This window comes from Paraburkholderia sp. RL17-373-BIF-A (genome assembly GCF_046030175.1).
Taxonomy (GTDB): Bacteria; Pseudomonadota; Gammaproteobacteria; order Burkholderiales; family Burkholderiaceae; genus Paraburkholderia.
The window spans coordinates 1-54,139 of the sequence record NZ_JARESO010000057.1; the positions used below are offsets into that span (position 1 = coordinate 1).

A 54,139-nucleotide genomic window follows, 5' to 3' on the forward strand; every position below is an offset into this window, starting at 1 on the left:
GAAGCTTCTCAGGCAAATTAATAAGGAAACCATATCTTCTCGCGATAGCCAAACTATCTACCTCAACTTGACAAAGCCCTCTGCAGGGATATCGTCGCCGACAGGTGGTCGGCCATTGCGGAGGTTCGGCTGTCGGCGGTGGTGAGGTGGCTCCAGGCTACTTCTCTGCCGTTCTGAGAATGATCAGGCGACTGTACGTCATCGGCCTGGTGTGGACCGATCGGCGCGGCCGCGATGCTGACCCACAGACTCGCTGCCTTCTCACTCCCAAGCCGCGCTTTCACCAACTGCGCGCCGCAACGTCGCCGGCAGCGACGTTGCGGCAGCGCGACGAGTCGGCTCAGCGCGTGCCGATCGTCACCACCAGATTTGCCTGCGAGCTAAGCCCCGCCGAATCGACCGCGGTCAGCGTTAGCGTGTAGGTTCCGGCGACCGGGTGCCGCCATTTGGCAACGAAGCCCGGCCCGCTCTCGATGAACACCATGCCGGACGGCGCGCCCTTGATGTCGACCTTCACGTTGTCCGCGCCTGGGTCCTCGATACCGATCACGCCGCTGACCGCGCGGCCCTCAACACCGCTGATCGGCGCAGCCGAGATCGCGGGGCCCGTTGCCACGGACGAGATCCGCACGCTCATCGTCGCCGAACCGGACTGGCCGTTGCTGGTGTCGGTCGCCTTGACGCTGACGCTATACGTGCCCTTCGCAGGCGTTCTCCAGCTGATCACGCCGGCGCTGCTGATCGACATGCCCGAAGGCGCGCCGCTGAGCGAGAACCTGACCGGATCGGCCGCACTGACGTCGACCTGATAGCTGAGCGGCTGTTTCGCCTGGCCCACGATCGTCGCTGCCTGCACGACCGGCTTCGATGCCGCGACGACGGTCACGTTCGCACTCGCGCTGCCCGTCGAGCCGGTGACCGTATCCTTCGCGGTCACGGTCACCTTGTAAGTGCCGGCGACCGGCTGCGCCCATGTCACCTGACCCGAGCTATCTATGCTCATGCCCTGCGGTGCATTCGCGAGCGACCAGCTGAGCGGGTCCGACGAGCTGGCCGCCACCGTGAACGACAGTGCGCTGCCTGCCGTACCCTTGACCGTCGCGGCCGACACGACCGGCGGCGGCGCCTTGGACACGCCGAGCGTCGCCAGCAGGCTGCCGACCACCGGTGTACCGAGACCCGACGGCTGATCGTAGCCGGTATGGGCCGAGCAGCTCGAGCAGTAACCGTCGTTGCCCGAAGTGACGTCGTAAAACGCAGTCGCGTACAGACCCGCGTCGGTCGAGACGGTACCGTACAGCTGCGTCTGCGCGAGGCCGAGTGCGCCGAGACTGTTGCGCGCCCGCTGTGCATTGGCGACGGCGACGATGCCGGCCCATTGCGGGGTCGACAGACTGGTGCCGCCGACGCTGTACCAGCTCGGCGCGGCCGCGACGGGCGTGATGACCGCGACGTACTGACCGCTGAACGGATCCGCGTTGAACGACACGTCTCCAACCGATCGCTTCGTCAGCGTGCCGAGGCTAGGCACCGACGTGTTCTGATATGCCGGTACCGAGGTGTACTGACTGATGCCGCCGCCGGTACCTGACCACACCGTTTCGTTCTTGGCGGTGCCGTCGTAACTCAGACGGGTGCCGCCGACGGCCAGCACGTTCGGCGACACGGACGGCCATTCGACGCCGGTGCCGTTATCGCCGGTAGCGGCCACGTAGGTCATGTTCGCGTGCTTGAACGCCGAGTCGAGGGAGCCGGTCCACGAGCCTTCGGGGGCGCCGAAGCTCATCGACACGACGCCGGGCCCCATCGCGTTCGCGAGGTTGACCGCCGCGGTCATGCTGCCGGTCGACGCATCCGGCGCCTGGATCAGCACGATGCGCGCGAGCGGCGCGGTAGCGTGGACCCACTGCACGTCGAGCGCGATTTCGGTGGCCCAGCCCGAGTCGTACGACGGCGCGTTCGGCGTCATCGCGCCGCTGGTCGTCGCGTGCACGACCGAGAACTGGCACGCGTTGCTGCCAGGGGCCGCGAGCGGCAGCGACGCGTTCGGCGCGATGGTGGTCGTCGTGCAGCCCGGCAAGCCGAATTTCTGGTCGAACGCCGCGAGTTCCTTGACGATGTTCGGATCGCTCATCGCGTCGATCACGTAAATCGTCTGGCCGGCGCCCATTTGCGCGGCCTCGCTCGCGCTCAGATTGCTCCACGACGACGGCAGCGGCGGTAGCTGATAGGCCGCGCGAATCTGCGCCGGCGTATACGTCGTCACCTGCGTTGAATTCGACGCCGCCCGCGCAGTTTTCGTGGCGTCCCGAGCAATCGTTTGCGGCGTCAGCTGCGCAAGCGACACGACCGCCATTGTCGACGTCGACGCTTGCGCGGCAGGAGGCTGATTGGCCGACGCGAAAGGCGCCGCGCTGTCGATGTCGGAAGGCGCGTTCAACACCACCGGGGCCGTGTAGAACGCAGGCCTCACCAGCGTGCTCGCCACCGTGCTCGACAGCGGCGACAACGACACCGAACTCGTGGCTGACGAGGTGTCGGCGAGCTTCACGGAGCTCGTGCCGCTCGACGCTGTCGAGTCGTCACTGCCGCCGCCGCATCCCGCCAGCAGTAGCGGCGCGAGCGCTGTGGTCACAAGGGTGGCACGCGCGAGCGTGCACCGAACCGGTCGGATAGTTTTCATTTCGATCGTCCTTCTGCGGGAGGCTGGACCGGAATTACCAGCACGGGTGGAGAAACCGCGGAGGCGGGCAGATCGGGCGCGCGTCGCTGCCAGCCGCTCGAACAGGTCTGTACGGACGGGTAATAGCCGGGCGGTTCGGCGCACCAGAGTCTGACGCTTGCAGGTGGCTGGGCAGAAGGTGGAACGCGCGATGTCTGCGCTTGCGAGCTGCATGCGCCTAATCCGGACACCAGCGCGCAGGCGGCGCAGATTGCCGTGACGATGCTACATAAGCGATTCAAGCCTGCCCACGCGTTACGTTTACCTAATGAAATAGAACGGGCTGCCGGCCTCGCGAAATAATTAGAGAATTGAGCGCGCTCGTCGGTTTCAACAAGGCCGATAGCAATCCGATTGAGCTGGATCATCGTTGCTCGCGTCACATTGGATACAGGGTTGGGGCGCACAAAGCGATGATTGGCCTGTCGGCACCGCGCGAGCAAGCTTGATGGCCATTCGCGGGTTAGTTGCCGGACAGACGGTGAGAGGACCTTACCATTTTTTATGCGACGGGAATATCGCATGCAGCGCGCGAAAACGGGGCCACATTTTCGGCCCCTACGGCGCCCCGCTTCCACGTCTGGATAGTAGGGATTGTCCTTAAAAAAGAAGGGCCGTGCGGCGCATCACTAAACACGATCGTTCGATCCCGCGCGGCGGATTGATGCCGCTGACTTCTCACGCGGCCTACCGCGCAGTGCTCATCCGGCGGCTTGCGTGTGCGCGGCAACCGCATCGAGCGTGCGCGCCGAGTACACGGGCGTCTCGCGCGGTGCATGTCCTTTCGCGGAGGTCCGGGACCGATCGGAAAACGCCGATTGGTCCACACCAGGCCGATGGCGTACAGTCGCCTGATCATTTTCTCCGAACGGCAGAGAAGTAGCCTAATGCCACCTCACCACCGCCGACGGCCGAACGTCCGCAATGGCCGATGACGAGCGTTGGTCATTTACGATTCGACGGCCGGTTACGAGGTGTAGCCGACGCTTGAACGTCCGACCGCCGGTGCATGTGAACGGCAGGTTGTGGCCGGTTGCTCCCCCTTGAGCTATGACGCCACAAAGCGGCCACTTGCCCGGGCGAATCGTTCCGACCCGCGGCTTAAGGTGCTGAGAGCTGAATGCGTACAGTCGGCCAGTTTCCGCCATAGCACATCGACTCGCGACCGTCCGTAAGTGAACTCACAGGCGCCGCTCATTCATGGGAAAATTCAAAAAGTCGCTTCCGCGCGAAGAAGCATCGTCTTTCAGCTAACGAGCCATCGCCTTTCCGATATGTTCGGCGAACGCCTTCACCGTGGCCGAATGCGGGCGCTCCAGCGGGCTGACCACATGGATCGGTATCGGGATGGTTTCCCAGTCCGGCAATATCTGCTGTACCTGGCCACTTGCCAGTTCGTCGTCGAACAGCCAGGACGGGAAATATCCGATACCCATATCCCGCGAGGACCGACGCCCGCATGACCTCACTGCTGTTGGTTTGCAGATTCCCTTCGATCCGCACGATCCATATGGTTCCACCGGACGCTGATCACCTCGTCACGCAGCGGGCGCAGGCGGGGCATCCGATGTGTATTTGCGTAGTCGCTGCGAAACCAGATGAGAAGGCCTCTCGATCATCCGATAAAACGCATAGCTGATGACAAACGCCAGTGCCACCTGCACGAACCATGCGAATCGGGAAGTACTGTCAAATTGAGTCATTTCCAGAAGTGCAAGCGCCATCTTGTGACAAAGATAGAGGCTATAGGACCATGCGCCTAAAGCAGCGAGTTTGGTCCATACGCTTGCCTCGGAGGGCGTGGCTGTCTCCGTCGCGATCCAGATTGCCGCGAGGAACTGAAAAAGCGGAAGCGTGATGTCCGGCGTGACAATCGGCACGAATGCCGGTTTGAGATTCGACCCGGATAGCAGAATCATGATGGCCGCGCCTGCCATAACAACGGTCACCCTTAGCGCCACGAGGTGGCGCGCCAGGAACCGGGTGCTCAGATCAAGGCCGCGACTGATGATCATGGTGAACGGCGAATAGGCGCCGCGAACGTTGAACTGCGTCGTGTCGCGCTGCGTTTCCGCGATCAGGCAACCGGAAATCCATCCGGCGGCATACAGCAAAGCTGTACCGGGAACTCCGTAAGTCTCGTACACGCATCCGTGACATGCCGGGTGCCCAACGAGGCGAACCACCGCCACCATCGCGCCAGCCACAATCGCGCTGCCAACAATCATTTCGCCGATGTATCGGAAGCGCGCGCGCAAGAGTGGGTACACGGCGTAATACACCATCTCGCAGTAGAGCGACCAAAGCACGGACTCGAGATAGTTTTGTCCGGTGGGTAGAGGCTGGACGAGGCATAGCAGGATGACCAGTGGCAACCCGATGCGGACGAATCTGGACCCGTAATAGTTGATCGGTTTGAGAGAGACGTCCCTCTGATATGCGTTGTGGATGCAATAGCCGGAAATGACAAAGAAAACGATGACGGCGGCGGGGCCGGCAAACAGCGCTGTTGACCCCGACCACAATGCGTTGCCCAGAAAGGCTAGCCGATGTGGTATCAGCTCTTTAAATTCGGGCGGTCGAAAGTGGTACATCAGGACCCAGACGGCCGCGAGGAATCGGATGGCATCTAACTTGGGCGACTTCTTCAGATTTGCAGACGCTAACGGATTCGATGTGGTTGCCATTCTGTCTCCCCCATATTCTGTCTGTGACGATTCTGCCTCCGCTAGACACGAAAAAAATCGAAAACAATGGCGAAATTAATGCACTTCCCTGGTTGCGTCGAAATGCGTGTGTGCTGAAGGGCGATTCAGGTGGCGATGCGGAAGGGCGCTACGGATGCGGTTGAAAAAGTCGCTGACTGTCTCTCTCGCGTTCGACCGGTTTTACGAGGTGGCAATCCGCTGGCAAATAGGTGCGACAAAACAAACCGCTACCGTCGTCGCTCAACGCCGCGGTTCTATCCTTGCGTTTGACATTGGGTGGTGTATAGCGAGTGTCTCGTTTGCGCCGTCTCGGAGACATTGGCCGGAGAGGCATGATTGACTTTTGTGGGTCGACGACGCTAATCACGAAGTTCGCCGATGGGAGGGTCACGACCGACAAGCCCCAATTTGATTAGTGGGTGACTGAGGCAAGCAAAGTGCATTGAGGCTGCAGACTCCTCCATGCCGGTCGGTACACCACTCGCGGCACAAATGAAAAGGCTCCCGATGCACCGGGAGCTATTTTATCTCGGTCCATACGGGACTAGAACCCGCGACCAACGGATTAAACGGTAGAGTTAAATCATCACGGTATCGCTGTGTGCGCGCTTACGGACTCCGCGACTGCAGGCACCGTGCTTTCGGGGGCTGCGCCCACGGGCACCGCGGCTGCAGGTAGCGCTCGATAACTCCGGTCCAGATACGCAGCAATGCTGACGCAGATAGTGATTACGAACCCGACGTTCAACATACTGAAGTTGCGTAATTCTCCGGGATAGCAAAACGCCAGGAATAACGGCACATTGACCAGCAGGGCAATCTTCAAATGCTGTCGCACGGCCGGCAAAAGTTTGCCCCACGTGGTGCGCACGAGCGCCGCGACCAAAACGATATTGATCACATTGAAGCCCTTGGTCATTGGAATGCCGTAGTTGTATTCGAAGCCTATGTAACTCGACGGATGGATAAGGAAAACGAGATTCTCCATCAGGTGGTATGTCACGACGCCGCCGCCGTTGTGCGCGTACTTCAGCTTGATCACCACGTTGACCGCCGCTGCGATGACCAGCAACACGCACTGAACCGCCAACGTTGCTTTAACCGAAAACCGTGTGCGCAAGAACGGGAACAAGGTGAGGATGAAAAAGAAAAAAGACTCCTTGTTCAACGTCGCCAGTGCGGTAATCGCGATGAGCCATAACACCCGCCCTCGCATTGAGAACCAGACCGCTATCGCCATGAACAGAAGCTCCGGCGGATCATAAAAATAGCCGCCAACGGTGAGGATAAGCGGCAGGATCGCTGCAAAGGCGATCGGCGCCAGCGTGGCGGCAACCCGGTTGGGCTGCATGTCGATGCATACCGCGCGCAGGGCGAACATCGCCAGCAGCAGCGACGCGAACGACATGGCATAGATCAGGTAATAGCGTAGGGCGTATTGGGGGTTGCGGGCGTCGACGGCATTTGGGTAGAACTCTGCAATGGGATGATAGTTGCGCTTTTTGTCGAACAATATGGCGGTGGCGTGATCACGGACGCTGATCGGCAACGCGCGCTCAATGCTGTTGGCAATGAGCGGCAACAGTTGTCGGTATACATACGGGCGCTCGGCGGTTCCGTCGAGCATCGCAGGCAGCGACGCATCGGTCGCAAACAGAACTGGCATGTCCTCGCGAAACTGCCACTTTGTGAAGAAGCCGCTGAACGACGCGGAAGCCATCACGAAATAGATGAAAGCGAGAAAAAGCCAGCGAATGCCCGGACGGGAAAGTGGTTCGTTCATCAGGACTTCCTCCAAGAAGATGGGATTGCTGGCAAGGCGCCAGATATCTTTCTTTACCGCAGTCGCCGCATGTAGCCGCGTGTCCGCACAGGAATACGTCGAGCAAAAGAAATGCGCTGGCTGAATGTTCCCCGGTTTTCGGGGCGATGAAGGTGGCCTATCGCACGGATCGATACGATACGCCGCGTACCATCGCATGCAAATCACCCCAAGCAGGCTGTTCATAGGCCGACAGTTCGTTGCGTCGGCATACAAGTAAAACTAACGACGACAGTCCGAGGTAAAACATGTCTGATGCAAGCATTCCCCTGTGTGTCGACCTCGACGGGACGCTAACGTGCACCGATCTTCTTGTTGAGTCTTTTCTTGTCCTTTTTAAGAGGAATCCTCTCTATGCGTTCTACTGCATCGTGTGGTTACTGCGAGGGAAGGCGAATCTGAAAGCACAGATTGCTTCGCGCGTGGCAATCGATGTGTCGGTGCTTCCGTACGACCCGAGGTTTGTCGAGTTCTTGCGCGAGGAACAGTCGAACGGGCGCGACCTGTACCTTTGCACTGCATCGAACCAACGATTCGCGGAACAAGTCGCCACCCACTTCGGCTTTTTCAAAGGTGTCATGGCGAGTAACGAGGCGCGTAATCTGTCCGGCAAAAACAAGGCGGGCGCGCTATCGGCGGAATTCGGTGTGGGTGGCTTCGATTACTGCGGCAATGCGCTCGCCGATGTCGCCGTTTGGAAGCAGGCACGCAGGGCGATTGTCGTGGGAAGCCGTCATATCGCTGCCGCGGCGCAGAAGGTCAACAATACGACCCTTTTCTTCGAGCGGAAACGTTCCTTCGTGCGCCTCGTCATCAAGGAAATGCGGGTTCATCAGTGGGTCAAGAATCTGCTGATCTTCGTGCCGCTACTGGCGTCGCATCGCTTCACCGATGTCAATTCCATCTTCGCCGAAGGCATCGCCTTTTTGTCTTTCAGCTTTTGCGCGTCATCCGTGTATTTGCTGAACGACATGCTCGATCTCGATGCCGACCGGCGTCACATACGCAAGCGCAACCGGCCGTTCGCGTCGGGCCAGCTATCACTGACCTTCGGTATTTTTCTGACGCTTGCGCTGCTCGCGGCAAGCGCCGCGCTGACGGTTTTGCTGCCTTCTGAATTCGGCCTGGTGCTGGCGTGTTATCTCGTCGCGACCGTGGCTTATTCGTTCGCGCTCAAGCGCATGATGCTCGTCGACGTCTTTACGCTCGCTGCGTTGTACACCGTACGTATTGCCGCTGGCGGCGCGGCCGACGACATTCCGCTTTCGCATTGGTTGATCATGTTTTCAGTACTTATCTTCCTGAGCCTTGCGATGGTCAAGCGTTACACGGAACTCGATGCACTCTTGTTGCGAGACGGCGAATGCGCGGTAGCAGGGCGCGGTTATATCACTCAAGACCTGGGGATCCTGCGTTCATTCGGTACCGCGTCCGGATACCTTGCCGTGCTGGTTCTTGCACTCTACATGAACTCTTCCGAAATCAGCATCCTGTATCATCATCAACACGCCCTCTGGTTCTTGTTCGGCCTTTTGTTGTACTGGATCAGCCGAGTCTGGATGCTTGCATTCCGCGGCCAGATGCACGACGATCCAATCGTGTTTGCAATCAAGGACCGGCTGAGCATGCTGGTCATCGGCCTTTGCATCGCGACAGTTATTGTCGCTATCTGACTGGTTCCCTTCGTTCCTATGTCCATTTTATTTCTTTTGCTGAGCGGTACTTTTAGCGCGATGGCCAGTATTTTGTTGCGTGTGGCCGGGAAAATAGTCGTTGCTCAAGGAGACGTATTGATAGCAGGGTTTGCTAGCCGACCCTTGCTTTTGCGGATGGCGGCGATTGGTGCGTATGGAGCTGGATTCCTGTTTTATGCGCTGGCACTAAGGCGCGTTGAACTCAGCGTTGCCTATCCATTGATGGTCGCGGTGACGATCCTGGAAATCCTGTTGTTCGGCTTTTTTGCCGGCGAGGCGGTATCGCTGCGTACCTTGGCGGGCGCGGCGCTCCTGCTCGCCAGCGTCCTGCTGCTGTATCTACCGGCGGCAGCACCGGTTCGGCCGTGAGAGTGCCTTGCGGCTGGCCCATTAGATGCGCCGCATAACTTGGCGAACTGACGATGGGGCGGATCACAGGTTGCAACGAACCCGCCTGCTGCCGCGGGGAGAAAGCAACCGCTTTGCACCGGTTGAATCCGCCACCCGAAAGCCGCCGTTGAGAATGGCTGTTCTGACGGGCCGAAGTGGGCGCCGCGCATTGAGATCGGGCGTAATCGAACGACGAACAACTGGCCGCTGGTTCGCAGAAAGTCGTCTTTGCGCGCCAATTCCCTACATCGCATCCCACACGCGGCGATTCGCGAGACGATTGCCCGGCCGCCCCCATACGTCGATAATTCCGTCAGACCAAACACATGCGGGGCCAGCATGAGCACAAACAATAACGACAGCGGCGGGCTAGTCGTCATCGTTTTGGCGATAGCCGTATGGGGATTGAATGCCGGATGGTTCTACCAGACCGGCCAGCAATGGTTCGATACCTGTTGGCAGTCGATCAATTCGAAGAACCCGCCCGCCACGTCAGCAGAGTCAACGGCTTGGGAGCAATGCGGGCCACGGATCCAGAAAGCCCTCTATGATGCGGGCTATGTGTTTGGCGGCAATCCAGAGTACGCCGTGACCCCCGAACTAAAGGCGGTAGACGCCGCATGCCCGAACAGCTTCACAGAGATTCCAATGTCTGGGGTGTAGGTCATGGCGATTGACTTGCTACAGAAGGACGGCGGGCCGCAATGGCTCGACAAATTCATGCCGCCCGACCAAATGATCGTGCGTACGTTTAACAAGCGCTGGCCCAACTGTAGCGCCGTGCGGGCCGCCAACGGATTCCCCAAGATCGTACAGAAGCCAGACGACACGTTCGGATGGTCGGGGCCTTGCAAGCCCTGTGAGGCTGGAAAGGCGGCGATGGGCAAATAGCGCGAGGCCGCACGACGTGTGGGCCGTGCTGTTTATCTCCCGCGCGAACGGGATGCTCTGACACTGCAGACGATTGCAGAGACGGGCATAAAATGCTCTTGTATATTGGGCGTCAAAAGGACCGCTATCGAACCGGTAGCGTTCGGTGGCGTCCTGTCAGTCGAATGACCGAGCGGGCGATGGTCGAAATTCGTCGCGACGACGCTTTCGTGGATCAACTGGACGGCGACGAACGTCCGGGAGCAACTGGTGCTCGATGTGCGAACCGACGAGCATATGGCGGCCGACTGCCGCATCTAGCGCGTATGCTCCCGAAAAGCATCGCAGTGAAACAGTAAGTAGCCAGCATTAAAAGAAACCGTAGCACTCACACTCTTGCGAGGTCGACATGCTTTCCTTCATTGGTACGGTGATCGTAGGGCTGGTCGTCGGATTGATTGCGCGGGCGCTTAAGCCCGGAGACGACAGCATGGGCCTCATTTTGACCATCATCCTCGGCATTGCGGGCTCGCTGATTGCGGGCTATGTCGGGCGTGGGCTGGGCTGGTATCAACCAGGCCAGGCGGCGGGCTGGGTCGCGTCGGTCATTGGCGCGATCGTCCTGCTGGTCATTTACGGACTGGTGCGCCGGCGGCGTTAATCTGCGCGCTCGCGAGAATCGGGCGAAGCATGCCGTTTGCGTAGGCCAGTATCCTGGCCACATTCAGCCATTCGGCATCAACCGGCGGCGCGCACAGTTTTTCCGGTTCACTCGATCGTGTACTTGACAGGGCTTTCGCACATTCTGCAATGTACAGGTTGCGTCTTCGCCAGATGGCGAGAGCCTTTTATGTAATTCGTGGGCCGGGAGAACGAGCTTTCCGTGCTGGTCCAGGCGCGGCATGACTCGCTTGGTGCGCAGCCGCAGGTGGTCGCGCTTGTCGCGCAGCCTCGCCTTGGGAAGACCCGCGGCTTGCAAGAGTTCTACCGTTGGCTAAACCAGTTTGAGGATCCCGGCAACTACTGGCCCGACACGCTTCCTGGCGGCGATGCCAGCCTGCGCGTCAATCCGATCTTCGAAGGGTATCTCCCACCATGTTCAATATCCTCCTCGTTCCGCTGGACGGCTCAGCCCAGAGTGTCTACGTCGTCGACCTGGCGAGCCGCGTGGCGGTGCCAGGTACGGCAACCGTACACCTTCTATGCGTTGTCGACCCGTCCTACGCGTTGCCTCCCGGTTCCGAAAACGGTGTCGCGCCCGATGGCCTGACCTATCCGCCAGCACAGGCGCAGACATCGTTCGCACGATCCGTCCTGGCTGCCGCAGCCGCACAGCTTGCCGACCGGAATCTCACGGTGGAACAGCACTTCTGCGCGGGAAATCCGGCCGACGTCGTCATCGAACAAGCCCGGCTGCTGACAGCGGAGGTCATTGTGATGGGACATCACCATTTGTCACGGCTACGCCGCTGGGCCAACCCGTCGACCAGCGGAGAAGTCATCGACCGCTCGAGCTGTCCGGTACTGATCGAAACCCGCGACAAGGGCTAACCTCAGACCCTGGTCAGGTGGCAGCCGCTTTAGAGAGCTGCGAGTGGCGCTTGTGGGGCGACTCCTGCCAGAGGAACAACCGGCGTCGGTCACGCTTGCGCTCAGCGAAAATTGACTTTTTGGGGCGTCTGCGCGAGCGTTATCAAAAAATCGACTGCCCGGTAAGCGTGGTCAGCCGTTCCAATGCCCGGGCGCCGACAAGCGAATTGCCATTGCTATCCAGCCCCGGCGACCACACGCACACCGCCATCTCGCCGGGCAGCACGGCGACGATCCCGCCGCCCACGCCGCTTTTCGCCGGCAAGCCGACACGGTAGACGAAATCGCCCGCCGCGTCATAGGTGCCGCAGGTCAGCATCAGCGCGGAAAGACGCTTGGCCGAACTCGTGTCGAGAATCCGCTCGCCGGTGGCCGGCACCACCCCGTGATTGGTCAGAAACAGCGCCGCCTTCGCCAGCTCGACGCAACTCATCGAAATCGCGCATTGCCGGCAGTAAGCATCGACCACCACCTCCGGTGGCATCTCCATGTTGCCGAAGCTCGCCATGAAATGCGCCATCGCGCGATTGCGGTGGGCATTCTGCAATTCCGATTGCGCGACGCGCGAATCGTAGTCGATGCTCGTTTCGCCCGTCAGCCGGCGCATGAATTCGACCAGCGCCGTCTCGGCTTGCACGAAACGGCGGCACAGCACGTCGGTGACGACCAGCGCGCCCGCGTTGATGAACGGATTGCGCGGCTTGCCCTGTTCGGCCTCGAGCTGAACCAGCGAATTGAATGCGGTGCCCGACGGTTCGCGTCCCACACGCTGCCACAACGCGTCGCCGAGCAGGCGGAAGGCCATCGTGCAGGCGAACAGCTTCGAAATGCTCTGAATGGAAAAACGCGTGTCGGCGTCGCCGGTACGGAAGACCTCGCCCGATGCCGTGACGATCGCCATGCCGAAACTATCGGCGGGCACTCTGGCGAGTTCGGGAATGTAATCGGCAACTTTGCCGGTGCCCAGGTAAGGCTGCAGATCGCCGTGGATCTGGTCGAGGATGGATGCGTAGTTCATGGGGCTCGGACCGTTGGAGCCGCGATTCTACTGGCAAGCGGGAGCGAATTGTTCCCGCCGGACATCGCGCACGTCGCCATGCGTCGCGTCCAGGTTCGGGCGGCGTTCGGCGAGCGTCCCCGAGCGGCTATGCTAATCTTGCTGTCTTTCTGGCAACAATCGGGCAAAACGGACTCCATGATGGAGACTTTTGATCCAGACGGCGTCGAGCAACCGGTCTTCGTTATCGGGGAGCGGTACGAGACGCTGGACGAACCGTTGGGCGCCTATCGTCGCGCGCGGCTGATCCACGTGAGCGCCGGGGTGCTGATCGTGCGCACCGAGACCGAGCGCTGGGTCGTGCCGCCAGGCCACGCGGTCTGGATGCCCGCGGGTCTGCTGCACCGCTTGTCCGCCGCCGGTCCTGTCGAGTTTCATGCGCTCTATGTCGGCATGGACGCCGCGCCGCTCCCGCCGCACAGCTGCGCCGTCGTGCCCGACCCATTGGTGGCTGCGTTGCTGATCGCCGCGGCTGATCTGCCGCGCGACCAACCGTTCGACGAACCCGCCGCGCGTCTCGTGCAAGTGCTGCTGGACCGTCTGCCGACTCTGCGCACTGCGCCGTTGGGGTTGAACTGGCCGCGCGATCCGCGTGCCGAACGGATCGCCGACGGGTTGAGCGCTAACCCGGCCGACGCCGCGGTACTCGAAGAGCTGGCCGCGGCCGCCGGCGTGACGGCCCGCACGGCGGCGCGCCTGTTCGTCAAGGAAACGGGGCAAACGTTCGGCCAGTGGCGCCAGCAGCTTCGCCTGCTGGTCGCGCTGGAACACCTTGGCGCGGGCGCGAGCGTCACGCAGGTGGCGCTCGAGGTGGGCTACAGCGACGTGTCGTCGTTTATCGCCGTGTTCCGGGACGCGTTCGGCGACACGCCCGCACGTTATTTCCGCTGACGCATGGCCATCGGCATCGCCCTCAATGCGCGCCCGCCGCATCCGGGCCGCCACCGCCCTTGCTCGGCCGCGTAATCCAGATCAACGGAATGATCAGAATAAAGATGACCGCGGAGACGAAGAAGATATCGTTCAGGCCCATCATCGCCGCCTGCGTGTTCACGGTGAAATCGAACAACGCATGGGCGGATTGCGGATTCAGATGCAGCAGCGACTGGGTCGAATCGATCTGCTGATTGAACACCGGGTTGTTGATGGAGGCCTGCTCGGTAAGCCGTTCGTGATGCAGCACCGTGCGGTTGTTCCACTCGTTGCCGGCGATCGACGTGCCCACCGCGCCGCAAAATACGCGAGCGAAATTCGACAGACCCGCCGCCGCTGGAATCTTGCTCGACGGCTGGCCGGACAGGATGATCGAAGTCAGCGGCACGAAGAACAACGCCATTGGAATGCCTTGCAGCAGCGTGGGTATCACCAGATGCCAGGTGTCGATCTCGATCACGTACTTCGAGCGCATATAAAACACGATCGCAAAGCCGATGAACGCCAGTGTGGCGATCACACGCGCATCCGAGCGCGGCAGCACGCGGCCCATCACCGGCGCGAGCAGCACCGCGAACACACCGAGCGGCGCGGTCACGAGACCGGCATCGACGGAACGGTAGTTCAGATACTCCTGCATCCATTGCGGCAGCAGCACGAGGTTGCCGAAGAACACGCCGTACGCGACCGAAATCGCAATCGTGCCGCCGAGAAAGTTGCGCTGCTGAAAAAGCCGCAAATCTACGATCGGATTTTCCTCGGTCAGTTCCCACACGAGGAAGAACGCGAAACTGACGAGCGCGGTAATGCCGAGAATCACGATCACCGGCGACGAAAACCAGTCGAGGTCCTTGCCCTTGTCGAGCATGATCTGCAGCGAGGCGACCCACGTGATCAGGAGGCCCAGCCCGACCATGTCGATGGGCGGCTTGCGGGTCGGCGACTCGCGGGTGCGGTAGATCATCCAGGTGACGCCTGCCGCGAAAATGCCGACCGGAATGTTGATGTAGAAGATCCACGACCAGCTATAACTATCCGTGATCCAGCCGCCGAGCGCCGGGCCCGCAATCGGGCCGACGGTCGCGGTCATCGCCCATAGGGCGAGCGCGGTCGAGGATTTCTCCTTCGGATACGAGCCGAGCAGAATGGCTTGCGACAGCGGGATCAGCGGGCCGGCCACGGCGCCCTGGAAGATCCGCGCGAGCAGCAGGATCGGCAGCGTCGGTGCAATGCCGCACAACCACGACGCCAGCACGAACATCAGAATCGCGCCGACGAACAGCTTCACCTGGCCGATGCGTTGCGTGAGCCAGCCGGTGAGCGGAATCGACACGGCATTGGCCGCGGCGAACACGGTGATGACCCACGTGCCTTCATCGACCGAGACGCCGAGATTGCCCGAAATGGTTGGGATCGCAACGTTCGCGATCGACGTGTCGAGCACGTTCATGAAGGTGGCGAGCGCGACGGCGATCGTGGCCAGCACCAGTTGGCCGCCCTTCAGCGGCGGTGGTGGTGCAGGCGGCGCCGAGGCAGGCGCGGAAGTGGACTGGCTCAAACGGTTCTCCGGATCGGTGTGCCGCGGACATGCTGCGGGGGAGTTGTATTTCGTGCCCGCGCGATGCGTCGGGCCGCAGGTCCGCTGAATGCTCGCAAAAGCATACCTGTATTCACGTTTGGACGTCATCGGCGCGCGCAAAGGCGGCGGCGAAAACAAATCCGGCAGCGTATGCTCGCGGCTGAGGCTGCACACGGCCGCACGGCGCGATCCCTCGTCACGCCTGGCACAGCGCGTGCGGAACGACCATCCACGAATCAACAAATAGAAGGAACGAATATGGCCTGGGAGCAATTCGAACATGGCTGGCGACGCGCGCCGGCGACCGCGCCTGCCAAAGGCTTGGTGGTGCTGATGCACGGCGTCGGCAGCAATGCGCGCGACCTGATGCCGCTTGCGGACATCTGGAGCGAGAGCCTGCCCGATGTGGCCTTCACTTCGCTCGACGGCACCGACGCCTTCGACGGCGGCTTCGGCGGACGTCAGTGGTTCAGCCTGCGCGACGTCAACGAAGGCAATCGCGAGGCCCGTGTCGCCGCGGCCTATCCGGCGTTGCGGCGCATGCTCGAAGCCGAGCTTGCGCACTGGCAGGTATCTTTCGGGCGCCTTGCGCTGATTGGTTTCTCGCAAGGCTCGATCATGGCGATGCACCATGTGGCGACCAGCGCGGAAGGCGCGGCCGGCGTGGTCGCGTATTCGGGGCGGCTCGCCTCCGTGATCGTCGCGCAGAACGGCACGGCGCTCACGCTGATCCACGGCGAAGACGACGAAGTGATCCCGGTGCAGGAACTCGAATACGCCGCCGACGCGTTCAGCAACGCCGGCTATACCGTCGACGCCTATGCGCTTCCAGGCATTGGTCACACGATTAACGCCGACGGCGTCGCGCTCGGCCAGGAAGCGCTGGAACACGCGCTGGGCGCTTTGTCGCGCGACTGACACGGTCGTGCCTGAAAAGCGGCCCTAAAGTTTTCTGACCAGCTTGCCGTTAACTGCTCATAGCATGAGAATCACCCCCGCCGCGCGGACCGCGGAACGCCCAACAGGGCGGCCCATGCGGCTCGGGTGACCGGGGGCGCATTTTCCAGACTGCCCGGTACGGGCGGATAACGACACATCAGAGCCTTCCTATGGCCAGACCGACGCCGCATTACCCGCTGTTCGATCGCTTGTTCCGTCATTCCGTGACGGTGGACCTCGGCACGGCCAACACCCTGATCTATACCGACGACGGCGGTATCGTGCTGAACCAGCCGTCCGTCGTGTGTTTCCAGAAAGAGGCCGCCGACCGGCCGAAACGCGTCGCCGCCGTAGGCACCCAGGCGCGCCAGCTTCTGGGCCGCGCGCCGTGCAACCTCGAAACCGTGCGGCCGATGCGCCACGGCGTGATCGCCAACTTCTCCGCCGCCGAGCACATGATCCGGCAATTCGTCGACATGGCGCGCCTGCGGCCGCTGTTCAGCCGCCGCGCCGCGTTCACCTTGTGTGTGCCGGCCGGCGCGACCCAGGTCGAGCGTCGCGCGATCAAGGAAGCGGCCGTGGCGGCCGGCGCATGGAAGGTGAGCCTGATCGGCGAATCGCTCGCGTCGGCAGTCGGCGCGGGCTTGCCGGTGTCCGAGGCGACCGGTTCGATGGTGGTCGATATCGGCGGCGGCACGACGGAAGTCGGCGTGATCGCGCTCGGCGGCATGGCGTATAGCGGCTCGATCCGCGTGGGCGGCGACAGCTTCGACATGGCGATCGTGAGCTACGTGCGCAATCTGTACGGCGTGCTGCTCGGCGAACAGACCGCTGAGCACGTCAAGAAGAGCATCGGCTCGGCCGTGCGCGACGTGCCGCGCGAGCATATGAACGCGACCGGCCGCAGCGTCGACGACGGCTTGCCGCGCACGGTTCAACTGAGCAACCACGATATCGCCGATGCGATCGAGGGGCCGCTGCGTCAGATGATCGGCGCGGTGAAACGCGGGCTCGAAGAGGCACCGGCCGAACTGGCGACCGACATCGCCAACAACGGCATCGTGCTGACGGGCGGCGGTGCGCTGCTCGGCAACCTGAGCCGCCGCTTGACGAACGAGATCGGCCTCGACGTGCGCGTCGCCGATGAACCGCTGACCTGCGCGGTGCGCGGCGCGGGCACGGCGGCCACCGCCGGTCTGCTGGACGAATTCGCGTACGAATGATTTCGCGCAGGGCTTGCCGCGCTGCTGCCTTCGTGAGGCTCGCGTCCGGCCGCTGGACCGGGCTGCCACGCTGATCGACCGGCTGTGTGACAATACGCTTCGCGTCCCAATCTCAGGGACGCACTTTCGCTCCCCATTCCATTCCGAGCCGACAGCGCCGCACTCCGGCGTTGCCGCGCTGTCCGTGAACCACTCGTGACTCAATCAGTTACCGCTTCGTCTGCTTCGTCATCTTTCATCGAACTGCGAAGCGGTTTGCGCATGCCGTACGTGGAAGCCGGTGAGGGCGAACCGCTGTTGTTCGTGCATGGTTCGCTGTGCGACTACCGCTACTGGCAACCGCAACTCGCGGGCCTGTCGAAGCACTACCGCTGTATCGCGGTGAGTCTCACGCACTACTGGCCGGCGGTCGATACCGAGCCCGGCCTGCCGTTCAGTTGGAGCGCGCATGGAAACGAAGTGGCGGAGTTCATCGAGCGTTTAGGCACAGGACCGGCGCACGTGGTCGGACATTCGCGCGGCGGTTGTGTGGCGTTTCATTTCGCGCGACGCCATCCTGAGCATGTACGGACGTTGACGCTAGCCGACCCGGGCGGTCCGTTGCAGATTGCCAGACGCCCGCCCGCGCGAATGCCTGAGACGGTCAATGCGTTGCGCGCGAAAGCGGCGCAACTGATCGAAAGCGGTGAAGTGGAGGCCGGCTTGCAACTGTTCGTCGACTCGGTCAGCCGGCCCGGTTTCTGGGCGATGAGCACGCCGGGTTTTCGCCGGATGGCGACCGATAATGCGCACACGCTCGCGCGTCAATTCCGCGATCCGCTGCCCGCCTATGTTCCCGAGGAGGCCGCCGAGGTGCGCTGCCCGGTGCTGCTGATCGACGGCGAAAAGAGTCCCGACATGTTTCGCCGTACCGCGGCAGCGCTGCAAAACTGGCTGCCGGATGCGCGCCGCGAAACGGTGCGCGGCGCGTCGCACGGAATGAATCTCGCGCATCCGTCGGCGTTCAATCGCTACGTCGACGAATTCATTCGTTCAGTGAGCGACAAGTGAACGACCAACGAGCGCAATGAACGCGTAATAAACGTGCAATCAATGCACGACGACGCGTTGCCGGGTGGCTCGCGCTCGCGGCGATGATCCGCGCGCTGGCTCGACCCCGGCGACGCATCAAACGCTCGACCTCATGCCTTACGATGCGCGTCTTTATCGAGCGCGCGTTCCGCCGCTTCGCCCACAAGCCCGTGGTAGTACAGATGCACGCCGATCGCGAGTGAGTCGTTGCGAATTTCGTGGAAGGCTTTCCACGCTTTCACGGGATCTTTGAACAGCAGATAGTGCGCTTCCTGCGCGATCAGATCCGCGACTTCATGCAGGCCGTGACCGTGCAACACGTTCACGAGCGTATCGAGGCTGCGATGCGTGCGCGCGTCGGTGCGCGGGTAGAGCATATGCAACACCGCCACGTCCTGCGTTTTCAGCGCCGCCGACAACGCGACGACGATGTCCTGGTGATTCAGCGCGGTGACGATGTTCTCGTCGGTGTGGACGTGATCCGGAAACAGCGTTTCGAGCGAGGCGTTCATGTGGTCGTTCCTGTTCTTTTGGCTGATTAAAAAGGCCCGCCGTAGAACGGCGGGCCAAACACAGCGATGTGTTCGCAGGGGAAGCAAAACACGAGTGCAGTATCGCAGATGCACCCGCGCCTCCGCAGCCTGACTGCCGCAAAACATTGTTGCAATAAGCGCTCAACTTTCATTTAGCTGGCAGTGTGTGCAGGCGCCGCGCAGCCGGTTTGCTCGCGCCGCGCCGTTGCGAGTTTCCCGGCGACGTCAAGCCTTGTAAGAGGAAACGCCGGCAACGAATGTTGCGCCAGCCGAGATGCATTGTTGCGGTCAATCGTCGCAATTCGAGGGCCGCTGGACCTTAAAATGCCAAGCGGAGCCTGAGCATGCCAAAGCGCCTTTGACGATCGAGCATGCCGGCACGTGTGCGATGTGAAAGTAAAAGGAACGTGTAGATGAACTCGAAGACACACGCAACGCTGAGCTTTTCCGACAGCGACCAAACCATTGATCTGCCGATTTATCAGGGCACGCTCGGACCGGATGTGATCGATATCCGCAAGCTGTATGGCCAGACCGGCAAGTTCACGTATGACCCGGGTTTCATGTCCACGGCGGCATGCAACTCCGAAATTACCTATATCGACGGCGACAAAGGCGAGCTGCTGTACCGCGGTTACCCGATCGACAATCTGGCGCAGAATGCCGACTTCCTCGAAACCTGCTACCTGCTGCTGAAGGGCGAATTGCCGGATGCGAAGCAGAAGGAAGAGTTCGTCAAGACCGTCACGCAGCATACGATGGTGCACGACCAGATGCACTTCTTCTTCCGCGGCTTCCGTCGTGACGCGCACCCGATGGCGATTCTGGTTGCCGCTGTCGGCGCGCTGTCCGCGTTCTATCACGACTCGCTCGACATCAATAATCCGCTGCACCGTGAAATCTCCGCGATCCGCATGATCGCGAAGCTGCCGACGCTGGTGGCCATGGCGTACAAGTACACCGTGGGTCAGCCGTTCGTTTTTCCGAAGAACGACCTGTCGTACAGCGCGAATTTCATGCGCATGATGTTCGCGAACCCGGCCGAAGAGTACAAGGTCAACGACGTGCTGGTGCGCGCACTGGACCGTATCCTGATCCTGCATGCGGACCACGAGCAGAATGCATCGACTTCGACCGTGCGTCTCGCCGGCTCGTCGGGTGCGAATCCGTTCGCGTGTATTGCAGCAGGTATCGCGTGTCTGTGGGGCCCGGCGCATGGCGGCGCGAATGAAGCGGCGCTGAACATGCTGGAAGAAATCGGCTCGGTCGACAACATCCCCGAGTTCATCGCGAAGGTGAAGGACAAGGATTCCGGCGTAAAGCTGATGGGCTTCGGCCACCGCGTCTACAAGAACTACGACCCGCGTGCGAAGCTGATGCGCGAAACCTGCCACGAAGTGCTGGAAGAGCTGGGCCTGCACGACGACCCGCTGTTCAAGCTCGCCATGGCGCTCGAAAAAATTGCGCTGGAAGATGACTACTTCGTGTCGCGCAAGCTGTACCCGAACGTCGACTTCTACTCGGGTATCGTGCAGCGCGCGCTGGGCATTCCGACGGCCATGTTCACGTGTATCTTCGCGATGGCACGCACGGTCGGCTGGATTGCGCAGTGGAACGAAATGATCGCCGATCCGGAACAGAAGATCGGTCGTCCGCGTCAGCTTTTCGTCGGCGAATCGCAACGCGAAGCCGCGCCGCTGGCCAAGCGCTAAAGCGTCGCGGCGGCCACCCGCCCGACGCCCGCGCGGCGCTCTCACGAGGATCGCCGCGCCATGGCTCTGCACGTCCTGTGCCACTGAAAAAAAACCGAAACTCCTCTGTGATAAGTTCGTCTGACGCGGACAGACCCTCTACAATCGGAAGCGACTCAGGTAGCAACCGGATGTAGACCGGACGCAAAAGCGTGAACGCAGCAGCGAACCCATAGGAGTGACCCTGATGCAGCAGCCAGAAGCCCTCGGCGGCCTTTCGGGCGGAATCGATCACCGCGAACCCGAGCCGGACGGCGTATTCATCCCGACAGAAAACCTCAATGTCGCCAGCGCCACTCAGCACGTGCTGAAGTCGGGCGACACCTTCATCGTCAACGATCCGCTCGGCGATATCACCGGCCACGACGACGGCCTGTTCGTCAACGACACACGTGTTCTCTCGCAACTGCGCCTTACCTTCGGCGGCCGCGCGCCGTCGCTGCTATCGGGCAGCGTCAGCAGCGACAACACGTCGTTCACCGCGCATCTGACCAACCGTCCGTTGCCGCCGCTCGGCGGCGACAGCACGCCCGAAGGCGTGATCCACGTCGAGCGCGTGCGGGTGCTGTCGGGCACCGTGCTCAACGAAGCCATCGAACTCACCAACTACGGCACGAGCGACGCCGTGGTGCCGCTGTCCATCTCGTTCGCCAGCGACTTCCGCGACATGTTTGAAGTGCGCGGCCTGAAGCGCGACAAGCAGGGCCGTGTCGAACCGGCGCGCGTCGAGAATCGGGAAGTGCTGCTCGGCTATGTGGGCCTCGATGACGTGGCGCGCAATGTGCAGATTGCTTTCTCGCCGGAACCGGACAAACTTTTCGCCGACCGCGCCGACTACACCGTCAAGCTGCCGGCCCAGGCGTGCGTGTCGATCTATCTGTCGGTGTCGGTGCAGGTCGTCGCGCAGTCGGACAAACCCAGCGCAGGTGTCTCGCAACCCACACATGCGTTGAGCGAAGCGCACCTGTCGCAGATCGACGCGGAGCGCCCGCGTGTCGGCCGCGCTGCCGTGCGTGCCGCGCTCGTCGACGCTCACCTCGTGATGCGCGAGCGCCGCCGCGCCACCGCGCGCGTGCGTTCCAGCAATCCGCTTTTCAATGCATGGATCGACCGCTCGCTCGCCGATCTTGGCCTGCTGACCACGGACCTCGTGACCGGCCCGTATCCGTACGCCGGCATTCCGTGGTTCTCCACGCCGTTCGGCCGCGACGCCGTCATCACGTCGCTGCAGACGCTGTGGCTGCAGCCGCAGTTGGCCGCGGGCGTGCTGCGTTTTCTCGCCGAACATCAGGCGCGTGAGAACTCGCCGTTTCGCGACGCCGCTCCCGGCAAGATCATGCATGAGATGCGCAAAGGCGAAATGGCCGCCACCGGCGAAGTGCCGTTCGCGCTCTATTACGGCGGTGTCGACACCACGCCGTTGTTCATCGTGCTGGCGGGCGCCTATGCAGCGCGCACGGCCGACCTGGCGTTGATCGACGAATTGTGGCCGGCGCTCGAGCGCGCGGCGCAGTGGGTCGCGGGCGTGTGCGACAAGAATCGCTTTGGCCTGCTGGACTATCAGCGCGAATCTGACGGCGGTCTGGCGAATCAAGGCTGGAAGGACAGCCACGATTCCGTCTTTCACGCCGACGGCCGCTTCCCGGACGGCCCGATTGCGCTCGTCGAAGTGCAGGCCTATGCGAGCGCCGCCTTCGACACCATGGCCCACTTTGCGAAGCTGCGCGGCTTGCACGACTCGGCGGCTCAATACAGCGAGCGGGCGAAGAAAATCCGTCAGTGCGTCGAAGAAAAGTACTGGATGAAAGAGGCCGGCTTCTACGGCATCGCGCTCGACGGCCACGGCGAATTGTGCCGCGTGATGGCGTCGAACGCCGGTCACTTGCTGGCCTTCGGTTTGCCTTCACGCGAGCGCGGCGAATCGGTGGTGCGCGCGCTCGAATCCACGCTGTTCCACACCGGCTGGGGCGTGCGCACGCTGGCCGCGAGCCAGTCGCGTTTCAACCCCATGGCGTATCACAACGGCTCGGTTTGGCCGCACGACAACGCGCTCTGCGCGCGCGGCCTGTCTCGTTACGGCGGCAAGGCGGCGGCCGTGCGGCTCTTGCAGGCGCTGTTTCAGGCAGCGGTCAATTTCGACATGCGCCTGCCCGAACTCTTCTGCGGCTTCCCACGGCGGCGCGGCGAGCCGCCCACCGCCTATCCGGTCGCCTGTCTGCCGCAGGCGTGGGCAGCGGGTTCGCCGTTCATGATGCTCGAAGCGTGCCTTGGCATCACGATCGACGCCGAGCGGCGCGAAGTGCTGATCGAACAGCCGATGCTGCCCGAAGGCATCGACTGGCTCGAAGTGGGCGATTTGCGGGTAGGCGACGCCTCGGTGTCGATCACGTTCCGCCGCATCGGCGACAAGGTCGTCGCCTCGGCGGAGCAGGGCGACGTGCGAGTGGTCGCGCTTCTTTAAACAAGCGTCGAGAGCACTGGTGGCTCGAAAACGAAAGTTGGCCCAAATCGGTGGTGTAAGTTATCGATTGGGTTGGAATTGTAAAAAATTCACGGAAGTCGATTTGCAAATCAATGTGGCCTAGCCCGAATCGAGCCACATCTGCGGGTGGTAAACGATTGTTGTCCCGGGATTTGCAATCAAACTTGGCCCTGCACGGTGTGTGAATTGACTCGCGGAGAGCAGACTTGAGCAGTCTGCGTACCCGTGTCACCATCGTTGTGTTTTTATATAGCGACACAAAAAAGGACCGTCCAAATGGACGGTCCTTTTTTGGGAGCAGCGAAAGCGCGACGTGCGACGTTGATGCATTAAGTCACCCGGGCGAACGCACTTTCTGTCGGAAGGGTTTTGGGCTTTCGCGTCTTCACAATTGTTGCTTCGACGATTGGCCATTTTCTAGACCGACGGCATGATTGGTAAAACGAACTTACCGCGGAGGTTGTTCCACATTCTGCGTTCACAGCCGACCAGCCCATCCCGGTTCCAAGTTTCATAATAATGGCTCCAATGTAGTGGCGCGCACGGTCGCCCGTAACCAGTCGCGGGCCGGGCGGAAATAAGGGTTCAAGCAAGGACCATTCGATATCGGACAGTTTCCACCCGTCGAGCCCCTCGACAATGTTCGGGTTTGTCAGAACGGGGTTGAGGTGCGTTGACGGACCGCGTCCGGACAGAGCAAATTCATGTGGCTGAAGTCCAGCCCACTCAAAAGGCGCTTCCAAGGGGCGGAACGAGTTAACCGTCGCGATGAGACCATCAGCGTTTCTCCAGGCAACAGTCCCTTGACGGAGACGCTTGCCTCGATGTTCGGCAGGGTAAGTCCAATGGTTCCACAGGCAGCGTGCGCATATACCGAGTCGTACGCCATTCGGGCGGATGGAAAGCAATACAGCCATTGCAGGCGAGCCAATCCGCGATGAGCGATTGGCACGTGTTGCCGAAGACGACTAGGAATCAGCGCAACTGATACTGAGCCGTGTGTCGACACTGGAGCAAGGAGCATATCGAGTCCGGACGGTCTAAAAAGGTATTGAAAAACGGTGGCGTTCGGCTTGAAGAGCGCCTTGAGAAAAAGAATTGCCGGGGCTAACAGTCGAAGCCCGTTTTGATTTGCTGCGTAAACTTTGTGGCGGTTATTGAGTCCCTTGCGCGCGATTCCCATCTTGTCATCAGTTCAGCGAGCTTAATATGTCTGTTGGCGGCTGGGACATTGCTATGCGGCGAATCGATGCTGAATATGACATCCCGCAGAATGTCGCGTCATCCCTGGTCCGCAAAATCGCGCCAAACGGGTTTCGTCTGCCTGCGGCTGACCGTCAGAAGTTTCAGCGGCTACCCGACCACGTGATTGCTCGCATAGAACAGATTGTTCGCGACGCGTACATCGAGGCCGGCGAGGACGTTGGCGGCGATATCCTGCGCGAGCATATTTGGCAGCAGGCACTTGCTGCGCGCCGCGAGATGATTGCAAATGGAGAACTGCTGGCACTAAGTGACTTTAGAAAGCGCATCGGCGCGACTGAAAAACGACTCGCGCTCCTTCTCGAAGATGGCAGCGTGTTCACCGTCGCGGTCGACGGAGCCTCATGCATTCCCGCTCTGCTTGCAGACCCGGCAGTCAACCGAAAGCGCGTGCAGGCAATTTGCCGAATCATTGTTCCTGCTGAACCGTTGAGCCGACTTGATTTCCTCTCGTCGCAGCGGGGTGGCTTGGGTAACCGCCGTCCGCTCGACATGCTCGACAGCGACGTTGATTTCAAATTGCTGCAGCGGATTGCAGCGGCGTGGGCGGCCGAGTGGTCGCGCACCATCGTTAAGATGTATAAGGGTGAACACCAGTGCGAGCCAAGCGATGTTGAACCGCTGTACACAGCGACGGTGGAAATCGACCCAAGAAAAGCATTGTGGAACCGCGCCTCTGAGGCGCTGCATGCACACGGATACGAATGGCCGCTGAGCCCATATCGGGAGGCTCGGATATTTACCCTCTTTGTCGGCCGACAAGCGGTTGGGGATTCCGCGCCAATACCGGAAGCTTGCCTGCAAATCCTTGTCGTCGGCGAGCTCGTTCGAATCCGAATCGTAGCTGCGCCAGGCACTGCGCTCAACTCGCAAACAATTGCGGCTGGCAAGCACGAGACGTTTGTTGACGTCGCGAAGCAAGTCATCGCTCACTTCCTTGCGCTGAGCGCAGGCCGCTAGGGAGCGGTGTTAAATGATATGTCGCATTCGACCGATAGCAATCGAAGTAATCGTGAATGAGAAAAATCTGACTGTTTTCCTAAAACACGGGGGCACGTTGCGACTTCCGCTGCGATTGTTCCCAAAACTGTGGGTGGCAAGCCCTGAGCAACGTCGGGATGTCCGCATTTCTGCGTCCGGCGAGGGGTTACGTTGGGACCAGTTGGATGAAGAAGTAAGCGTCAGCGGGCTGATGCGCGATGCCGAGAGGCGCCATCGTGATGAGCGATTGACCTCGTGCGTACCGGTCGATTTTCCATGGGACCCAACGCCTGCCTTGTTGTCGGGAACGCAGCCAAAGCTAACTGGCAGGTGGATTGACGGCAGGTTTGTTGTCGGGCTGACTGCCGAAGAACGCTTCATAGGATGGGACCTTTGTGAGGATTTGGCGCAGCAGCTGGTTCCAAAGACCCTCAAGGATGCAGCTAATTATCCGGACAATTCGCGCGACGTAACGCTGCGGCGGATGAGGAGGGCGATTGCAAACAAAGAGTGGACGGAACGCGTGGAGACCGATTGGCTTATGCAACGGCTGCGGGCCCTGCTTGGCTGGTGACAGGCAACAGCATGAAGGCTCACATGTGCATCGATTTGATGCCAGTGCGGTGCGAGAACTGGCTGCTACGGGCGGTGGCTATCTTCGCAAGCGCTAAGCGCAGGGCATGCGCTTGCGAACGCGGGAAGCCTCTCTCGAAGACAAGACGCACATCACAAAATTTCTTTATTGAAGGTTGAACCAGCTCACCCGGTGCTCCATCGGAACCAACTCTAAATCCTGGATTCCGCAGTCCCGGGCGATGACAATTGCTCCGAGCGGCACCGCCGCGTCCGAATTAAGACGGCGAGGCGCAGAGAACGTCGTGCCCACGCTTTGCAAGAGAACCCGGTCATTACTTCCTTCTCCCGGCACAATTGCTTTTATTCTCAACAGTCGCTCCCCAAGCGCGCCAGCTATGTTTTCCAGCCAGTCCAACGCGGATTCCCAAGGCAAATCCTCCTCGAACTTTGCACGGAACACCCGGATTCTCGGATGGAGCAGACGCCGTCGGACCTGCTGCCTAACCTCTCCGTTTCCAATGGGAGAGCCGGTGTCGCTGAAGGATAGAAACGCCTCCCGTGCCCGAACTGACGACGAGAATTCGTCAACGATTCTTGCTACTGGATTTGCGGACGCAACCACTCCTAGCGCCTCGTCGCGTCTCTCGTTTGATACGAGGTCCATCTTGGTAAGGACAATCGTGTTGGCTGCAGCCAGCTGAGCTGCGGCGTCTTCAAATTCGGAAGTCTGCAACGCAGGCTGACTGCAATCGTAGGTCGTAATTAAATGGAGCTTCAGCCGGAGGTCCGCTAGTTCCTGCAATGACGAGACTATGGGACCGGGGCGCGAAAGGCCACTGCACTCGAGAATAATGCGGGAGAGGGGACCTTGCGCGGTGAGCCGACGAGACTCGACAAGGTCTTGGACGGTAGTGACGAGGTCGTTCGTCAATGAGCAGCATACACACCCGTTGCTAAGCGTCGCCATCGACATGCCACGGGCCGATTCAGAAAGAATTGCTCCGTCAATGTTGATTTCGCCTGCTTCATTGACGATGACGGCAGTCTCGGACGCGTTCTCGCTTGCAAGAAAGCTTTCGAGCAGTGAGGTCTTGCCGCTGCCCAGCGTCCCCGAAACGATGACGAACTGAGGTCCGGATTGCATGTTGTCCCTCATTGCGCGCGTCGGTTCTCTGACGAACCCGGCCAGCTGCCAGCGACCATCTCGCGGACATCGGAAAGCAGTTCATCCACGTCAAAGACCATACCCGCTCTGATTGTCTTTTGCAGACATCGCTTGTGTTCTGGACCATTCGTCTGTTCATTCAAGCGGACGGTGCCAGTGCCGTAAAGCAGCTTGAAGTCAGTCAATGGGTTCTGGTCATGGACGAGGATGTCTGCACGCTTGCCAACTTCCAGCGTCCCCGCGTCGTCTTCAATCCCGAGAAGCTCAGCTGCATGAGACGTCGCTGCACGCAGCACCTCGAGCGGTGAAAAACCTGCTTCCTGGAAGAGCTCAAGTTCCCGAACAAAGCCGAAGCCGTAGACTTGATACATGAAACCTGAGTCGCTACCGGCGCAGACTCGTCCGCCGCGATTCTTGTATTCGTTGAGGAATGTCATGAGAATGCGGAAGCTCTCCTTCCACTCAACCTCGTTTTTCACCGACCAGCGGTAAAAATACGCGCCGTGTCCGCCGCGTTGCGGCTGGAAGTATTTCCACGTCGTACTGTCCGTGTACTCATCGTGCCATTCGGCGCGACGTACACGCATAAGGTCGCGGTTGCTGTCATAGACGTTCATTGTCGGAACGAACGTATGTCCAGCCTCCAGGAAGGCTTCGATGACTTCGTTCCACTTCGCGCTGCCCGGCTTCGCCGCTTGCAGAAAAGTCTGCCCAGCAGTTGCAAAGCGCATGTATTCGTCGTTGTAGTTGTAGTCGTCGTCGACCGTCTGGAGCGTTCGACCGTCAAACAACGCTTCCGGAATGCCGTACGAGTGCTCAGTGCTCGTCAGGCCCCAGCGCGCAGTCCGCAAAGCATTCATCCGTCCGACTGAAAGCTGTGCGTGGTGGCAGCAGGAGCGTAGACCGAGCTTCTTGCATTCGTCCAGGGCGGCTTCCATGATTGCCGGTGGTGCGCCAAAAAACTTCACGCCGCGCGCGCCTTTCGCGTGCGCCTTGCGCAGCCACTCCCGTCCTTGCTGCGGCGTATAGATAGTCTTCAGATAGTCGTTGACTGCCGGGAAATAGACGTAGGGGTATAGCGTCGGAGCGGCGATTTGCGCTTCATCTGCGGCTACAGCCTGCTGCTGCGTCCAGGCAAGGCCGTTCATGGTTCCCGCCTCGCGTACGCTCGTTACGCCATGCGCAAGCCAGAGCTTGTAGATGTAATCGGCAGGCATCATCTCGCCATTCGCCGCATGGAATGGTGTCCCAACATGCGCGTGGCAATCTACAAAACCCGGGGTGACGAATTTGCCCGTACAGTCAATCTCATGGTCGCCGGCTTCCGGACGGCGTACTGGGTTGATGGGCAGACCGGGAACTCCAACGGCAGCAATCTGAGTAATGCGTCCACCTTCGACAACGATGTCCGCCGGACCCCAGGGAGGCGCACCCGTGCCATCAATGACCATTGCACCGCGCAGCACGAGCCTCTGAAAAGGACCCGTGCCACGGTCGCGCGTCGTTGCCGCCTGCACCTGACCTAACCCTTTCTTGGCAAAACCCGCGACCATCTCTTCGCCAACTTCGATTTCCGCTATGGGCGTATTCATGCCGTCTCCATCCTTTAATCGCCCTACGCGGGCATCCGATAGTCGTTAAAACACTTTCGTCCCAGGTGCGATGTCGCGCTCGGGCTTTAGATAGACAACAGAGCCGTCTGCCTGCTCAACGCCGAGCATCAGTACATCAGACTTGAATCCACCGATACGGCGGCTTCCAAGGTTCACAGCGCAGACGACCATTTGACCCATTAGCTCTTCCGCTTTGTAGAGTGCCGTATATTGACCGCTGCTCGCCAGTTCTCCGAGTTCGCCGAAGTCAATCCAGATTTTGTACGCGGGCTTACGCGCTTCGGTGTTGAGTTCGACTCGGGCAATACGACCAGCACGCATGTCGACCATTGAGAAAGCTTCGAAAGGGGTAGTCTCGCTCATGTTGGGACGATTCAAAAAGGTTTGCAATCTAGTTGCTGTTGTAGCTGCTCGGTCTCGACCAGTCGCCGCGCTCGCCTGTAACTGACGGTGTCAGCGTATTGGTTGTGAGGCACATCGTGCGAGGAAGTTCTGATTGGTGACCGAACCTGATGACAGGAAGAATCGGGCCTTCGGCCTCTTCGACACAGACGCGCATGAACGGCTTCGCATGGTCCAGAACAATGGGTTGAATCAGCCGGCCATCCAAGACAACCAGACCGGCCGCGAGCGTTGCACCGTCGAGCAGCGCGTCGTCGACTTGCTCGGATACAAAAGCGGCGGCCACGTCGTCTATGACGGGTCCAATCTGGGTCTGTTCATCGACCGGGTCGCCGATATGAAGTCGGGCCGCCCTGTCGATTAGGATTGCGACAAGAGCATCGGCGACCGAGTTGTGCACATACAGGCACGATACGCGCTCGGGGCCAGCGAGAAGAGGGGGGAGGAATACCCGCTCGATAACCGCATCACATCCGGCGTCAATGTCAGCATCCGCATCTATCACCATCGGAGCCCGCTCGCTCTGAGAAATCTTCACGGGCACGACGGCTTCATGGCATGCACGCGAAACATAAGACCCCACATCGCGGCTTCCATGGAATCGCACTTCGGTAACGTGCGAACTCCTGAGTGCGGTTCGCAGCATACCGATTGCGTTGATTGAAGGCGCAACGCACAGGAGTTTGTCCAGATTGCCGCCCTCGGCCCAAAGCGATGCAAGCGTTCGCGAAGCCAATGGAGCCCGCGAGGACGGCTTGATGACAAGGGCTCGCCCTGAACTCAATACTGCGATTGCCTCTTTAACTGTCGCAAGGACTGGGTCACGCCAGTTCAAAATGGAGAAAGCTGACCGCGCTGCGGTCCAGTCGCGCACGAGCGGAATCGACGGACAAGAACAGTAAGCATTCAGCGCCGCCAGAGCAGTTGCCACCTCAACCCGTGCAAACCGGATGGGCTTCCCCGTCTCGAGACTGACGACGCGCGCCAATTCTTCATGTTGGGAGCCAATCTTGCCTGCCCAACTACGGAGCCGTTCCTGAATTGGATGAGTGTTTTGCAGGTTCCCTGCGACGCGTGAACCCTCGTCGAAGCTCGATGCTAGCGTTTGAACGTCGATGTCCGGCGCGCGACCTATGACGGTGCCGTCATAGGGGCTCAGAACGTCGAAACGACGCGTCGCACTTGTCCCCGCACCGGAATGGCAAACATGCCTGGCGAGTTCCGGGGCGTCGGTTTGGCCGTCACGCATCGCTCAGGTTGCAGCTTTCGCAGCAGCGACCGCTCGCCCGAACATCCCAAGCGCGTCAGATACATCCTGGTCAGACACGGTGAGAGGCGACAGAAAGCGAACCACGTTGCGTTCAACGCCGCACTTAATCAGCAGCAGACCTTCTTCGCGGGCGGCGTCGAGGATACGCTGCACAATTGCGCTATCGGGGGTTCTGGCCGGTTGGTCGGACACGAACTCCACCGCGACCATCGCGCCAGTCTGGCGGATTTCCCCCATCTCTGGATGCGTCACCTGGAGTTTCTCCAGACCGGCACGAAGTTGCTCGCCGATTTTCACGCTGCGCTCAAGGAGGTTTTCCTGTTCGAAAATGTCGAGTACGGCGTTGGCCGCAGCGCAAGCGAGCGGATTGCCGCCATACGTACCACCCAGCCCGCCTGGTTGCGGCGCATCAACAATCTCGGGCCGACCGACCACGCCAGAGATGGGCAAACCACCTGCGAGGCTCTTCGCTACCGTCACAAGGTCGGGCTGGATACCGGAGTGCTGGAAGCCGAACATCTTGCCAGTACGACCGAAACCCGTCTGAATCTCGTCGCAAATCAACACGATTCCGTGCTTTCTTGTCAGCTCGCGTAAGGCCTGCATGAACTCCGCCGGCGCAGCGAGGAAGCCGCCGTCGCCCTGGACCGGTTCGAGAATAATTGCTGCCACCCGGTCGGCTTGAATTTGCGTGCTGAAGATTGTTTGCAGCGCCTTCAGCGCGTCGTCCGATGTGATGCCGTGATACGCATTCGGGTACGGGGCGTGATACACGTCCGGCGCGAACGGCCCGAAGTTCTGCTTGTAGGGAGCGCTCATGCCCGTGAGCGACATGCCAAGGAGCGTACGGCCATGGAACCCGCCGCGGAATGCAATCACGCCCGGGCGGTTCGTGTAGCCGCGAGCAATCTTGATTGCGTTTTCGACCGCCTCGGCACCCGTGGTCAGAAACACCGACTTGTAACCTTGGCCCGGAGCAACCAGCTCGGATAGACGCGCGGCCAGGCGGATATACGGCTCGTAGCCGACGACCTGAAAGCAGACGTGTGAGAACGATTCGAGCTGCTGCCGGACGGCGGCGACCACCGCCGGATGGTTATGACCGACGTTCAGCACGCCGATGCCGCCGACGAAATCGAGGTATTTGCGTCCTTTGTCGTCCCAGAGATACGCACCCGCAGCACGGGTGGCAACAATGGAGTGTGCCGTCGCGATACCGCGGGCAACGTATGTTTCACGCAGCGCAGCGGCGCTTTGGTTTTTGTCGAGTTCCTTGTTCATCAAATCACCTCCTTGGATGGAACCCATAGTAGGAAGCCAGAAAAGGGGCGAATACCTATGGAAAGTAGGAATCGGGTGTCGATTTTTCGTTTTTTTTGACGCAATTCGTACTTCATGTACTAATCTGACACCGTCTGTTCCTATCAAACGTGGGTAGTTTTGCGATTTCTGGCTGAGTTCAATGGGATACGGCTGGTTCCTGACCGGGGCCACACCGACCATTGGAAAAGGCGTTGAGCACGCATCGGGAGCGGAGATGAACACAGTGAATCTGGCAGCAGACTATCAGGACGAGAAGACCGTACGACGGCGCGCAATCGTCGCGACCGTCCTCGGCAACGGCTTCGAATGGTTTGACTTCATGGTCTATGGCTTCTTTGCCATCACCATCGCGAAGCTTTTTTTTCCGACCGGTAACGACCTGACATCGCTGATGCTCTCGGTTGCGACATTCGGCGTCGGCTTTCTCGTGCGTCCCTTCGGCGGCATCCTCATCGGCATTTACTCCGACCGCGCTGGCCGCAAAGCCGCCCTGTCCTTGACCATCCTGTTGATGTGCGCAGGCACGGCCATCATCGGACTTACTCCGACTTATTCGCAGATTGGGATGGCCGCCCCTTGCCTGATTGTTCTCGCACGTCTGTTGCAAGGCTTCTCGGCTGGCGGTGAGATGGGTACGGCTACAGCGTTCCTCACGGAACACGCGCCCAAGGGCAAGAAAGCGTACTACTCGAGTTGGATTCAAACGAGCATCGGTTTCGCCGTGCTGCTGGGTGCCTGCTTCGGTACAGGCATTACGCTTGGGCTCTCCACGGCTGACATGGAAAACTGGGGTTGGCGCATCCCGTTTCTGTCCGGCTTGCTTATCGGACCCATCGGCTTCTACATCCGTCGTAACCTCGAAGAGACGCCGGTCTTCTTGAATGAAACTGACAAGTCGAAGACCCCGTTGGCCGACGTGCTTCGCGACTATCCGAAGCAAGCCTTCGCAAGTTTCTCCATGGTCGTGCTTTGGACGGTCTGCATTTATGTGATTCTCTTCTACATGCCGACCTTCTCAGTGAAGGTTCTCAAGCTTCCGCAGTCGGCATCGTTTATCGCTGCAATGGTCGGCGGTGGCGTCATCACTTTCTTATCGCCTTTCACCGGCTGGTATTCCGACAAAGTCGGGCGCAAGTGGCTTCTCGGCGGGGCTTCAGCAGCGATGCTTGTGCTCGCTTGGCCGATGTTCGCGATGATTGTAAAAGCGCCGTCGGTCGCTACCTTGTGCGTATTCCAAGCGGTGTTCGGCGTACTCATCGCGATTTACACGGGACCCATGCTTGCCGCGCTGTCCGAGACGTTTCCGAGCAAAGTGCTCTCGACCGGCCTCTCGGTTGCCTACAATATGGCTGTGATGACGTTCGGTGGATTCGCTTCGCTTATTCTGACGTGGCTCATCAGCGCGACTGGCACACCTATGGCGCCCGCGATTTACGTAATTTTCGCAGCGGCCTTCAGCCTGCTCGGCGTACTTCTTGGTTACCGACAGCCCAAAGAAATCTAACAGCTGCCGCGGTGTCATGCTGATACCGCGGTGACACTATTCGCCGCCATGAAGCTTGACACCGCGATTCGTGAAACCGTCTTACGTGACGCAGAAGTCGTTGCCGGTCAGGAGAATCTCCAGCGCGAGATTACCTGGGTTCACATGGTCGACCATCCGGACATCGTCAACTGGGTCAAGCCGGGCGAATTGCTGCTGACGACCGGCTACAACTGGCCAAACGATGCTGATACGTCGCGACGGCTGGTACGTGACCTGGGCGAAGTCGGGCTCGCCGGCGTCGTACTGGCGGTCCCGCACTTTCGCGAGCACTTCCCCCCAGAAGCCATCGACGAGGCTCGCAGCGTCGGCTTGCCTCTCCTGGAGTTGCCGTGGGACGTCCAGTTCAGCCAAGTCACCCACGAGATACTCGCGAAGATAATTTACTTCCAAGCCGAGATTATCGAGCGCTCGGAGCAGTTGCACCGCGCGTTAACTAATGCGGCGATGACCGCAAACAGCCTGAGTGACATCGCGAACACGCTGCGAAAGCTCGTGGGCCGCGAGGTCACATTCACGAATCTGTCCGGCGAGCTCCTCGGCACTTCCGCGACCGAAGCGGACGCACCATCGCTGGAAGAGCAATTCGTTGCCTCTCTTTCGGATTCACCCATTGACGCGAAAGACTCTCAAAGACCCACTCGCGTCAAGTTTCAAATCGCCGACCGTATTGTCTATCGACTGCGACTCCCTGTTCGCCTCCACGATTCTCTCGTTGCGGTTCTTTGGCTTGATTTGGACGGCTCGGACGCTGATGAGCTCGACGCGCGTGCAATGGAGCACGCGAGCGTCGTAGCTGCGCTGCATCTAATGCACCAGCAACAACTCACGCAACAGGAAGACCGCTTGGGGTTCGCGCTCGTGGCGGGATTACTTGACGGCGAATTCACCGCGACGCCCAGTGCGCTTGAACGCGCAAAGGTATGCGGATGGAGTCAGACAAGCCCGTACCGAATCTGTCTCGTGCTTCTCGACGAACCCATACCCCTTACGACGGAGGGTCTCAACCGCCGCGAGCGCTGGGTTGGAGCGCTCAAACATCAGCTTCGTGCGAACGGGCAGCCCGAATTGCTTGCGATATGGTTGAACCAGATTAAATTTATTCTTCCCGCGGATGCATCACCCGAAGCACTATGGGACGCAATCCGCGACCAACGCGCGGCCCTGGCGGTCAGCCGCGTTCACACGGGCATTGACGGGATGGCGACAGGTTCAAAAGACGTGGATGCCTTGCTACCCACGTTGCGGCCCGGGAGATTGCATCGGTTCGACGAGATTCTGTTCCCACGTGCGCTTCTTGGCGACGCGAACGCACGCGAGATGCTCATTGAGCGGCTCGTCACACCCCTCGTCACGCGACCACGCGGCGAATCCCTGCTTGAAACGCTGGGCACGCTCGCCGATGAAGGCTTTCAGTTGGTCAATGCGGCTCGCTCGCTCGGCATCCACATCAGTACGATGCGCTACCGCCTCGAGAGAATCGAAGAAATTCTCAACGTCACACTCGAGGACCCCAAGGTCCGTTTCCAGGTTCAAGTCGCCATGACCCTCTACCGTCTTCGGGAAGACTGACCCGCGCGTTCCTACTTCTAATAGGAAGACTTCCACTTTGTGTCGCGCTTTAATTTGGAATGACGCGGGATGTCTCGACAGACGTAAGGTCTGCGCCAAGGGCTCCTCTCGCCGCTCCTTCCGTTTTTCGCGACCAAATGAATTCGAACTTGTCCTCCTCACGCCGCGACCTCAACAAGCTTCTCTCTTTGCAGCGCCAACTCGCTCAGACGACGGACGCCGAGATTAGGTTCGATGCCGGGTCTCGAGCGGCATACGCTTCCGAAGCATCGAACTACCGACAGGTTCCGATAGGCATCGTCTTGCCGCGTACAGTCGAAGACGTCATCTCTGTGATGCGTGCATGCCATGGGGCGGATGTACCCGTACTCACACGCGGCGCGGGCACGTCGATGTGCGGTCAAGCCGTGAACGTTGCGGTGATTATCGACACGTCTCGTCACTTGACCCGGATTGAACAACTTGACGCCGAAAGCCGGACCGCCGTGGTTCAACCGGGCGTCATCTGCGACCAGCTGAAGAGCGCTGCTGCGCTCAAGGGTTTGACGTTCGGCCCGGACCCTGCCACGCACAGCCGTTGCACCATCGGCGGTATGGTTGGCAATAATTCCTGCGGGGCTCATTCGGTTATGGCCGGCAAGACGGCTGAGAACATCGAGTCGATGGAAATCCTGACCTACGATGGAGAAAGGTTCTGGGTCGGCCCAACGGACGAGGCTGCATTTCAGGCACATTTGGCCGCTGGCGGACGTCGCCGAGAGATTGTTCAGGCTCTACGCGACCTGGTCGACCGTCACGCGGACGAGATTCGTGCGGGATTCCCCAAGCTCAAGCGCCGAGTCTCGGGCTATAGCCTTGACCAGTTGCTGCCAGAGAATGGCTTCAACATTGCCCGCGCACTCGTGGGCTCGGAAGGCACATGTGTCTCGGTCTTGCGCGCGACGACGACCCTGGTGCGCAACCCAACGGCTCGGGTGCTTACCGTTTTCGGATTTCCAACTATTTTCGACGCTGCCGACTGCGTTCCGCAACTGCTGCCGCTCGAACCCATTGCGATGGAAGGGCTCGATACAGGCATAGTCGGTGGCTTGCGTGAACGAGGGCTCGCGCTTGCTGACATCGCTGAGTTGCCGGACGGCAATGCATGGCTAATGGTCGAATTCGGTGCCGACAATCTCGAATCGGCACTGCAGCGCGCGCAAGCGGCGGCGGACATGACCTTCTCGCTGCCCGGTTGCCCGAATGCGCGCGTGGTGTCCGATGCGACACTGATGAGGCGGCTCTGGTCGGTCCGAGAGACCGGCGCGTCCGCGACGTCCATTGGCGATGACCCTTTGAAGCCGGACCCGGTGGTCGGCTGGGAAGACGCAGCGGTCGAACCGCGGCTGCTGGGCGCGTATCTTCGAGAGTTCGCAGCGTTGGTTGAGCGTTACGGTTACACCACCAACATGTACGGCCACTTTGGCGACGGCTGCATTCATTCGCGTATCAACTTCGACCTGCGCAACAGCCAGGGCATTCACGCCTGGCGCCAGTTCCTGGAAGAAGCAGCGAAGCTCGTCGTCAAGTACGAGGGTTCGCTGTCTGGCGAGCATGGCGACGGACAGGCCAAAGGCGAGTTGCTCTCGCTGATGTACTCGCCGGCACTCATGGATGCGTTCCGCGAGTTCAAGTCCATCTGGGACCCGAAGAACCGGATGAATCCCGGAAAGCTCATCGATGCGATGCCTGTCGACGAGAACCTGCGGCTTGGCCCCACCTATCGTCGTGTCGACGTACCCAGCCACTTCTCGTTCGGGAACCTTCAGACGCCGGATACTTTTGCGCGCGCCACCGAAAGGTGCATCGGCATGGGGAAGTGCCGCTCCCTCGACGGTGGGACGATGTGCCCCAGCTATCGCGCAACCCGCGAAGAGAAGTATTCGACGCGGGGCCGCAGCCGCCTGCTGTTCGAGATGCTCAAGGGCGAGGTCATCACTGACGGGTGGGACAACCTGGACGTCAAGGACTCGCTGGACAACTGTCTCGCATGCAAGGGATGTCGCAGCGATTGCCCGACGCATGTCGACTTGGCCAAATACAAGAGTCACTTCCTGTATGAGCACTATCAGAAAGCCAAGCGTCCGCTGATGGACACGATGATTGGACACATCGGCACATGGCTGCCTTTAGCAACGCGCATCAGTGGCGTGGTCAACACCGCGATGAAGATGCGGCCGTTCCGAGCAGTAGCGGAGAAATTCGGGCTCGCATCGCACGTCAAGTTTCCTGCCGTCGCATCATCGGCCTTCCGCAATAGCGAAGCCTGCAGACAGCTCATGCAAGACACTCGCATGCTGAATGGCGAATCTAAAACGGTCTTGCTGTGGACCGACACGTTCAACAATGGGTTCTCTCCTGAGGTCCTGGAAGCGTCTGTCCGAGTGCTGCAGTCGTACGGTGTGACGGTTCGGCTCATGAGCAAGCAGATTTGTTGCGGGCGTCCCTACTACGACGCCGGAATGCTGGACCACGCCAGGCGCAATCTCGTCGACATCATGGCGGAACTAAAGGAGGTAATCGCCCTGAAGTTGCCCGTGGTTGTTCTCGAACCTAGCTGCCTCTCGGTCTTCCGGGACGAACTGCGCGCGCTTTTTCCTAAAGACGAAAAAGCTGCCGCGCTGGCTACCTCCGTCAAGACGCTGGCCGAATACCTCGAGGCAGAGGGCTTCGATGTTCCGAAGCTCGACGAGAGCGTCTATGTACACGGGCACTGCCACCAAAAAGCCTGTGGCGGAGTGCAAGCAGAGTCCCGCCTTGTCGGCAAAGCCGCCCAATCAGGAGCAGTTCTGCAGACAGGATGTTGCGGGATGGCTGGCGCATTCGGTTACCACACGAAGACTGCAAACGTCGCTCGGTCTGTCGCCGAATCTGAACTTGTACCAAAAATCCAACCCCTCGATGAGAACGCAGTGCTGGTTAGCGACGGTTTCAGTTGTCGTTCACAGATTCGGAACACCACGGGACGCTCCGCGATACACCTCGCGCAGTGGCTCGATGGCAGGGCTAGAAAAAGTCCGGCACTACGCCCCGTCAAACCTTCCACGCAGGAAGAAACTGTATGAATCGTAGAAACTTCACCAGTCTCGCCGCATTAGGCGCTTCGGCCGTTTTCCTCTCTCGGCCGAGCAACGCTGCTACGAACGTCAATACCAATAGCCCGTCGGCGACGCTTGCCCAAGGTCAGACCGCGATTCGACAGGCGACGTCGAGAGGCTCTGCAATTCAAGCGTGGCTCGAAGTCGTCAAGCTGCGACTGCCGTTTCTTCAGGCCACTGCACTCGTGTCGCGCCCACGCCCAGATGCCCCTAAAGAACTTGGCGCGGTAAGACGGATTTACTCAACGGTCCCCAGCGCTTATCCCGTGGGCGGATGGAAGCAGCTCTCGGGGTCTGACTGGGCTCGGAAGGTGCTCGAACGAGGCGACGTTCTCGTGGCCAACAACGACGTAGACCTGGAGCATTACTTCCCTGACCATCAACTGCTCAAGTCGCTTGGCACCGCCACTCTCATCAACATTCCTGTCGTCGTCTGCAAAAGGACGGTCGGCGCATTCGCCTTCATGTGTGCGGAAGTCGTTCCCGAAACCGCGATAACCGAAGAAATTCGGCTGCTGACCGCACTGACCGCGCCGCTGTTCTCCGACGACCTAGTGCCGACAGCCTGACCAGACAGCAGAAAATGCCGCGCGGAGCGCTGAGTTGAATTGGGGAACCCATACATGGCACGGACGGGCGAAACCAAATGCCGTAGCCTCCAGATATTCTGAGGTTAGGCAGAAACCTATCAAGGATTGTGAAATGTCACTAGCAACGCTTATTGAGTCAGACCGCAAGCATCTCATCCATCCGGTCGCCAACTACCGAGCACATGAGAAGCGTGGCGTCACCGTTCTGGAACGCGGCAAAGGCGCCTGGTTGTACGACGCCGAGGGCAATGAGCTGCTCGACGCGTTCGCGGGACTCTGGTGCGTGAACACCGGCTACGGTCACGAAAGCATCGTCAAAATTGCGGCGGAGCAAATGGCAAAGCTGCCATACGCGACCGGCTACTTCCATTTCGGCTCTCAGCCGGCAATCGAGCTTTCCCAGCGTCTCGTAGAACTTTCGCCGCAGAATCTTCAACACGTCTACTTCTCGCTGGGGGGTTCGGACGCGGTGGACTCCGCTCTGCGTTTCATCACCCATTACTACAACGCCATCGGCCGGCCTAGCAAGAAGCACTTCATTGCTCTGGAGCGAGGCTATCATGGCTCGACCTCCATTGGTTCGGGCCTGACTGCAATCGCCAGCTTCCATCGGAACTTCGATGTGCCGCTGCCGACTCAGCACCACATTCCGTCGCCATATCCGTATCGCAGCGGGACGCCGGACGATGCGCAAGCCATCATCGCAGGCTCGGTGAAGGCGCTTGAAGACAAGGTCGCTCAACTCGGCGCTGACAATGTGGCGGCATTTTTTTGTGAGCCTGTTCAGGGCTCGGGCGGCGTCATCGTGCCGCCGAAGGGATGGCTCAAGGCGATGCGCGACACGTGCAAGCGACTTGACATCCTGTTTGTGGCAGACGAGGTCATTACTGCCTTCGGCCGTACAGGTCCGATGTTCGCGTGCGAGACCGAAGGAGTGGAGCCCGACCTCATGACCATCGCGAAGGGCCTGACGGCTGGTTACGCTCCGATGGGCGCTGTCCTGATGTCTGACGCCGTGTACCAAGGCATCGCCGACGGCAGCAAGCCCGGCGAAGCAATCGGTCACGGCCAAACCTACTCCGCGCACCCCGTGAGTGCGGCCATTGGACTCGAAGTGCTGCGCCTTTACACCGAAGGCGGCCTTCTGGCGAATGGGCAAGCGCAGGCGCCGCGTTTCGCGAATGGCCTGGACAGTCTTCTCGACCACCCACTTGTTGGTGACTCACGACACGCTGGCCTTCTGGGCGCAGTGGAACTGGTTGCGGACAAGGCGACCCGAGCACGCTTCGACCCCGCGCTGCACCTCGCCGACCGGATTTTCGACGCCGCTGCTCGCAACAAGATTATCTTCAGGGCGTTCGGGGACAATATTCTCGGCTTCGCGCCGGCCCTCTGCTACACGGCGGGCGAAGTCGACATGATGGTGGAGCGGGTTCGCAAAACGCTCGATGACGTTCTGGAAAGCGCCGACGTGCGCCGTGCGATTAAGAGCTAACGCCCGTTTCAGTAAGTTGCACGGGTGATAAGCAACGTATTCTTTGAGGGTATCGAGTATGGAACTGAGACTGAAACGTGAAGAACTTCTGCGTCGGCAGAACCTGATTGGTGGCGAATGGACGGATGCGGCCAATAACGCCCGCTACCCGGTTACGAATCCCGCTACCGGTGAACTCATCGCCGAAGTTGCAAACAGCGGAAAGGCCGACGCACGCGCGGCGACGGACGCGGCAGCAAAAGCGGCCAAGGACTGGCGTGAACGTCTGCCCCGCGAACGTGCCGAGATTATCCGCTGCTGGCACGCTCTCATTGTCGCTAACACCGAGGACCTTGCGACAATCATGTCCATGGAACAGGGAAAGCCGATGGCTGAGAGCCGCGGTGAAGTGGCCTATGGCGCATCCTACGTCGCCTGGTTCGCAGATGAGGCAACTCGCGTCTACGGCGACCTCATCCCGCAACAACAGCGCGGCAAGCAGATGCGCACCATCAAAGAGCCTGTCGGGGTTGTCGCGGCCATCACGCCGTGGAACTTCCCGCTCGCGATGATTGCACGCAAGATTGCTCCTGCTCTGGCAGCAGGCTGCACGGTCGTCGGCAAGCCCGCAGAAGACACGCCGCTGACGGCCCTCGCGCTTGCAGCGCTTGCTCAAGAAGCGGGTGTTCCCGCCGGCGTTCTCAACATGCTCAGCGCGTCACGCGACCAGGGCATCGAAGCGGTAGGAGACTGGCTTGCCGATGAACGCGTCCGCAAGATTACGTTCACGGGCTCCACGGCGGTTGGGAAGTATCTCGCTCGCGAGTCGGCCGGCACGCTGAAGAAGCTTTCGCTGGAACTGGGCGGAAACGCTCCCTTCATCGTCTTCGACGACGCGGACCTCGATGCCGCTGTGGTCGGCCTGATGGCTGCAAAGTTCCGTAATGGCGGACAAACGTGCGTTTGTCCGAACCGGATTTACGTGCAGGCGGGCGTATTCGACAAGTTCGCTGAGCTCCTCGCCGCACGAGTGGGCGCACTCAAGGTCGGGCCAGCGACCGACCCGCAGTCGCAAATCGGGCCGATGATTAACGTGAGGGCAATCGACAAGATTGACCGCCACGTGAGCGACGCTGTTTCGAAGGGTGCAAAAGTGTTGACGGGTGGCAAGCGTCTGATGGAGATGGGGCCGAACTACTATGCTCCGACGGTATTGGCGCATGCGAACAACGAGATGCTCGTCACCTGCGAAGAGACTTTCGGGCCTGTAGCCCCGTTGTATTGCTTCGAATCCGAGGAAGAGGCAATTCGCCTGGCTAATGACACGCCTTTTGGTCTCGCTGCGTACTTCTACACGCAAGACATGCGGTGTGCTGACCGCGTCTCCCGCGCTCTCGAAGCGGGAGTCGTTGGGATGAACGAAGGGGCGGTGGCAAGCGAAGCGGCGCCGTTCGGCGGTGTCAAAGAGTCCGGTTACGGCCGCGAGGGCTCGAAGTATGGCCTCGACGACTACCTGTCAATCAAGTATATCTGCCAAGGCGGTCTCGACTAAGGTAGCCGGCCTGCCGCGAGGCCATCATCCAGCACGGACGGTGGCCTTTTTCTTCGCCGCTCAGAACGCCTGGCGAACGCCGACGCGTACAAGTGCGATTCAGTGAAGCAGAGCCGTCAGCTCGGACGCGCACCATTTCTGGAACGCGGCGGCCCGGCCGTAGTTAATGTGGTATCCAACGGCGACGACCGCCCTGTGGCTCAACAGGTACTTGCTCCGGTCGTACTGTTTGACATCGATGTCTGCGTTGATTTCGCCGGTCGCGCCGACTTGCCAGAGCAACTGGGCCGCCTTCTCGGGCTTGATGCCAAACAGATGGGCAACTTGATGGAAGTCGAACCAAGCCACGTTCTCGTTCAGTTTTCCGTGGATTGTCCTGCTGCTAGAGTTGCAGACGTACTGAACCCTCGTCATCCCGCACATGCTCCGTTAGTCGTCTTCAGACATCAACTTGTCGAGCGGCACTGTTTGCTTGACGAACGTTGACCGAATCACGATATAGCTGAAATACTTCTCGATTCCGATATTGCGGTCTACCAGCTTTTCGATGACTTCCTGGTAGTGCCCGATGTTCTTGACGATGGACTTCAGCAAGTAGTCGTATCCACCACTGACCAGGTGACACTCCGTAATCTCATCAAAGTCCCGCAGGTTTGCTTCGAAGCGCGTGAAGTCTTCGCGCCGGTGGTCGTGCAGCATGATTTCGGTGAACACGGTCACCGTGCTGGTCAGCTTGGCCAGGTTCAAATGCGCCCCGTAGCCAGAGATGATTCCCGCTGATTCGAGACGCTTCACACGTTGCAGACAAGGGCTCGCGGACAACCCGACGGCGCTTGCAAGGTTGGCGTTCGTCATATTGCCGTTCCTCTGCAGTTCGGCAAGGATTTTGATATCGGTCCGGTCAAGCTTCTGTCGCATATCGTGCGTGCTCGAATTGGCTACTGTGTCAGTCGAAGGCGACTATGCTATCCGTTAGCCAGGTCCTCATGATGCGCCTTGACCAACTGCGCCATGCTCGTGAATTTATAGTCGACGGCTGGTTCGACAGATGTCTTCAGCGTTGCGCCGAATCCACGCTGCTCGTAGCGCCGGTGAATCCAGCATGAGCGAAGCTGCAGCTCACTCGCAGGCTCATGGTCGTGGTAGATGCTATCTGCGATATGGAGTGTATCGTCCTTCTTGATTCCCATCGCTGACAACGTCGAGAAAAGATACTCGAAGTTATTTCGCGATGGCTTGTATGACCCGACATCCTCGGCCGTCACGATTGCATCGAAATCAACCCCCAGCTTCGCGTTGCTCGCTTTGAAGCTTCGGTTATCCACGTTAGACAGGACCACCAGCTTGAAATATTTTTTCAGATATTGAAGCGTGCTAGCTGAGTCTGGGAAAGCGGGCCAATCGCCGACCGAGGCACCATATGCAACCGCTTCATCCCAACTGTAACGTACGCTCCAGTCCTCCGCTAGACGCTTGAACACAACCCGGAGAAGTTGGTCGTAGGGCATCGCAGGCGTGATTTTCTGCTGATACGACTCATGGCGCGCGTGCGCTTCAAGGATTTCGTCACGCGTTAGAGGTTCTGCCACCCTCGATGCGAGTTCCGACAAACCTGATGCGATGCCTGACTCCCAGTCAATCAGAGTCCCGTAGCAGTCGAATGTGAGTGCCTTGAAATCTGTCAAAGCCACAGCGCCTCCTGTGTTTCAGTATCTTCAAAAACCCCATCACGCGGCAATGGTCTTGTCAGCATCCTGAATACGAGAACAGCACGCGTGTCTTCGATGCCGACAAGACATTATTGTCTTACTTCTTCGAAAATGCTTCCTCGTGTGCCTTGGCGAAATCCGCCATGCTGTTGAACCGGAAGTCAATTTTCGGCTGCGAGCCAGGGTTCATCGTCGCACCGAAGCCCGTTTGCGAATGACGGCGGTAAATCCAGCAGGATGCGAGCCCGAACTCATTCGCGGGTTTGTGGTCATGGAAAAGGCTTTCGGCCGTATGAAGGATTTTCTCCTTTTTTATCCCACGGTCGCCGAGCTTTTCCAGCATGTATTCGAAGTTTCGCGGTGATGGCTTATAAGAGCCAACGTCTTCCGCCGTGATGATTGCGTCAAACTCGACCTTCAGCTTGGCGTTGCTGTAAGTGAAGCTCTCGTTGTCGATATTCGATAGGATGACAAGCTTGTAGTGCTTTTTCAGGTACTGCAGCGCAGCCGCAGTATCCTCAAATACGGGCCAATTCCTGACGGACTGACCGTACGTCACGCATTCCTCGTGTGTGAACGACAGGCCCCATTCCTCGGCCAGTCGTTTGTAGACGATGGGCAGCAATTCCTGGTAGCGTTTCGCCGGCGTGTACTTCTGCTGCGAAGACTCGTGACGGGCATGCGCTTCCAATACCTGGTCTCGCGTGAGCGGCACCTTGGCGCGCTCGAGCAAGGGCCGCAGTCCCGCGAAGATGCCAGTCTCCCAGTCAATCAAGGTTCCGTAGCAGTCAAAGGTCAGTGTGTCGAAGTCGGTGAGTTCCACGGTAGCTCCTATCAGATGTCCAGATGAAGACCACAGTGTATTGAGCACGGACGGCAATCAGAACTTTAATCCAGCAGTCGAACAGCAGCTTTTACTGTCTTCATCAGGTTCCGCAGCAGGTTCTGCTGGACGTCCCGGTCGCTTTGTTGCTCGCGGAGGCGACGACATGCCACCGCGCGGGAACCTCATTTGAAAACAAAGACACTCGCTTACGGCCTGTTTATCTCGTCTCTCTAAAAGCTACGAAACGCCATCGTTGAATTACTGTTTCAGGCAGGAAGACAGCGGCAGGTAGGTGCTGCAGATTGGTCATTTTGGGAGAGACAAGATGGCCCTTTTTGGTATTGCGATGACGATTCTGATGTGGAGCACGCTTGCGACTAGCGTTGACCTCCTGCACGGCATACCCATCTTGTTCGTCAATGGTATTGCTTTGACGATAGGCGGCGTTATCGGTCTGCCATGGGTGCGGCATTGGAAGCTACCCCTGGGCCTTCTGCTGCTCGGAAGCGGGTTGATGTTCGCCTACCACGTCATTTACTTCTTCGCGCTAAAACTCGGCGACCCCATCGGCGTGAGCCTCGTTCATTATTTGTGGCCGATTATTATCGTGTGTATGGCTGGCCGTCCATCATCCGGAGAAGGAGAGCGCCGAACTCTGTTCCTCAGTGCTCTTCTCGGCTTCGGGGGGGCAGCTGCCGCGTGTTGGTCGGTCCAGCAGCCGCTCTTGGCAAGCGACCCAACAAGCCTTGTCGGCCAACACGTCCTCAGACAAGCCGCCGCATACTTCCTCGCTTTGGTATCAGCGTTCGCTTGGGCCGGATACTCAATACTCGGCAAGCGTTACAGCTCCGTCTCCAGCCTCTCGGTTGGTGCATTTTCACTACCCGCGGGATTGGCGTGTCTCGCATTACATTTTGCGACGAGGGAAACGCCGAGCTTGACGGCACAGGACTGGCTAGTTCTGGTCTACATGGGCGTAGGCCCCATGGGCCTTGCGTTTTACCTTTGGGATTTCGGAATGAAGAAGGGAAACACGGGCACAACGACTGCGTTGAGCTATGCGACACCCGTCCTCTCGACCATATTTCTCGGGTTCCATGCGGAACAAAAGTTATCACCTACGTTGTGGCTAGGCGTCGCCATGGTCACTGCTTCCATAGCCTTGGCTCGGAGCGGCAAGAAGGCCCGAGCGAAGAAAGACAAGCTCTACGAAGTCAAAGGCACTGTTGGGTCGAGCGGCGACGCTCCTACGCTCTGACTGAGTCGTGAAGACCTTACTTCGGCTCCTGACTTGTAGGCGGCGAGCTAGGCTTGGCGATTCGTGGGTGTGTCGGAGCGCAGCTGAGCATTCAGCCGACCCAGCCATTAAATTGATGCATCTCTCTGCGCAAGAGAAAATGAGTAAGCGCATCGTCATGCGGGATGTTCGTAGCGATGCGTTCGACAAAAAGGATTTGCTGACCGGATAGGATGCGAGCCGGATAGACGGCGAAGTCAGAAGCGTCGACTATTGTCGCGAGACCGATGCACGCGGTGGGTGCAGCGGCGCTAAAGGGAGACTTTCCGTGCGCACGACAGTTTCTTCACATGAAAGCAGAAGCTTGCGATACCTGGCGACGCTGTGGATGGGAGGCTGTGTCGCGCTCGGAGCCGTTACTGTGACCTGCGGCCTTCTGGAGCAGGAACTGGGCACCGCCGGCTTCTTTCTGCTGGTTATCGTTGTTCTCCTGTCCCTGCTGGACAGCTTCATCTCATCGCTCATTTTCTCGGTTGCCGGCGCCGCGTTGCTCGGCTATTTTTTCATGGAACCCATCAATAGCTTCCACATCAGCAAACCCGGGGATTTATTCTCCCTTGTTGCCTTTCTCGTCACGTCAATCGCAATCACCACCCTCGTCAGGCGGATTGGCCGCGTGGAAAAGACGCAGCGCGCGCAGGCACAACTGCTGGAACTGACACACGACATCATCATCGTGCGCGATAAAAATAACGTGATTACGTACTGGAACCAGGCAGCCGAGACACTCTATGGATGGAAGAAAGAAGAGGCGATTGGCAAGTTCATTGACGAATTTCTGTGTTCGGCGTTCCCGCTGCCTCGAGACGAGCTCCAGCGGATTTTTCTTCGCGACGGCCAGTGGGAGGGCGAGTTAGTCCACACTAGGCGGGACGGCACCAAGATAATCGTGACGAGCCGCTGGGCGCTGCAGCGCGACGGCGCAGGAAATCCGTTGGCCACGCTTGAGACCAACAACGACATCACGCAGCGCAAGCATGCCGAAGAACTGCTCCGGAAGAGTCAGGCGCAGTACTTCGCCGAAGCGCAGAAGCTAAGCAGGACCGGCAGTTTTGGCTGGAATGTCTCGAGCGGCGAACTCCTCTGGTCCGACGAGACTTTTTCTATCTTCGAATACGACCTGGCGGTCGCGCCCAGCGTTGAACTTATCAGGCAGCGGGTGCATCCCGACGATATGCCCCTGTTCGAGGAGAAGATTGCAAAGGCACGCGGTTTCACCGTCGACTTTACCATCGAGCATCGTCTGCTTTTTCCCGATGGACGCATCAAGCACCTCCACGTCGTTGGGAGGTCAGCGAGCGGTCAGCCGGACAATAGAGCGTTCATCGGGGCCGTGATGGACGTGACGGCGGCGAAGCAGACAGAGGAGCGGTTGCGGCATGCGCAAAGCGAACTGGAACGCGTAAGCCGGGTAACGGCGCTGGGTGAGCTGAGTGCATCAATTGCCCACGAAGTGGGACAGCCCCTGGCCGCCATCGTAACAAGCGGTGAAGCATGTCTGCGCTGGCTGCATCGCCAGCCTCCGAACATGGAAGAAATAGAGGGTTGCGTGAGCCACATGACAGACCAGGGGAATCGAGCTGCAGAAATCGTGCAACGTGTGAGGGCGCTCATGAAGGGGGCGCCGCCGGACCGGGCAGCGATTGCAATCAATGACGTGGTCGAAGAGGCGATTATCCTTATCAGGCGGGATATTGAGCGGCAGAGTGACTCGCTGACACGTCGGCTTGCCAGGGACCTACCGCTGATACGGGGCGACCGTGTGCAGCTCCAGCAGGTGCTCGTCAATTTAATCATCAACGGTCTGCAGGCGATGGCGAGCGTCGACGGCAGGCGCGAACTCATCGTCCAGTCCCGCCTTGACCCTGAAGGCAATGTTGTCGTGGCGGTAAGGGATTCGGGGGCTGGCATCCCGGAGGCCAATCTTCCGCAACTCTTTGAACCGTTCTTTACGACACGCAGTTCCGGCATGGGAATGGGGCTGGCTGTTTCCAGTTCTATTGTTGAAGCCCACGGTGGGCAAATCTGGGCCTCCAACAACCCTGACGGTGGTGCGACGTTCTCGTTCAGCCTTCCGCCATCCATAGAGGAGGAGGTGTGAAAGTGACACACGGCGACCGGCGTGCACATGGTTCGGTTCACATAAAAATTCGTACGATGTCACTGAACGCCGTTGCGCAGTAATCTGCTGATCAGGAGAGACGGGCGGCACCGACCACACGTTATGCCGAGAGAGAATAGTCGAGGGCCTCGTTTTGCAAATTACGCCAGTCGTTTCGATTGTCGACGACGATTCAGCTGTCCGTGTCGCGTTAGGCGGCCTTATCCGGTCGCTTGGCTGGCAGGTGCAGATGTATGAGTCGGCAGAAGAATTTCTTGCATCCGGGCAGGCCGCCCATACCTCCTGCCTGATTTCCGACATCCGCATGCCCGGGATGTCGGGTATCGAGATGCATGAGCGCCTTTGTGCCCAGGGACATGCCCCGGCCACCATCTTTATCAGTGCATATCCGACGCCGGCATTGCAGGCAAAAGCGGCGAGTAACGGCGCACTTGTGTTGTTGCAGAAGCCTTACCAGGCCACTGCAATGATTCACTGGCTCTCGGTCGCTGTCGGAAATCCCTAGCGAGTCATCGACGCTTTGCAGAAGTGCTAACGCACGACGGCGCTCAATGATGACCGCGGTGGAACAGACGGGGCTGGATACCACGCGATTCGGCCTTGCGGCCAAGGTCTGGCATCGAGCGCGCATTCATCTTGCACATTACCTGTCCACGGTGAACCTTGACCGTGATTTCGCTCAGGCTCATCTCGGTGGCAATCTGCTTGTTCAGCAGGCCGGAAAGCACAAAGGCCATCACCTCTTTCTCGCGCGATGACAGGGGATTGGTACGAGGCGCGCAGGCTGGCTAACGTGGCCTCTGCCGCGAGCCGCTCACTGTCTTGTGCCAGCGCTAGAGCCACTGCGTCGAGCATGTCCTGGTCGTTGAACGGGTTGGCAAGGAAGTCCAGCGCGCCGGCCTTCATCGCCTTCACTTCCATCTCGATGTCTCCATGACCTGTCATGAAGACGACGGGAATGCGCATGCCGCTATTGACGATTTCCTGGTGAAACGCCATGCCGCTTTTCCCGCGGAGCCGCACGTCGAGGATGAGGCAGCGTGGCCCGGTGGAGCGAGGAAACCGGAGAAATTCGTCCGGGGACTCGAACGTTTCGACGCGCAAGCCTACTGAGCGCATAAGCGTGTAGAGGGCATGCCCGATTCCCTTGTCGTCATCGACGACAAAGACGACCGGACCGTCGGCTCCAGCGGTTTCAGTCGTCATTCGGTGGGTCGGACCAGCAGTCATCTGGGTACCGCGCGAAGCCGCAACGCGGTCGCATCACATCGCATGATAGTGGAGGGGGTACTCACCATCGCCGGACAGCGCGGCAAACATCACGGTACCTTCCAGCAGAATCAGCGGCAACCCATCGAAATTACCTACGAGCCAGGGCCAGGGTCAGAGCCATCCGTTGACGAACCGAGGAACAAGCACCGATTCCCTCAGTGTGTGCCGCCCCCAACGACGACCGATGAATGGTTGACCTTTTCGCCACCGTTCCACCCGGCCGAAATCTGACGCGTACTGTCCTTCAATTCCGGGACGTCCGGGCATCGTGCTTGCTGTAAGGTAATTGTATTAAAGACGCGCCGCCTGTAGCGTCGCATCGGACCTTGGAGCACGTTATGAAAACGCCGGATGCAACGTCGCGCGCGGGCGGCCTCGTTGCGGTGGTGGTCCTGTCCGCAGCTTTGTCCGGTTGCTACTACTACGCGCCCTACGGCTACGTTCCATACGGCGAAGTGGCGGCGGCCGCGCCGCAGCAATATCCTTTCTCGATGCCCGATGCAGCCGCAGCCGGTACAGCCGCGTCAGATGCGACTGCGTCGGCGACCACATATATCGCACCAGCCGTGCCCGTCTTCGTCGCCCCTGCGTATTACCCCGTCGCGTATCCGTACTACGGACGGCCCGCGTGGTGGGGGCCGTCGGTGTCGCTGAGCTTCGGCTATTGGGGCGGCTGCTGTTACGGCGGTGGCCGGCACGGCTACTGGGGCCGACACGGCTACTGGGGCCACCACGGCTATTGGGGTCACGGATATCGAGGCGGTCGGGGCGGTCATGGCGGCTGGGGTGGCCACGGATACCCCGGGCGTGGTATGGGTGGCGGCCATTACCGGGGCGGTGGCGGAGGCCACGGGCATTCGCATTGAACGCTAACAGAGATGCGCTCGTGTTCAACAGTTCCCCCGACAGCTGAGCCCGTGGATGAACTGGACGCAGCTCGCCAACGCGCGGCAGCGTCGCACCGTGCGGTGACTAGTTTCAGCCTTCATTGCACGTCGACGAGTCTTTCAACACTTCCACTAACAATTAACTGGTGTATGAAGTTAAGCAGAACTATCTGCCAGCGGAAGAGCGCGGACTTCGAAATTTGACTACAAGGCCTTTCTGGCGGGGCTGTCAATTGCCCGCGATAGAGAGTGAGGCTAGGCAGGTCCCGCGCGTTGAAGCGAAGCCCCGGAGCCCTTGGGGCTGCGCTGCTGCCGTTATGTCCTGTTATACTTAGATATTAATTTGTAAAACTAACGTATAGGCAACGCCATTTAATAATATCGTATTACATAAGAAGCATTCTTGGCAGCGCCGCGAACTTCGCGTAATAAGGATATTGAATGAATGTGCTCGTCGTCGACGATAATGAGTTCGTCGCGGACAGTCTGGTCTTCCTGCTCGACTGCATTGGTCACCGCGCCGTTATGGCGCCCGACGGGGAGACTGCGCTGGAGCTGCTCCAAGCCGGCGCTTTCGACCTCGTTCTCCTGGACGAAAACCTCCCCGGCATCAACGGCAGTGCCGTTGCGCTGTCGCTGCTTGACAGGCCAGTCTTCCCCAGGCCCTTTGTTGCCTCGATGACGGGTGACAGCGATAGCAATGCAGAGTTTGCTCGGCTCTTCGATGTGTGTCTGCAAAAACCATTCTCTCTGGAAACGCTCTTGCGGGTCCTCGAAGACGCGCGGCGCGACAGCAATGCGAGCTGTCTTCTGGCAGCCTAGCCCCCCGTCATATCCGCAGTCCACAAACAGGATGACGAATTCCTCGCCGCCGTATGGTAGCCAGCTATTTTTCGGGATATCGATATGCCCAGGACTCCATACGACGTCTCTATGATTTGGGGCAGTACTGTCCGGATAACCGCGGTGGATGCCTGGCCGGGTACGGCGGGAACTGTCGAAAGCCTCTTTGCCTAACGTGGGCGAACGACCTTTCGCAACTGAAGCAGAGGCCCTGATGGCCGGATTTAGCTTGCTCAACGGCTGATTGAAAACGCGCTCGAACAACCGTGAGAGCTTACCCCTCCGCAGCGATGCGAAGGGTTCTGGGCTCATCACGTCGTATGATGGTGGCGAGGATCTGTTTGCGCACTTCTCCGAGTTTCAGGCACAAGGCTTCAAATCGCTGCGGGAAAACCAGAAGGTCAGCTTTGACGTGAAGCAAGGCCCGCGGGTAAGCAGGCGGCCAAACATACAGCTCATCTGACACCGCAGCGCTCTCGCTGTCGCGTGGCCACAGCATGTCATGTTGGTTCTCATCGGACGCGACTTCGCAAGTGGTTCGACTTGTCACCACTCACTGCCACCTCGGTCGGCTCACGTGCCTGGCCCCTGCCATTGACCGGCGCCACGGTCGAAATGGCATGTTTGAAAACAACTTGCACACCTGGACCAGACTCCAGCAGAACTGCAAACTGGTCAAAGGCGGCCAGTTGACCGTTCAGTCTGATGCCGTTTACGAGGAACACGTTTACCGCGGTCTTGTCGTTTACGAGCATCCGCAAAAAAACGTCCTGTACGGCCGGGGGTGCGGTCATGTTCGAGGTCCTAGCGATAGGTCCTTCGATTGTACCGGCGACACCTGGAACCGCCAGTCAATCCAGATGAAGTGCGTTACTGCGGCCCTGCGGCGTAGAGTCGCACCACGCGAACACGAACGGTCTGCGATTCTCTTCTCATTATGGATGTCTAATTGTCTCTCTTCGCTCAATCAGAAACTGCTCGAACTTGCTCGCATCGGCGGGGCTGGGCACATGGATATCGAAGCGCGTCTCAACGGCTGCCTTCCTGCCCGCGTCATCGGCATGACCGGTAATCGCCACAAAGGTCGTCGCGGCAAGGCACTCCAGTTGACGGAATGTCCGGACCAGTTGATACCCGTCCCATGTCCGGCAGTCCGATGTCACTCATGACTCCGTCACGATACGGCTTGCCGGTGCCTATTACCTGCCCGGATTCAACTCAGGGTGCCGGTGTGAGTAAGGCGCTCCGTACTTCAGCTCGTAGTGAACACCGACGCCAGTGCGCGTTGGCGGGAAGCGGTCACCCTCAACGCATGTGGCATCGAATGTCCGGCCCTCGTTGTCGCCACCTTCAAGAACGACCGAATAGACACCCGACACCGTGACGATTTCGCCGGGTTTGAAAGCGTCTGCCATGATGCCTCCTTTGCTTGCGCCTCTCATTACTCGGGCGAATCTTCATCAGTTGCAACGGGCATGCCCAGGAACCCTGCACCGCGCTGCTCGCCTTACGTTTTGAACCCGAGCAAGATTTCCCATCGAAAAAGTGTAGCAGTAGCTCTTTGCAGGGCGGTTTCCACGAGGTGCGGTTGGTCGTTGGCTTGCCTCTGCCCTACCAAACGACGTCCTTCCGCGGTCTCACGTGGGTATAGCGCTTGCTCACCTCTGTTAATCCCTATTTTGACAGGAGGAAATCATGAGCGCACTCGACCCGCAAGGAAGCCCGTCTGGCGCCGGGGCCCGCATTGTCGGCACGGGAGTAGGCGATGGCCCGGGCCCGGACGTCATGGCTGCGGACACCCTCGATGGAACCAAGGTGGTGACTTCCGATGGCGAAGACGTCGGAAAAATCTCGGACATCATGCTCGACGTTCGCGCTGGCAGGATTGCATACGCGGTGCTGTCCGAAGGCGGATTTCTTGGAATGGGCACGACGCTGCACGCTATGCCGTGGAGCGCATTGACACTCGATACCGATGCGAAATGCTTCCGCGTGGACATCAGCGCGCAACAGCTCAAGGATGACCCTGGTTTTGACAAGGACCATTGGCCTGCAATGGCAGATACAACGTGGGGGACTCAGGTACATCAGTATTACAACCGTTCTCCCTACTGGTCGGCGACGCGGGACCTCGACTCGGGAATAGACACCGATATTTGAACGCGCGAACCAACTGCATGGTGATAGCCGCGCCACGATTGACGGAAACGGCATGGCGCGGCAACCAAAATTTTCAGGAGGGATGCAGTCACGTTTGAACCAGATGAACGTTAACGGACAGACGAATCCTTCCTTCGAACGTTCACCCAAGTTGGAAATCATGGTGCCGTGGTCTTCACTGCCGTCCAGGACGAACTCTGCTGTGAACGAACGCATGTTTTCCGCTCCGGCGTATCGTGACTTCCCAGAAGACCCTATCGAAAAAAACTCTTTTTACGCGGGCCCTAGGACCGTCATCCACGATGGAAAAAGACTGCCATCCAGTCAATGGCTTGGATGTCAAAGGCAATTCTTTCTCGAAGAAAGAACTTAAAGACATTTCTAGCTAAACGAACTTATATTTTTCGCGACACACCTCGGTCGTAGCTAGGACCTCGGCGACCTCTGACGGAAAGCAATCGGCATCTTGCCAGCGTATTTAAGGGCAATCCGCGCTAGCCGAGGGTGCTACAAAGGCTCGATGTGGCGCTGACCGCCGCGGAGGTGCGTCACGTGTTCTCAAAAAGCACAATCGGCCCAGGACCACGCCGACAAGTTCTCGTCGCGTCAAGGAACTGCACGAGTTCGTGGAGGCCAGCATCTGGCTTCGTGTTCTCAGGCGCTCGGAGTAGTATGGTCATGTACAGCTAACCACTAGGAAGGGAGACCATGACTACCTGTCAGCAATGTGGTGGCCAAGGAAAAATCAAGTGCGAAAAATGTGGCGGGACGGGAAAAGTGCAGATAACTGAAATCGAGACTGTTTCAGACATGTCTCACACGTCCAACACCATCACGTGCCCAAAATGCGACGGAGGGCGGTGGCAGCTCTGTACACGATGTTACGGTTCCGGAGAAGTCCACAATAACGAGACCTCCGATACTTTCTACCCCGAAGGCAGAGATACTTGACGCGTGTTGTCGCTCCGCCTCCTGGACCACTCGCGAAGTTTTGGAGACGACCGGCCGCTCGCTGGTCTCGCGAACTTCGACACAATCTCCTTCAGGTCGACGTGGGCGCCGGACGGTCGACCGGGCGACGCCCATCAGAAGCATGTTCCTCGCGCAAAACCGAACGCCAGCCGTCAGGCGTCAACGGGCAGGACTGTTGGTACGTGTGCCCCCACTTCCGCGTGCGGCGCGTACTGCGGCGTCGCTG

46 protein-coding genes and 1 pseudogene are annotated in these 54,139 nt (G+C 59.5%); 28 read left to right on the forward strand and 19 right to left on the reverse strand.

Features of this window, described 5'->3' with window-relative positions:
- Window positions 1-340: 340 nt before the first annotated feature.
- The 4 genes from P0D80_RS39515 to P0D80_RS39530 form a co-directional block, all read right to left on the reverse strand.
- Window positions 341-2,683: a S53 family peptidase gene (locus tag P0D80_RS39515; RefSeq protein WP_408291858.1), complete on the reverse strand. Its 2,343-nt coding sequence runs from the start codon at window positions 2,681-2,683 to the stop codon at window positions 341-343.
- Between the two features lie 1,289 nt (window positions 2,684-3,972).
- A complete protein-coding gene (locus P0D80_RS39520) occupies window positions 3,973-4,158 on the reverse strand; it encodes a LysR substrate-binding domain-containing protein (protein WP_408181742.1) in 186 nt (61 codons plus the stop codon).
- A gap of 102 nt (window positions 4,159-4,260) precedes the next feature.
- Window positions 4,261-5,409, reverse strand: a complete 1,149-nt coding sequence (locus tag P0D80_RS39525; RefSeq protein ID WP_408291860.1) for an acyltransferase family protein — start codon at window positions 5,407-5,409, stop codon at window positions 4,261-4,263.
- Window positions 5,410-6,016: 607 nt separating this feature from the next.
- A complete protein-coding gene (locus P0D80_RS39530) occupies window positions 6,017-7,213 on the reverse strand; it encodes a hypothetical protein (RefSeq protein ID WP_408291862.1) in 1,197 nt (398 codons plus the stop codon).
- Between the two features lie 287 nt (window positions 7,214-7,500).
- Here P0D80_RS39530 and P0D80_RS39535 point away from each other — a divergent pair, with 287 nt between their 5' ends.
- From P0D80_RS39535 to P0D80_RS39560, 6 genes are all read left to right on the forward strand, one after another.
- A complete protein-coding gene (locus P0D80_RS39535) occupies window positions 7,501-8,925 on the forward strand; it encodes a UbiA family prenyltransferase (RefSeq protein WP_408291864.1) in 1,425 nt (474 codons plus the stop codon).
- 18 nt (window positions 8,926-8,943) lie between these two features.
- Complete coding sequence (locus P0D80_RS39540) at window positions 8,944-9,315, forward strand: ligand-binding protein SH3 (RefSeq protein ID WP_132377437.1); 372 nt, start codon at window positions 8,944-8,946, stop codon at window positions 9,313-9,315.
- 360 nt (window positions 9,316-9,675) lie between these two features.
- On the forward strand, window positions 9,676-9,999 hold the full coding sequence (locus P0D80_RS39545; protein ID WP_408291866.1) for a hypothetical protein: 324 nt from the start codon (window positions 9,676-9,678) through the stop codon (window positions 9,997-9,999).
- Window positions 10,000-10,002: 3 nt separating this feature from the next.
- The gene (locus tag P0D80_RS39550) at window positions 10,003-10,227 is read left to right on the forward strand and encodes a hypothetical protein (protein ID WP_408291868.1); all 225 of its coding nucleotides are present in this window, start codon (window positions 10,003-10,005) and stop codon (window positions 10,225-10,227) included.
- Window positions 10,228-10,615: 388 nt separating this feature from the next.
- Window positions 10,616-10,867, forward strand: a complete 252-nt coding sequence (locus P0D80_RS39555) for a GlsB/YeaQ/YmgE family stress response membrane protein (protein ID WP_132377436.1) — start codon at window positions 10,616-10,618, stop codon at window positions 10,865-10,867.
- Between the two features lie 434 nt (window positions 10,868-11,301).
- Window positions 11,302-11,757, forward strand: coding sequence for a universal stress protein (locus tag P0D80_RS39560; protein WP_408181747.1), 456 nt, complete (start codon window positions 11,302-11,304; stop codon window positions 11,755-11,757).
- 142 nt (window positions 11,758-11,899) lie between these two features.
- Here the strand turns inward: P0D80_RS39560 and P0D80_RS39565 are convergent, their stop codons facing one another.
- Entirely contained in the window at window positions 11,900-12,814 is a 915-nt protein-coding gene (locus tag P0D80_RS39565) for a glutaminase (RefSeq protein ID WP_132377434.1), read from the reverse strand.
- A 177-nt stretch (window positions 12,815-12,991) separates the two neighbouring features.
- Between P0D80_RS39565 and P0D80_RS39570 the strand changes: the two genes are divergently transcribed.
- Window positions 12,992-13,744, forward strand: coding sequence for an AraC family transcriptional regulator (locus P0D80_RS39570; RefSeq protein ID WP_408291871.1), 753 nt, complete (start codon window positions 12,992-12,994; stop codon window positions 13,742-13,744).
- A 22-nt stretch (window positions 13,745-13,766) separates the two neighbouring features.
- Here the strand turns inward: P0D80_RS39570 and P0D80_RS39575 are convergent, their stop codons facing one another.
- Entirely contained in the window at window positions 13,767-15,344 is a 1,578-nt protein-coding gene (locus tag P0D80_RS39575) for a DHA2 family efflux MFS transporter permease subunit (RefSeq protein WP_408181751.1), read from the reverse strand.
- A gap of 279 nt (window positions 15,345-15,623) precedes the next feature.
- On the opposite strand from P0D80_RS39575, the gene P0D80_RS39580 reads away from it, so the two are divergent.
- From P0D80_RS39580 to P0D80_RS39590, 3 genes are all read left to right on the forward strand, one after another.
- Window positions 15,624-16,283 carry an alpha/beta hydrolase gene (locus P0D80_RS39580; RefSeq protein WP_408181753.1) on the forward strand — a complete coding sequence of 220 codons (660 nt, stop codon included), beginning with the start codon at window positions 15,624-15,626 and terminating at the stop codon, window positions 16,281-16,283.
- Window positions 16,284-16,474: 191 nt separating this feature from the next.
- Entirely contained in the window at window positions 16,475-17,527 is a 1,053-nt protein-coding gene (locus P0D80_RS39585) for a rod shape-determining protein (RefSeq protein ID WP_408181755.1), read from the forward strand.
- A 261-nt stretch (window positions 17,528-17,788) separates the two neighbouring features.
- Entirely contained in the window at window positions 17,789-18,577 is a 789-nt protein-coding gene (locus P0D80_RS39590) for an alpha/beta fold hydrolase (RefSeq protein WP_408291916.1), read from the forward strand.
- 131 nt (window positions 18,578-18,708) lie between these two features.
- On the opposite strand, the gene P0D80_RS39595 is transcribed toward P0D80_RS39590, so the two are convergent.
- Window positions 18,709-19,110: a hypothetical protein gene (locus P0D80_RS39595; RefSeq protein ID WP_132377429.1), complete on the reverse strand. Its 402-nt coding sequence runs from the start codon at window positions 19,108-19,110 to the stop codon at window positions 18,709-18,711.
- Between the two features lie 434 nt (window positions 19,111-19,544).
- Here P0D80_RS39595 and gltA point away from each other — a divergent pair, with 434 nt between their 5' ends.
- From gltA to P0D80_RS39615, 4 genes are all read left to right on the forward strand, one after another.
- Window positions 19,545-20,843, forward strand: coding sequence for a citrate synthase (gene gltA / locus P0D80_RS39600; protein WP_132377428.1), 1,299 nt, complete (start codon window positions 19,545-19,547; stop codon window positions 20,841-20,843).
- A gap of 226 nt (window positions 20,844-21,069) precedes the next feature.
- Entirely contained in the window at window positions 21,070-23,343 is a 2,274-nt protein-coding gene (locus tag P0D80_RS39605) for an amylo-alpha-1,6-glucosidase (RefSeq protein ID WP_408181756.1), read from the forward strand.
- Window positions 23,344-24,600: 1,257 nt separating this feature from the next.
- On the forward strand, window positions 24,601-25,587 hold the full coding sequence (locus tag P0D80_RS39610; protein ID WP_408291875.1) for a hypothetical protein: 987 nt from the start codon (window positions 24,601-24,603) through the stop codon (window positions 25,585-25,587).
- A gap of 52 nt (window positions 25,588-25,639) precedes the next feature.
- The gene (locus tag P0D80_RS39615) at window positions 25,640-26,182 is read left to right on the forward strand and encodes a DUF2442 domain-containing protein (RefSeq protein ID WP_408291877.1); all 543 of its coding nucleotides are present in this window, start codon (window positions 25,640-25,642) and stop codon (window positions 26,180-26,182) included.
- A gap of 165 nt (window positions 26,183-26,347) precedes the next feature.
- Here P0D80_RS39615 and P0D80_RS39620 read toward each other — a convergent pair whose 3' ends face one another.
- From P0D80_RS39620 to gabT, 5 genes are read right to left on the reverse strand one after another with little or no spacing between them, the layout of a single operon-like run.
- A complete protein-coding gene (locus P0D80_RS39620) occupies window positions 26,348-27,328 on the reverse strand; it encodes a CobW family GTP-binding protein (protein WP_408291879.1) in 981 nt (326 codons plus the stop codon).
- A gap of 8 nt (window positions 27,329-27,336) precedes the next feature.
- Window positions 27,337-28,941: an amidohydrolase family protein gene (locus tag P0D80_RS39625; protein WP_408291881.1), complete on the reverse strand. Its 1,605-nt coding sequence runs from the start codon at window positions 28,939-28,941 to the stop codon at window positions 27,337-27,339.
- Window positions 28,942-28,986: 45 nt separating this feature from the next.
- Window positions 28,987-29,325 (reverse strand): tRNA-binding protein, encoded by a 339-nt coding sequence (locus P0D80_RS39630; RefSeq protein WP_408181765.1) that lies wholly within the window; start codon window positions 29,323-29,325, stop codon window positions 28,987-28,989.
- Window positions 29,326-29,353: 28 nt separating this feature from the next.
- Complete coding sequence (locus P0D80_RS39635) at window positions 29,354-30,613, reverse strand: aldehyde dehydrogenase family protein (protein ID WP_408291884.1); 1,260 nt, start codon at window positions 30,611-30,613, stop codon at window positions 29,354-29,356.
- Between the two features lie 3 nt (window positions 30,614-30,616).
- Window positions 30,617-31,915: a 4-aminobutyrate--2-oxoglutarate transaminase gene (gabT, locus tag P0D80_RS39640; RefSeq protein ID WP_408291918.1), complete on the reverse strand. Its 1,299-nt coding sequence runs from the start codon at window positions 31,913-31,915 to the stop codon at window positions 30,617-30,619.
- 256 nt (window positions 31,916-32,171) lie between these two features.
- Here gabT and P0D80_RS39645 point away from each other — a divergent pair, with 256 nt between their 5' ends.
- The 6 genes from P0D80_RS39645 to P0D80_RS39670 all read left to right on the forward strand — a co-directional run bounded on the left by P0D80_RS39645 (window position 32,172) and on the right by P0D80_RS39670 (window position 41,825).
- Window positions 32,172-33,461, forward strand: a complete 1,290-nt coding sequence (locus P0D80_RS39645; protein ID WP_408291886.1) for an MFS transporter — start codon at window positions 32,172-32,174, stop codon at window positions 33,459-33,461.
- Window positions 33,462-33,509: 48 nt separating this feature from the next.
- Window positions 33,510-35,072: a PucR family transcriptional regulator gene (locus tag P0D80_RS39650; RefSeq protein WP_408291888.1), complete on the forward strand. Its 1,563-nt coding sequence runs from the start codon at window positions 33,510-33,512 to the stop codon at window positions 35,070-35,072.
- Between the two features lie 137 nt (window positions 35,073-35,209).
- The gene (locus P0D80_RS39655; RefSeq protein ID WP_408291890.1) at window positions 35,210-38,176 is read left to right on the forward strand and encodes an FAD-binding and (Fe-S)-binding domain-containing protein; all 2,967 of its coding nucleotides are present in this window, start codon (window positions 35,210-35,212) and stop codon (window positions 38,174-38,176) included.
- On the forward strand, window positions 38,173-38,778 hold the full coding sequence (locus P0D80_RS39660) for a hypothetical protein (RefSeq protein ID WP_408291892.1): 606 nt from the start codon (window positions 38,173-38,175) through the stop codon (window positions 38,776-38,778). Before P0D80_RS39655 ends, P0D80_RS39660 begins: the two co-directional genes overlap by 4 nt.
- Before the next feature lie 133 nt (window positions 38,779-38,911).
- Window positions 38,912-40,294 (forward strand): aspartate aminotransferase family protein, encoded by a 1,383-nt coding sequence (locus P0D80_RS39665; protein ID WP_408291894.1) that lies wholly within the window; start codon window positions 38,912-38,914, stop codon window positions 40,292-40,294.
- 58 nt (window positions 40,295-40,352) lie between these two features.
- Complete coding sequence (locus P0D80_RS39670) at window positions 40,353-41,825, forward strand: NAD-dependent succinate-semialdehyde dehydrogenase (protein ID WP_408291896.1); 1,473 nt, start codon at window positions 40,353-40,355, stop codon at window positions 41,823-41,825.
- A gap of 99 nt (window positions 41,826-41,924) precedes the next feature.
- Here the strand turns inward: P0D80_RS39670 and P0D80_RS39675 are convergent, their stop codons facing one another.
- The 4 genes from P0D80_RS39675 to P0D80_RS39690 form a co-directional block, all read right to left on the reverse strand.
- Window positions 41,925-42,173 carry a hypothetical protein gene (locus P0D80_RS39675; protein ID WP_408181779.1) on the reverse strand — a complete coding sequence of 83 codons (249 nt, stop codon included), beginning with the start codon at window positions 42,171-42,173 and terminating at the stop codon, window positions 41,925-41,927.
- Window positions 42,174-42,254: 81 nt separating this feature from the next.
- Window positions 42,255-42,743 carry an Lrp/AsnC family transcriptional regulator gene (locus P0D80_RS39680; RefSeq protein ID WP_408181781.1) on the reverse strand — a complete coding sequence of 163 codons (489 nt, stop codon included), beginning with the start codon at window positions 42,741-42,743 and terminating at the stop codon, window positions 42,255-42,257.
- Between the two features lie 47 nt (window positions 42,744-42,790).
- Window positions 42,791-43,516 carry a haloacid dehalogenase type II gene (locus tag P0D80_RS39685; protein WP_408181783.1) on the reverse strand — a complete coding sequence of 242 codons (726 nt, stop codon included), beginning with the start codon at window positions 43,514-43,516 and terminating at the stop codon, window positions 42,791-42,793.
- A gap of 115 nt (window positions 43,517-43,631) precedes the next feature.
- Window positions 43,632-44,357 (reverse strand): haloacid dehalogenase type II, encoded by a 726-nt coding sequence (locus tag P0D80_RS39690; protein ID WP_408291900.1) that lies wholly within the window; start codon window positions 44,355-44,357, stop codon window positions 43,632-43,634.
- Between the two features lie 328 nt (window positions 44,358-44,685).
- Here P0D80_RS39690 and P0D80_RS39695 point away from each other — a divergent pair, with 328 nt between their 5' ends.
- The 3 genes from P0D80_RS39695 (at window position 44,686) to P0D80_RS39705 (ending at window position 48,284) form a co-directional block, all read left to right on the forward strand.
- On the forward strand, window positions 44,686-45,618 hold the full coding sequence (locus P0D80_RS39695; RefSeq protein WP_408291902.1) for a DMT family transporter: 933 nt from the start codon (window positions 44,686-44,688) through the stop codon (window positions 45,616-45,618).
- A gap of 307 nt (window positions 45,619-45,925) precedes the next feature.
- On the forward strand, window positions 45,926-47,758 hold the full coding sequence (locus P0D80_RS39700; RefSeq protein ID WP_408291904.1) for an ATP-binding protein: 1,833 nt from the start codon (window positions 45,926-45,928) through the stop codon (window positions 47,756-47,758).
- A 154-nt stretch (window positions 47,759-47,912) separates the two neighbouring features.
- Complete coding sequence (locus P0D80_RS39705; RefSeq protein WP_408181790.1) at window positions 47,913-48,284, forward strand: response regulator transcription factor; 372 nt, start codon at window positions 47,913-47,915, stop codon at window positions 48,282-48,284.
- 43 nt (window positions 48,285-48,327) lie between these two features.
- On the opposite strand, the pseudogene P0D80_RS39710 reads toward P0D80_RS39705, so the two are convergent.
- Window positions 48,328-49,009 (reverse strand): annotated as a pseudogene (locus P0D80_RS39710) (response regulator transcription factor).
- Window positions 49,010-49,389: 380 nt separating this feature from the next.
- On the opposite strand from P0D80_RS39710, the gene P0D80_RS39715 reads away from it, so the two are divergent.
- The 3 genes from P0D80_RS39715 (at window position 49,390) to P0D80_RS39725 (ending at window position 51,244) form a co-directional block, all read left to right on the forward strand.
- Window positions 49,390-49,917 (forward strand): hypothetical protein, encoded by a 528-nt coding sequence (locus P0D80_RS39715; RefSeq protein ID WP_408181791.1) that lies wholly within the window; start codon window positions 49,390-49,392, stop codon window positions 49,915-49,917.
- A 462-nt stretch (window positions 49,918-50,379) separates the two neighbouring features.
- A complete protein-coding gene (locus P0D80_RS39720) occupies window positions 50,380-50,760 on the forward strand; it encodes a response regulator (protein ID WP_408291907.1) in 381 nt (126 codons plus the stop codon).
- 265 nt (window positions 50,761-51,025) lie between these two features.
- On the forward strand, window positions 51,026-51,244 hold the full coding sequence (locus P0D80_RS39725; protein ID WP_408291909.1) for a cold-shock protein: 219 nt from the start codon (window positions 51,026-51,028) through the stop codon (window positions 51,242-51,244).
- 49 nt (window positions 51,245-51,293) lie between these two features.
- On the opposite strand, the gene hfq is transcribed toward P0D80_RS39725, so the two are convergent.
- Together hfq and P0D80_RS39735 are read right to left on the reverse strand one after the other, a co-directional pair.
- Window positions 51,294-51,575, reverse strand: a complete 282-nt coding sequence (hfq, locus tag P0D80_RS39730; protein ID WP_408291911.1) for an RNA chaperone Hfq — start codon at window positions 51,573-51,575, stop codon at window positions 51,294-51,296.
- Window positions 51,576-51,980: 405 nt separating this feature from the next.
- Window positions 51,981-52,196, reverse strand: coding sequence for a hypothetical protein (locus P0D80_RS39735; RefSeq protein ID WP_408291913.1), 216 nt, complete (start codon window positions 52,194-52,196; stop codon window positions 51,981-51,983).
- Between the two features lie 280 nt (window positions 52,197-52,476).
- On the opposite strand from P0D80_RS39735, the gene P0D80_RS39740 reads away from it, so the two are divergent.
- Together P0D80_RS39740 and P0D80_RS52040 are read left to right on the forward strand one after the other, a co-directional pair.
- Window positions 52,477-52,941, forward strand: a complete 465-nt coding sequence (locus P0D80_RS39740; RefSeq protein WP_408181799.1) for a PRC-barrel domain-containing protein — start codon at window positions 52,477-52,479, stop codon at window positions 52,939-52,941.
- Between the two features lie 708 nt (window positions 52,942-53,649).
- Window positions 53,650-53,892 (forward strand): hypothetical protein, encoded by a 243-nt coding sequence (locus P0D80_RS52040; RefSeq protein ID WP_494478617.1) that lies wholly within the window; start codon window positions 53,650-53,652, stop codon window positions 53,890-53,892.
- The last annotated feature ends 247 nt before the right edge of the window (window positions 53,893-54,139 follow it).

Excerpts from the sequence above, each read along its gene's own strand:
- P0D80_RS39665 (WP_408291894.1), top strand. The coding sequence starts at position 38,912 with ATGTCACTAGCAACGCTTATTGAGTCAGACCGCAAGCATCTCATCCAT.
- P0D80_RS39580 (WP_408181753.1), top strand. The coding sequence starts at position 15,624 with ATGGCCTGGGAGCAATTCGAACATGGCTGGCGACGCGCGCCGGCGACC.
- P0D80_RS39520 (WP_408181742.1), bottom strand. The coding sequence starts at position 4,158 with ATGGGTATCGGATATTTCCCGTCCTGGCTGTTCGACGACGAACTGGCA.
- P0D80_RS39515 (WP_408291858.1), bottom strand. The coding sequence starts at position 2,683 with ATGAAAACTATCCGACCGGTTCGGTGCACGCTCGCGCGTGCCACCCTT.
- P0D80_RS39620 (WP_408291879.1), bottom strand. The coding sequence starts at position 27,328 with ATGCAATCCGGACCTCAGTTCGTCATCGTTTCGGGGACGCTGGGCAGC.
- P0D80_RS39625 (WP_408291881.1), bottom strand. The coding sequence starts at position 28,941 with ATGAATACGCCCATAGCGGAAATCGAAGTTGGCGAAGAGATGGTCGCG.
- P0D80_RS39635 (WP_408291884.1), bottom strand. The coding sequence starts at position 30,613 with ATGCGTGACGGCCAAACCGACGCCCCGGAACTCGCCAGGCATGTTTGC.
- P0D80_RS39585 (WP_408181755.1), top strand. The coding sequence starts at position 16,475 with ATGGCCAGACCGACGCCGCATTACCCGCTGTTCGATCGCTTGTTCCGT.
- P0D80_RS39540 (WP_132377437.1), top strand. The coding sequence starts at position 8,944 with ATGTCCATTTTATTTCTTTTGCTGAGCGGTACTTTTAGCGCGATGGCC.
- P0D80_RS39715 (WP_408181791.1), top strand. The coding sequence starts at position 49,390 with ATGAAAACGCCGGATGCAACGTCGCGCGCGGGCGGCCTCGTTGCGGTG.
- P0D80_RS39720 (WP_408291907.1), top strand. The coding sequence starts at position 50,380 with ATGAATGTGCTCGTCGTCGACGATAATGAGTTCGTCGCGGACAGTCTG.
- hfq (WP_408291911.1), bottom strand. The coding sequence starts at position 51,575 with ATGACCGCACCCCCGGCCGTACAGGACGTTTTTTTGCGGATGCTCGTA.
- P0D80_RS39555 (WP_132377436.1), top strand. The coding sequence starts at position 10,616 with ATGCTTTCCTTCATTGGTACGGTGATCGTAGGGCTGGTCGTCGGATTG.
- P0D80_RS39610 (WP_408291875.1), top strand. The coding sequence starts at position 24,601 with ATGCGGCGAATCGATGCTGAATATGACATCCCGCAGAATGTCGCGTCA.
- P0D80_RS52040 (WP_494478617.1), top strand. The coding sequence starts at position 53,650 with ATGACTACCTGTCAGCAATGTGGTGGCCAAGGAAAAATCAAGTGCGAA.
- P0D80_RS39660 (WP_408291892.1), top strand. The coding sequence starts at position 38,173 with ATGAATCGTAGAAACTTCACCAGTCTCGCCGCATTAGGCGCTTCGGCC.
- P0D80_RS39680 (WP_408181781.1), bottom strand. The coding sequence starts at position 42,743 with ATGCGACAGAAGCTTGACCGGACCGATATCAAAATCCTTGCCGAACTG.
- P0D80_RS39550 (WP_408291868.1), top strand. The coding sequence starts at position 10,003 with ATGGCGATTGACTTGCTACAGAAGGACGGCGGGCCGCAATGGCTCGAC.
- P0D80_RS39535 (WP_408291864.1), top strand. The coding sequence starts at position 7,501 with ATGTCTGATGCAAGCATTCCCCTGTGTGTCGACCTCGACGGGACGCTA.
- P0D80_RS39590 (WP_408291916.1), top strand. The coding sequence starts at position 17,789 with ATGCCGTACGTGGAAGCCGGTGAGGGCGAACCGCTGTTGTTCGTGCAT.
- P0D80_RS39650 (WP_408291888.1), top strand. The coding sequence starts at position 33,510 with ATGAAGCTTGACACCGCGATTCGTGAAACCGTCTTACGTGACGCAGAA.
- P0D80_RS39565 (WP_132377434.1), bottom strand. The coding sequence starts at position 12,814 with ATGAACTACGCATCCATCCTCGACCAGATCCACGGCGATCTGCAGCCT.
- P0D80_RS39645 (WP_408291886.1), top strand. The coding sequence starts at position 32,172 with ATGAACACAGTGAATCTGGCAGCAGACTATCAGGACGAGAAGACCGTA.
- P0D80_RS39735 (WP_408291913.1), bottom strand. The coding sequence starts at position 52,196 with ATGGCAGACGCTTTCAAACCCGGCGAAATCGTCACGGTGTCGGGTGTC.
- P0D80_RS39740 (WP_408181799.1), top strand. The coding sequence starts at position 52,477 with ATGAGCGCACTCGACCCGCAAGGAAGCCCGTCTGGCGCCGGGGCCCGC.
- P0D80_RS39525 (WP_408291860.1), bottom strand. The coding sequence starts at position 5,409 with ATGGCAACCACATCGAATCCGTTAGCGTCTGCAAATCTGAAGAAGTCG.
- P0D80_RS39570 (WP_408291871.1), top strand. The coding sequence starts at position 12,992 with ATGATGGAGACTTTTGATCCAGACGGCGTCGAGCAACCGGTCTTCGTT.
- gltA (WP_132377428.1), top strand. The coding sequence starts at position 19,545 with ATGAACTCGAAGACACACGCAACGCTGAGCTTTTCCGACAGCGACCAA.
- P0D80_RS39530 (WP_408291862.1), bottom strand. The coding sequence starts at position 7,213 with ATGAACGAACCACTTTCCCGTCCGGGCATTCGCTGGCTTTTTCTCGCT.
- P0D80_RS39655 (WP_408291890.1), top strand. The coding sequence starts at position 35,210 with ATGAATTCGAACTTGTCCTCCTCACGCCGCGACCTCAACAAGCTTCTC.
- P0D80_RS39630 (WP_408181765.1), bottom strand. The coding sequence starts at position 29,325 with ATGAGCGAGACTACCCCTTTCGAAGCTTTCTCAATGGTCGACATGCGT.
- P0D80_RS39560 (WP_408181747.1), top strand. The coding sequence starts at position 11,302 with ATGTTCAATATCCTCCTCGTTCCGCTGGACGGCTCAGCCCAGAGTGTC.
- P0D80_RS39695 (WP_408291902.1), top strand. The coding sequence starts at position 44,686 with ATGGCCCTTTTTGGTATTGCGATGACGATTCTGATGTGGAGCACGCTT.
- gabT (WP_408291918.1), bottom strand. The coding sequence starts at position 31,915 with ATGAACAAGGAACTCGACAAAAACCAAAGCGCCGCTGCGCTGCGTGAA.
- P0D80_RS39605 (WP_408181756.1), top strand. The coding sequence starts at position 21,070 with ATGCAGCAGCCAGAAGCCCTCGGCGGCCTTTCGGGCGGAATCGATCAC.
- P0D80_RS39545 (WP_408291866.1), top strand. The coding sequence starts at position 9,676 with ATGAGCACAAACAATAACGACAGCGGCGGGCTAGTCGTCATCGTTTTG.
- P0D80_RS39595 (WP_132377429.1), bottom strand. The coding sequence starts at position 19,110 with ATGAACGCCTCGCTCGAAACGCTGTTTCCGGATCACGTCCACACCGAC.
- P0D80_RS39670 (WP_408291896.1), top strand. The coding sequence starts at position 40,353 with ATGGAACTGAGACTGAAACGTGAAGAACTTCTGCGTCGGCAGAACCTG.